A 50,067-nucleotide genomic window follows, 5' to 3' on the forward strand; every position below is an offset into this window, starting at 1 on the left:
TTTGCCACCATGGAATCATAAAATGGCGGGATCTTGTACCCTGCATATACCGCAGAGTCGATTCGGACCCCGAAGCCGCCAGGTAAAATATATTTTTTTACTTCTCCTGGTGAAGGCATAAAATTTTTGTCCGGGTTTTCAGCATTGATCCGACATTCAATGGACCAGCCATTCATCGTTATCTCTTCTTGTTTGAACTGCAATGAATACCCGGAAGCTGCTCGAATCTGTTCTTTAATCAAATCGACTCCAGTAACCATTTCAGTAACAGGGTGTTCTACCTGAATGCGGGTATTCATTTCCATGAAATAGAAGGTATCTTCTTTGTGATCGTAGATAAACTCGACAGTACCAGCGCCGACATAATCAACGGCTTTTGCCGCCAAAATAGCCGCTTTCCCCATTTTTTCCCGGGTTTCGGCTGAAATAGCGGGCGATGGTGTTTCTTCCACTAATTTTTGCATTCTCCGTTGAATGGTACAATCGCGTTCGCCTAGATGGATCACGTTTCCATGTGTATCTGCCATAATTTGAACTTCTACATGGCGGAAGTCTTGGATGAATTTCTCTAAATAAACTCCTGGATTTCCAAAGGCAGTTTCCGCTTCCTGTTGTGTGACTTCGATTCCTTTTTTTAATTCCTCTTGGTCGTGTGCCACGCGTATTCCTTTTCCGCCACCGCCGGCTGTTGCTTTAATGATCACTGGAAAGCCTATTTGTTCGGCCACTTGTAAGCCTTCTTCATAATCATGTATGATTCCATTTGAACCAGGGACGATCGGAACACTGGCTTCTTTCATTGTTTCTCTAGCTACATCTTTGATTCCCATTTTTTGAATCGATTCTGGGGAAGGACCAATAAATGTGATGTGGCAGTCTCGACATAATTCAGCAAAATCTGCGTTTTCAGCTAGGAATCCGTAGCCTGGATGGATGCCATCGACGCCCGTGATCGTGGCAACACTGATAATATTAACGATGTTAAGATAACTTTCTTTGGATGGAGCCTTGCCTATACAATAAGCTTCATCTGCCAGTTTGACATGAAGGGCCTCTCTGTCGGCCTCCGAATAGACAGCCACTGTTTGTATATTCATTTCTTTGCAGGCTCTAATAATTCGAACAGCTATTTCTCCGCGATTGGCAATCAATATTTTCTTTAGCATATTAGTCACTCACCTTTATCACAAATAAAGGTTGACCAAATTCAACGATTTGCCCATCTTCAGCTAAGATTTCTACTATTTCTCCGTTCACATCTGATGCCACTTCATTAAATAACTTCATCGCTTCTAATACACAAACGGGTTGGTTTTTTTTGATCTTTGATCCTAACTGAACAAAAGGTGCTGTATCCGGATTCGAACGTGAATAAAACGTTCCAACCATAGGAGCCTTAATTTTATGAATGCCGTTATCTTTATTTAACGAAAGCTGTTCGGAAGCCGTTGTTATTTCATCCATTGTCATTGTTTGGCCTTTTGAAGACCCTTGTCCTTCCACATTTATTTTCACATTTGCTGCATTGTGCTTTTGGAAATATAATTTGAGATCCCTATCTTCTAATTGAAGGACATCGATAGAAGACTGCTCAATATAGTCAATCAGTTCTTTGAATTCGTTTATTTTCATTATGTCATTTCCTCTCATCAGTAAAGTTCTTTAAAACGAATGCCTATTTTTATCTCATTGATGATTTGTTCTTTCTTTAATAATTCCATCTCTGCTTCTTCAAGTGAAACTTCTTTGAAGTATATTTTGGCAGTCGGCTGTAACTGCGCCATGCTCGGTAAATCAGCAGAAATAATTTGGCCGATTTTTGGATAACCGCCTGTTGTTTGACGGTCTGCCATCAAAATAATGGGCTGTCCGTTTGGCGGTACCTGAATCGTACCCTGTGTAACACCTTCAGACAGCATTTCAAATTCTTTTGCTAAAGAGAGTGGGCGGCCTTCCATTCGGTATCCCATCCGATCGGCTTGAGTCGTTAACGTATACGGTTCGTTAAAAAGGTTTTTTTTACTTTCATCATCAAATCGATCAAACTCAGTGCCTCTTATCACACGAATCGTTTGTGTTTGTTGTAAATTGATCAGTGCATCATAATTAACTGCCCATGTAAAATCTTCACTACTCTTCTCTAACTTGTGAAATAAGGACGTGCTGAATTCATTCATTTCACCGAATTCAAGAACGTCTTCTTTTTGCAAAGCTCTGCCTTTAAATCCGCCAATTTCTGCACGAAGGTACGTGCTTTTGCTTCCCATTACTTCTGGAACTGCTATCCCTCCGGCGAAAGCGATATAGGCCCGGCAGCCTTTTAATGGTGATTGAAACTGTAATACAGAGCCTTTTCTTACTAATATAGGTCGCCATGTAGATGCTTTTTCATTATTAATCGTGGCAAGTAAATCACCGCCAGTTATAGCTATTAACGCATCTTTTTCAAATTGAAGGGACGTACCTAATAATGTAATTTCTAAAACGCCTTCCTTTTCGGGATTTCCTACTAGTAAATTTGCTACTCTAAGCGAATATTTATCCATTGCGCCGCTAACAATGACACCATATTTTTGCGAGCCGTATCTTCCTAAGTCTTGTACACTTGTTAACAGTCCTTGATTAAGCACTTTTACAGTCATTTCTTCTTCTCCTTATACGCTTGATATTCTTCAGGAGAAATCTGGACAAATTTAATTTTGTCGCCAGCCTGCAGCAAGGTCGGCGGCGTAAGGTCCGGCCGAAATAAATCCAGCGGAGTACGCCCAATAATCTGCCAGCCTCCAGGCGTTTCTACTGGATATACACCTGTTTGTTTACCGGCTATTCCGACTGAACCGGGCGCAATGGCTAACCTCGGAGTTTCTCTGCGGGGCGTGGCAATTCTTTCATCCATTCCTCCTACGAAGGGAAATCCTGGAGCAAACCCTAACATGTAAACTAAACAATCGCCTTGAGTATGTAGGCGAATGACTTCTTCGGCTGATATTTGATGATACGACGCTACATAATCCAAATCAGGGCCATATTCTCCGCCATATAGGACAGGAATCTCAACTACTCTTGTCTCCATGCTTTGCGTTTCATCAACATACTGAACCAATTCATTCACTTTCGCGCAAACTACTTGGAAAGGAGTAAGAGGGGAATAATTATTCCTTTGTGTACGGTATACAACTGCCGGATTGTAATGGATAGTCATGTTGTTAAAAGCCGGTACAGACTCAATAAAACCATCAAATGGATGAGTATTTAACAGTCTGGACAATGCTTGAACTTTTTGATGAATAGATGGGCTTATACCTTCGCCAAGCTGTACAATGAGGGCAGAATCCCCTAAAGGTTTCATAATGGTTTCAGTGAAACAATCACTCATGATAACACCTCTGTTAGTTTCGTAATTCGGTACTGGTATTCTTAAAAACGGATAATTAAATTATAATTATCAAAAAATAAAAAAACAAGTATATAAGTTTAGTATTTTCAGCCAATTTGCAATAGTGTCTATTCAGACATTTTTTTTTATGCTAAAATGAATTTGCATTTCAAAACTAGTGTTCCTAATTTCGGAACAACGCGTAATTTATCTTGCAAGCGCTTACCCCGAAATAGGGGGGATGAGTGAAATGATTTGGAGGGGAAATGGATGTTTAAAGTAGATTTGAATTGCGATTTAGGGGAGAGTTTTGGACGATATAGACTCAGTGAGCAACAAGAAATATTGAAATATGTATCATCAGCGAATATTGCGTGTGGTTTTCATGCAGGTGATCCTAGTGTGATGAGGGAAACGGTCAAGCTTGCTATTGAAAATGGCGTAAAAATTGGTGCTCATCCCGGCTTACCTGATTTAAATGGTTTTGGACGCCGTGAGATGAAGATTACACCACAAGAAGCATACGATATGGTTGTCTATCAACTTGGTGCTCTTCAAGGATTCTTATCCACATGCAATGAAACGATGCAACATGTGAAACCACATGGAGCGTTATATAATATGGCAGCAAAAGACCCTGCGCTCGCGGAAGCTATTGCTCAAGCGGTCTACAACGTTTCACCATCACTAGTTTTATTTGGGCTAGCTGGGAGTGAGTTAACGAAAGCAGGAGAAAAGATTGGTTTACGCACAGCACATGAAGTATTCGCTGATCGCACCTATCAATCAGACGGTACGTTAACTTCGCGTTCGCAGCCGGATGCTCTAATAACAGATGAAGAACAATCTGTCTTGCAAGTGATAAAAATGGTAACCGAAGGCAAAGTCACTTCTCAGCAAAATATAGAAGTATCTTTGAAAGCGGATACGGTTTGTATCCACGGAGATGGGGAACACGCTCTTGCTTTTGCGAAATATATTAAAGAAACACTACAGAAAAATCAGATTACGATTACATCCATGAACAGCTAGAAGGGAGAAACTATATGACGGGACCAAAAAAGGAAACAAGTACAGCTAAAAAGAAAGTGAGCAGAAGCGTCCTGCTTGGTGCTGCTTTTTTAATGGCAACCTCATCAATTGGACCGGGGTTTTTGACGCAAACGACAGTATTTACTCAGCAATTGGCCGCAAGCTTTGCATTTGTTATTTTAATTTCATTGATTTTAGATGTCTTTGCCCAAATCAATGTTTGGAGAATTATTGCTGTATCAGGGCTGCGTGGCCAGGAGATCGCGAACAAAGTGCTGCCTGGATTAGGGGTAGTGTTGGCAATCATTATCGTAATAGGTGGTCTTGCATTTAATATTGGGAATATTGCAGGAGCGGGTCTTGGACTAAATGCGATGCTTGGCGTTGAACCTATTACTGGAGCAATTGTTAGTGCCGCATTTGCTATTTTTATTTTTGTATTCAAAGAAGCGGGTAAAGCAATGGACAAAGCAGCTCAAATCGCCGGCTTTGTTATGATTATCTTAATGTTGTATGTGGCATTTTCAACGTCGCCGCCCGTCGGAGAGGCCATCGCTAATACGTTCGTTCCTGAAGAAATTAGTATATTTGCTATCGTTACACTTGTTGGCGGAACAGTGGGAGGCTACATTACCTTCGCCGGCGGGCACCGCTTATTAGATGCGGGGATCAAGGGGATTGACTCGTTACCTCACGTGACGAAGAGTTCTGTAACAGGTATTGCCGTTACCGGCGTCATGCGTATAGCGTTATTCTTAGCTGTACTCGGAGTTGTATCTCAAGGGCTTGCCATTGATCCGGACAACCCTCCAGCTTCAGTGTTTCAACTTGCTGCTGGCGATATTGGTTATCGAATGTTTGGTGTGATTATGTGGGCTGCTGCTATTACGTCTGTCGTTGGGGCTGCGTATACATCTGTTTCATTTATTCGTTCATTTAGCCCAGCAATCGAAAAGTATTATAATTGGATCATTATTTTATTTATTTTAGTTTCAACTATCACGTTTGCCTTAGTCGGACAGCCTGTAAAGGTTTTACTATTAGTGGGAGCCTTGAATGCTCTTATTCTGCCAATTGCGTTAGGCACGTTGTTAGTAGCTGCTTATAAGAAGGAGATTGTTGGCGAGTATAAACATCCACTATGGTTAACGGTTGCAGGTGGATTCGTCGTCATCGTTATGGGATATTTAGGAATCATGACACTCATTGAGCAAATACCATTGCTGTTCAAATAATAGGGAAGGAAGGGTCTGTCCATGACTAACTATGAATATATGGCTCCGAATGAAATAAGGGAGCTCATTCGAAAACAAGAAATTACGGGACCAACTGCTGGAATGTCAAAAGGATTCACGCAAGCGAATTTAGTAATTTTGAAAAAAGAATATGCGTTTGATTTTTTGCTGTTCTGTCAGCGGAACCCGAAACCTTGTCCCTTATTAGATGTAACGGAACCTGGTTCATTCCATCCGAGCAAGATTGCTAAAGACGCAGATATTCGTAAGGACATTCCTAAATACCGCATTTATAAAGACGGTGTTTTTACAGAAGAGGCAACAGATATTACTGAATATTGGGAAGACGACATGGTCGGGTTCTTGCTAGACTGCAGTTTCACGTTTGAAACCCCGCTCATTGAAAGTGGCATATCTATTCGACATATTGAGGAGAATTGCAACGTTCCGATGTATAAGACGAATATTCCATGTGAAAAAGCAGGGGTATTTGAGGGCCCTACCGTTGTAAGCATGCGTCCGATGCCGCATCAAGAGGCGATTCGAGCAATCCAGATTACTAGCCGTTTCCCTTCTGTACACGGATCACCTATTCATATCGGTGACCCAAGTCAAATTGGGATTACTGATATTACAAAACCTGATTTTGGCGATGCGGTAACAATCAAAGAAGGAGAAATTCCTGTGTTTTGGGCTTGTGGTGTGACCCCTCAAGCTGTTGCCCTGCAAAGTAAACCTTCATTGATGATTACTCATGCTCCTGGCCATATGTTTATTAGTGATATACGGGACGAAAAACTTAGCGTGTTATAGGAGAAATGAGGAATCACAAAAACCCGGAAAGACAATGATTGTCTTTCCGGGTTACCCCTATATTGTACCAATGAATAATGGTGACACAAGAATCCTTACTGCCTGGTAAACTGCTTGTAGTTTAATAATATCCCACAAACAGGCACAATCCTGAAATAAGGATAAAAGATATTTTTTCCATCTCCTATCTGACTGTTTATAGTACAATCCATCTATACAAGAAAAAGTAACCTATTGGAGGTAGTAGCTTGGATTCAATTACTCATACCTTATTCGGACTAACATTGTACGGAGCAGTGGATAAAAGAAATTTGGATAAAAATCATAAACGTGCTTATTTAGTGACAACGGTAGGGGCAAGTTTAATTCCCGATATAGATGTTATTTCTCGTTTGTGGGATACTTCAGGGCAATACCAGATGTGGCATAGAGGTATTGCGCATTCTATTTTCCTAACCCCACTATGGGCAGCCTTATTCTTTTTGATTTGCGCTGTTATTTTCAAAATAAAAGATAAAAAGCTATTTTTACTTGGATGGTTGGCTGTGTTTATTCATGATACTAGTGATCTGTTTAATGCTTGGGGGACAGGTTATTTGGAACCTTTTTTAAATAATCGAATTACCTTCGGAACCATCCCTATTATTGATTTTGTATTCTGGGTCATCATGGGGATTGCTTTTATTTTATCGAAAAAAAACAAACAAAAGTCGCCTTACTACTTCAAAATGGCTTGGGCATTTATGAGTCTTCATCTTATTATTCAAAGTGCTCAAGGATTGCTCATTTATAACCAATATGATGAAAAATATGACCAGGTCGCTCTTTCTGCTCATTTTGTCCCTTGGACATATTCAGTCATTGTTAAGCAAGATGATACCGTGACTATTTTTCAGGATAATCTGTTTCAGGAAGAAAAAGAACAATATGTTTTATTTTCTAATAAAGATGCGGATCTTGACTATTTATTCTCTCAACGTCCTGAAGCAAAAACACTCTATGAATGGTCACCTTTTGTTGTTTTAGTGGATGATGGGAAGAGGCTGGGGTTATATGATCCACGTTTTTACCGTGATGGACAATCGTTTCTATTTGAATATATTGAGAGGTAAAACGAAGCAGGATCACCTAATGATGGTTCTACGTCTCAAGTCATTCATAAACAGCACTTTATATAAAAAATCAGTCTATATCATGAATATGTAAAATATTAATCTTCAACAATAGGGCGCTTTAATGGCATAGGGATCACAAAAATCATCAACCTTTTTATAAAAGAATGATTCAATTGAATACAGAGAAAGTGTGTTTTGATCAATCTTCTTTCAAAACACACTTTTTCTATTTGTTCTTTTATCAAAGTTTATTAAGTTAATTTAATCAACCTTTAATTGAAGGATACAACAGAAATAAAGAGTTTGTCGCTCCTTAAAGTTCTTTATTTAAACCCTCGGTTACGATCGTCTTTTTTCTTTCAAAGAGTGTTCCTACTCCCATAACGATAGCGCTGGCCGCGATCCCCCAGATAATGGCATTTAAAGAAGAGACGCCCTCGATTATTAAATCACTAACGATCACGATAGCGCTGATTGCCATCGAGATTAATGTGACCCTTGCAGAAACTTTCTTCCAAAAAAGCGCTGCAATCACTGGAATAAAGATGCTTCCGGAAAGAAGTGCGTATGCTACGTCCAGTGCCACGATGATATCCTGAAGAACCAAGGCAATGAAAATAGCTATACATCCTACTAAAAAGGTAACCATACGTGTTAAATTGATTTTTTGTTTTTCTGTTCGTTTTTTCTTGCTTTTAAAAAGAATAAAGTCATTAACAATGATGGTGGAGGACGCCATGATAGTTCCCGAAGCTGTTGACATAACCGCAGAGGATACTGCTGCTACCAATAATCCGATTAAACCAGTTGGAAGAATGGCTATAACCAATTGTGGAAGAGCTTGTTGAGGGTCAGAAAGGCCAGGAACTACTACACTTGCGACCATACCAATTACTGCACCGGCAATTCCGTAGATAATACAAAGAATACCTGCATAGATCGTTCCTTTTCTTAGAATTTTTTCATTTTTCGCTGTAAATGCCCGTTGCCAAATATCTTGGCCGATCATCATGCCGAAAAAATATAGAAGAAAATAGGCAAAGATTGCTTTTCCGCCAATATTCGTTATACTTAAAAACTCTGGAGTGACCTGATTGGTTAATTCTGTGATTCCACCTGCATGATAAATTCCCAACGGAAGTAAAACTCCTATGAGACCGACAAACATAATCCAAAATTGAATAACGTCTGTTAAGGTAACGGCCCACATGCCGCCGATCATCGTGTAAAACACAACAATAAGCCCACCCACTAGAACGGCTGTAGCACTGTTCCAGCCAAACAAAGCAGTAAACATGACCCCAATGGCTACAACAGCAGTTACGGCTACCATAATGTCATAGACGGCCATAATTATTCCGCTTATATACCGACTGCTGTTACCAAATCGATTCCCAAGCAGTTCACTTACACTAAAGATCGAGAGTTTGCTGAGTTTTTTTGAAAAGAATATTCCCATTCCTAATATCCCTAAGCCGATCATTCCAACTAGCCATAAGCCGGAAATTCCATATTGGTACCCCAGTTTAGTGCTTCCAAAAGTGGAGGCGCCTCCTAGCACAACTGCTGTCATGGCGGGTATATATAGGCCATATCCCAATCTTTTCCCTGCCACTAAATAATCAGCCTCATTGTCGATTTTTTTCGAGCTATATACTCCAACTCCGATGAGCATTGCGAAATAAAAAAGGATAATAATTAAATCAAGAGATGACATTCCCATTTCCCCTTTCTTTTTTTATCGCTAAAATACTCTTTTTATATAGAACAAAACACCAAAGGTGATTGGATCCATTATGATTCCACCATGTCGCTAAATTTTTCATCTTCTATTTTAGAAGAGTGCTTTTTATTCCATGCAACGAGTGAAACAAATTCATAGCACATATTTGCTGCTGCCAAACAAGTTACCTTCGCGGGGTCGCGGTCCGGAAGAACTTCTACTACGTCAAATCCTTTTATGTTCAGACCTTTTAATTCTCTAACAAATTGTTGTGCCTCAAAAGTTGTAAACCCACCAATTTCTGGTGTGCCAGTACCGGGGGCGAATACAGGATCAAGAAAATCTATATCGAATGTAACGAAAACAGGGTTGTCTCCAACTCTTTGTTTGATTGCTTCTCCTATTTCTTTCACGGACATGGTTCTCAACTTTTGAGTAGGGATGACTTGGTAACCAAGCTCCTCGGCATCCTTAATATCATTACTGGCATATAAGCTCCCTCTCATGCCAATTTGAATAGATTTTGAAGGATCTACAATCTTTTCCTCTACTGCACGGCGGAACATTGTGCCATGAGAGTATTTCTTTCCGAAATAGGTATCCCATGTATCTCCATTAGGAATTTGCTTTGCATGTGTTTTCCATGGTTTGTTGGTAGGACCCCAAAAGTTTCGGCAGGCACCGTTGTGATACTACACTTGTTTAAAAAGAATGCACTTTTGCCTTGCGGGAAGTTTGCTTCTCTATAAGCTTTGCGCCAAAATATAAATTTTGGCGCCTTTTTAAAAGATGAAGTTTATAAACCTAGACAGAACAGTATATAGTCTGCGCACGCATTTAAACCAAATGAAAGGGAGGAATCTGTATAAAAGAGAAGATACAATTGTATTAACATATAGTTTCGCTATTATATTTTAAGGAAGGATGAAGTTGCTGTTATAGTGTAAATTGGGAGGGGGATTTATGAATAAGAAAATTACACTAGGATTCTTGGCGTCTGTATTAACCTTGTTTCTATCTGGTTGCATCAATAATAGCAGTAAGGATGAATATAAAAAATTAGTGGCAATGGAAGATAAGTTGAAAGAAGAACAAAAAGTTATGTTGAAACACATAAATGAAAAGTATGATCTGAATATTGTAGATACCTATATGTTTAAAGGGCATATGAGTGATGATATATTTGGGTTCTTTTACGATAAAAATGATCCAAGCTATGCCCTGCAAGTAAAATTAGGTACAGACGGAAAGATTGAAGACAATGCGGAAGATTACTTTTATACATACAAAGGAAGGTCTGAGGTACATAAATTACTAGAGAAACATAAACCGGACAATCTCCTGAATGATTATGTTTATGGTTTATTCCCAGATGGGATATGGGGTGTTGCTTACACATCAACCGGTGCGAGAAATTATATAGGTATCGCTATAATGAAAGATTCCATTAACATTGATGAAGAGCTTAAAAGCGATTACAAACTGATAAAAGAAATCGAAAATGTATATGAACAAAAATACCCTGACGTAGAATTTAGCGGTGTAAAAGTTTCTTATATAGAGAAAGGCGAATTTGATTTTGACAAATTCAAACGGGAAAGTTTTCAAGGGTATTTGAGTGAGACAAATGCAGAAAAAGGGACAATGATAAACGATTTGAGCGATGAAGATATTTATTATTTGGATTTATCCGGCGATGATCCGGTTGGAAGGAAGAGTTATTACGAGGATAATACAAAGCCAAATGTGGTGTTCAGCTATAAAATGTTATACGAAGACTATTGGAAAATTAATTCTTTTGACGGTTATAAGAAAGCAGCTTATGAGTCAAATTTAAAAAACAATAATCATTGAGGAAAATATTTTATTATCTAGAAATGCTAATTTAAAAATGTTTCTTATGAGATGGGAGAATTAAAACGGTCCTTTGCATTTATAAAGCAGGATAACGTTGGAACGTGTGGTATTTAATAGTAAAGAACTGTTATTATACACAATACTTTATCTTGAGGAGCTAGGGGAAGCATGAACCGTTCAATCATGGAAGTGATTGTAGAATTGAAAGAAGGAAATGGAGGACATATTTGTTACTTTTACATAAATGAAACAACGTACATTGACAATGTAGTTTCATTTGTGGTTACTGAAATAAAGAATGGCAACCATGTTGTACTTGTTGAAAATGACAGGCATATTCTTTTGATTAACAAAAAGCTGCAAAAGGAATTAAACAAGGAAGAATTGACCCACCTGCATGTTATTAACAATTATGATTTTTACTACTTTAGCGGAAATTTTCATCCTCATACCGTTGTCGATTATTTCACGAAAAAAATTGAACCATTCTTAGAAAAAGGTGCTTCGGTTAGTACCTGGGGGCTTGTAGAATGGGGAGACGATAAAGAAATTCACGATAATATAGCTGAATATGAACAAGAAGTGGAGAAAATAGTAAAGGAAAAAGGGATTGTTTCTGTATGTGCTTATAACGCTAACAGAACAGCTGAATCATTAAAAGTAATGTTAGAAAAATGCCATGGAGTGATGATAACAGTTGATGAAACAGTAAACTTAAAATGACCGTTCCGAAGACGACCGACAGACTGAAATGGAGCAAAAGACTTCTTCTATCATTAATAGGGCATCCAATCAAATTTGAATCTGAGAACAAATCCCACCTGGAGAAAGGCTTTTGTTTCATTTTTTAACTATCGACCATATCTCTTTAATAAGAGGTATTCCTTCTTTTATAGAGGGAGATCAATTTAATTACTAGTTATACAAACAAACACCATTTAAGTTAGTGTAATATTACAAAGCGGATATATAATGTAACTATTAGTTTTGTGCAAAATAGAAGCAGGGAGCTTAAAAAAGCTAGTTTGATTCATTACATAACAAGGTAATCCTTTAAGGGAAGGATGGTTTACAATGAAGAATTCTCTAAAAGAGAAGGCGGTGTCGTTTTTGCAACTAGTTGCATCGGGGGAAGTGCGTGAAGCATACAGCAGATACATTGGTCCGGATTTCCGCCATCATAACCCTTTTTTCCGTGGAGATGCTGACACTCTTATGCTCGCAATGGAAGAGAATGCCGCCAAGAATCCTCACAAAACTTTTGAAGTAAAACGTGTTATCGAAGAGGGGGATACTGTTGCGGTTCACTCTCATGTAAAGCAAAAGCAAGATGACCTCGGGGGAGTTGTGGTCCATATCTTCCGCTTTCATAATGACCTCATCGTCGAACTTTGGGATGTGGGTCAGCCTATACCCGAGAACTCTCCCAATGAAAATGGCGTGTTTTGATATAAGTTCTTGTTGTTACGCTTAAAGCAGTGGGGGTATCTCTAATAAGGATGGTCTTCAACAATCGGGCGCAATTGTTGGGCAATACGAGCAGAAAATGAGCAAGCTTTTTTTGTAGAACCGGCATTTAAATCAGCTGGATAAGAGTCTATTTCGATCAAGCTTGATATATTAATTCATCAAGGATCAGAAGATCAAACTTCTTCAGCCGTAAATGAAAAAGAAGAAAAACAGGGATTAAAGACTGTTTTTCTTCCTTTCAATGGATGTCTTAAGACTGTTCAGCAATAAACGTGAACCAATCTTCTAACTCATTTACTTCTTTCTGTGTTTGACAGTGTCCGAAAAGATATTGTTTGTTTAAAGAATCGAAATTGCTTGCTAGCAACTTAAAGCCTACCGTCTTTTTTGAAATCTAGCTGGCCGAGAATATTCGCTATCGTTTCGTACCCATCTGATACCATATCAATATCCCTGGTGGTGTAATCATTTTGAGTGTAGATCGAAACTAAAAGACCTCCCGCAATGATGGGTTTTACATTTCTTTCAGCAAGCAGCTTAGTTAAGATAGCTGCAGTTTTGAGCATAGCCTCATACTCTCCGCACTTTTTAGCTTATTAATCTTTATTTAAGCTTGTCTGATATTCAGTTTAGGGTAAGCAGAACATAACCGTACCTCTTTAAGTCCTTTACTTGTTCTTTCCGCTTGACTCCCATATCATTTTAGGAACTATCGCATTGATTCAGGGACAGATGAATTTCCAATCCAATTGGCATTTTTCAAGCACTCCAACAATCAAAAATCAGGGGAGGGGAGATTCAGTACATAAGAGTTGTCTTGGGGGATCGTATAGCTACACAAGACGAGTAAAACTATATTAATAATAGCTGAAAGTAGGTATAATCATGGTTTGCGATGTTACCATGGTGAACAAGTGTGTATATAAAGGAATCTCTCATCGAAAAAGAGAAACGGCTTTTATAAACTTGCTCATCAGCTCAAAGGGGCACTTTATACAACTTGTTCAGTAGAGACTGAAAGTTATAGGGTTATATAATGAAACAGCAAACAGAATTGACTTTGTTTACCAATATAATAAACCAGGAAAAGTCAGCTGGTATGACAGTTGTAGATTTATAAAAAAGATAGATCATTTAAAACAAAGTTCGATTGAGACATGATTTTTATAGTAAATATTTTTGAAAGCTATACAAATTAAACTTAATCGAAATCGAAATCGAAATCGAAATCGAGATGCGCATATAGAAGCGTGTCTTTTTGTTATTAAGCCAGATTGTTGAGGAGACAGGAGGAGTAAGAATATTTATAAAGATGGTTTGTTAAGCACTTACGAGGTAACGGGTTATAAAAGTTGAAGAACTGTGAGCTGTTTAGACAGCTCATTTTTTATTGAAGAATGAAGCCGGGTTTTCTTTTTACCTAAATGAATAGAGTAGAATTTCACTTTCTGAAATATTAGTGAATGTCCACCTTGGTTTGAATCATGGGTTAAATCAAAACCTTCACAACGGGCCAAATTCCAACAATTCCAATGTTATATTTTGCCGAACATAGCAGCTGAGGGATTTGGGCCAGTCCCCACATTGTAAAAGTGTAAAAGCAGTTTAGGGACCTAACATTGTAAACGCTCCAAAAAAAACGAATGAAAAATTAGTAATTAATGTAAAATATTCGTGATTTGGTTGACGGAACCCTGAATTATTGTTATTATAATTCCGAATTAAATGTAGAATAATGTCGTATGCTGTCGTATAAAATTGGGGATATGGCCCAATAGTTTCTACCAAGCCGCCGTAAAGGGCTTGACTACGCGGTAAGTGTAAATGGAAGAAGCGATCAATTTTTGCTTTTGTATTTATACATGCCCTAGTCAATGCTCCGGTAGCTATCGGAGCATTTTTATATTTTAAGATGTGTATAAGCTATCATGGGAGGAAACGCTATAGGAAAATTTTGGTAGATATTAGCACGGAATAAAGTGCGACGTTATTCGAGTGTTCCAACAAGAAAACAGTTAGGTGAATCCCAAGCAATTTATAAAAACTCACCATGAAGGGATCGAGAAAATAATGAAAGAGAAAATTTATTTTAATCATGATGGCGGAGTTGATGATCTTGTTTCGCTATTTTTATTACTAAAAATGGACGCGGTTGAGCTCACTGGTGTTTCAGTCATTCCAGCAGATTGTTATTTAGAACCAGCAATGTTTGCGAGCCGAAAAATTATTGACCGCTTTGGAAACGGCGGCCTTGACGTAGCTGAGTCGAATTCACGCGCAAAAAACCCTTTTCCAAAAGATTGGCGTATGCATGCGTTTTATGTTGATGCCCTCCCGATTTTAAATGAATCTGGAAGAGTTGTAACACCAGTGGCTGATAAACCAGCACATCTTCATTTAATAGATACGGTTTTAGCAACTGAAGAAAAAACAACGTTATTATTTACAGGCCCGCTTACTGATCTTGCTCGTGCATTGGATGAAGCTCCTGAAATTGAAGAGAAAATTAAAAGACTTGTTTGGATGGGTGGTACATTCCGTGAAGCAGGAAACGTACATGAACCTGAACATGATGGAACAGCGGAATGGAACGTGTTTTGGGATCCTGAAGCAGCCGCTCGTGTATGGGATAGCAGCATAGAAATTGATTTAGTGGCGCTTGAAAGTACAAACCAAGTACCGCTAACTTTAGATGTACGTGAGCGTTGGGCTAAAGAACGCAAATATCTGGGTGTTGATTTTCTTGGACAATGTTATGCGATGGTACCACCACTTGTTCACTTTTCAACAAACTCTACCTACTATTTGTGGGATGTATTAACAACCGCGTTTGTTGGCAATCATGATCTTGTGAAAGTACAAACCATTAACAGCATCGTACACACAGACGGTCCAAGCCAAGGCCGTACAGTTGAAAGCGCTGATGGACGACCTGTAAATGTCGTTTATGATGTGAATCGCGATGCTTTCTTTGATTATATGACTGAATTAGCTAAAAAAGCTTAATGACTAGAAAAATACAGCTTAAACACTAACAACTTAAAGGAGGGAAACAATGACGATTAAACAGCGACTTAAAATTATGATCTTTCTCCAGTTTTTCATTTGGGGATGTTGGTTAGTTACACTTGGCTCGTATATGATCAATACATTACAATTTTCTGGCTCACAAGTTGGAGCGGTTTATGGCTCATCTGGACTTGCTTCTCTTATAATGCCGAGTCTTATAGGGGTTATCGCTGACCGATGGATGAAAGCGAATAGATTGTATGGAATTTGTCATTTTCTTGGTGCGATTTGCTTATTTATAGCCGCACAAACTTCGGACCCAACCGTTATGTTTTGGGTGATGTTTTTTAACGCTATGGTTTTCATACCGACGATTTCATTATCTTATACCATTTCCTATATTGGTTTAGAAAAAGAAGGACTCGATACGACGAAAGAATTCCCATCCGTTCGTGTATATGGAACCGTTAGTTTTATTCTTGCCATGTGGATCATTAGTCTTGGTGGATTTGAGTTAAGCAATATCCAGTTATACATTGCTGCAGGGGCTGCCATTTTACTAGCACTCTTTTCATTTGTACTGCCTGATTGTCCAACATCAAATGTTAAGAAGGACAAGTCGTTGGTAAGCCATTTAGGACTCGACGCTTTTGTCCTATTTAAACAAAAGAAAATGGCCATCTTTTTCGTGTTTGCAATGCTGATAGGTGCTGCACTGCAAATTAACTTGGCATTTGCTGACCCATTCCTTCATGATTTTGCGCTAAATCCTGACTATAAAGACAGTCTTGCTGTGAAATATCCAGCGATTTTATTATCAATTGGACAATTTTCAGAAGTAGTCTTTATTCTTGCCATACCATTTTTCTTGCGTAAATTTGGGATTAAAACAGTCATGCTTTTAAGTATGGCGGCTTGGACAGTGCGATTTGGTTTATTAGCTTTTGGAGACCCAAATGGATTAGGGTTCATCTTGTTACTATTATCCATGATAGCGTACGGTGCAGCGTTTGACTTCTTTAATATTTCTGGATCGATGTTTGTAGATAAAGAAGTGGATCACCGAATTCGCGGGAGTGCACAGGGCTTATTCATGACAATGGTGAACGGACTAGGGGCTTATTTAGGAGCTGTAATTAGTGGGAAAATAGTGGATTATTTAACGGTTGACGGCGTAAAAGACTGGCAGAATATCTGGTTAGTTTTTGCAGCCTATACCATCGTTCTTGGAATCTTATTTGCGATAAGTTTTAAATACAAAAATAACCGGGATACAGTGAACCATGTAAATAAAGTTACCTGATCTGTATGATTTAGAGTCAAGTTAGGATATAAGCTATAAAAAAGCAGCCAATTTCTCCTTCTTTGGGGAAATGCTGCTTTTTTGAATTTTAGTAGCTTGGAAAGAGGTGTTGTGTAAATACTGGTTTTGAAAAGAGGGATGGGCTCCAAGAAAGAAGCCTAACGCCGGTTTACTTGCGATATGCTGAACATGAAAAACATTATCTTTGTAATTTTGTCTAAATCAATCAAAAACTTTAGCATCAAAGAAAAGGGAGCTTTAATGGAGGAAGAACCACAAAAATGATCAAACTTCTTTTATAAAACCGAAACTTAAATCTGCTAGATAAGAATCCATTTTGATTAATCTTTTTTCAAAATGGATTTTTCTTATTTACTCCCCAATCCGGGCATACTGATACTATCATTCTGAAAAAGAGAATGGTCAGTATGAAAAACTAAAATTTATTCAAATGGGAAAAGTATCAACCTGAGATTATCCTTCTTACAGTGAGTGGTACCTGCGATATACTCTAAGCTTTCGCGATTTGGTGGACATGATGGAAGAATGGCGTTTATCCATTTCTCATACAACGATCATGCGCTGGATTCATCAGTATGGTCTTGAATTGGACAAACGAATCCGTCGGCACCTTAAGCAAGTAAATGATTTCTGAAGAGTGGACGAAACGCACTTGAAAAATGGGCCGCTTGTTCAGCCTGTTTAGCACTCTCAACTGGTTGATGAAGATCAGTTGTTGTTTTTCCAATTCCGACAGTAATTTGTTCTTTCGGTGAGATCAATTCCCAATTTTTTAAGATTTGCTTCGCTGTATACAGGTTGTTCGAACTAAGTCCTGTCTCAACCACGGCAATAATACTATCTGGTTTTGTGCGCATGAGAAGGGGGATTTTCGCTTGTTTTATAGTAGATTGTTGACTCCTTTAATAAAAAGATATAATGGATTTATATAAAAAGTTGAGAGGAGGATGGTTATGATTTATATTGCTCTTCTTCGAGGGATTAACGTGGGTGGAAAAAATAAAATTGACATGAAGCAGCTTAAACAAACGTTTGAGCAAGTCGGGATGAATGATGTGGTGACATATATCAATACAGGCAATATTATTTTTTCATCCGATAGCCTATCAAAAACTGAACTAGCACGTGCTTTGGAAGGAGCGATATATAATGATTTCCGATTACAAATTAAAGTAATGGTTCGTAGTGTCGATGATGTCAGAGGAATCATTGACGCTATTCCTGATACATGGAAAAATGATAAAAACATGACAAGTGATGTCATGTTTTTGTGGGATGAAATTGATGATGAATCTGTACTTGAGAATCTGGTCATTAAACCAGATATTGACACGGTGAAATATGTGCCCGGCGCGATTCTATGGTCGGTTGACAAGAAGAATGTAACGAAAAGTGGAAAGACAAAGATCATTGGCTCAAAGATATACAAACAAGTTACGGTAAGAAATGTCAACACCGCTCGTAAGATATATGAGCTGATGTCGGACGAGATTGTTGAATAAAACTTAGATCTTTAATCGACTTTATTGTTATACCCTTTAGTATAGCGAAGTAACTTACATCAAAAATTAAACAACTATATTTTTAACCCCGTCCTAAATTTTGAACGGGGTTATACTTGTTTGAGCTTTTAAAATTAAATAACTTTATTGTTATTTTTCATAATAAAGAATCCTTTGTATCTCTTCTTTATAGAACCTCTTGTATCACCATTATGCTTCCAGCCAGTTTTGGGACCATTTTTCTAACTCTTTCATTAGCGGCTCTAATGCTAAACCTTTATCAGTTAGCGAATACTCAATTCGAACTGGAGTTTCTGGAAACACCTCTCGTTTAATTATCCCTTCGTTCTCCAAATCCTTTAATCTTTCTGAAAGCACTCTGCCACTGACACCTACTGAAGATTCAATCGTGCAAAAACGCTGAGGACCAGATAAAAGCTGATATAGAATCAACCCAGTCCATCTTTGGCTTAATAACCCCATGGCTTTTTCAAATTTTGGACAAATCAACTTATCCAATTAAATCAACTCCTTACTGATATTATAAACAAATTTATAAGTAATGAAATTATTTTTTACAATAAACTTACTTGACTTAACTTTATAATAATAATAAACTTACTTACATAATGTAACTAACTAACAGATTGTATGGATGATGATTTATTAGTAAAAATTAATAACGAAGGAGCGTTACGTAAATGTTAAGAAAAAATGAAATTGTAACCACAATTTTAAGAGTATTTTTAGGTGCAACCTTCTTTATTCATGGGTTAGCAAAATTCCAAGGAGGCATTGAAAATACTGTTGGATTTTTTGAAAGCTTAGGCCTTCCAGGGGTTACAGCTTATATGGTAGCGCTAATTGAATTAATTGGCGGTATCGCTGTAGTTCTGGGTATAGGCACAAGAATAATTGCCATTCTATTTTCCATTGTTTTAGCTGTTGCTATCGTTAAAGTAAAGCTTGCTGCCGGATTCCTTGGAAATGGTCAAATGGCAGGATATGAACTTGACTTAGCTTTATTCGTAATTTCAATATACCTTGCTACAACAAACAAATCTTTTTTAGCGTTAGATAACGTATGGTTTCGGTCAGAGAAAGCTTAATTATAAGGAGGAAACTAAAATGAATTTTCATCGCGAACCGATAACATTCGTAGGTCAAGTAAATTTGAAGGTACAAAACTTACAACGTTCGTTAGCTTTTTATAAAGAGGTTATTGGATTTAAGATATTGGAACAAACTGAACATTCCGCAAACCTTACGGCGGATGGGGAAACTGTTTTATTATCAATCGAACAACCAAATAATATTGTTCCAAAGCAAGAAAGGACTACTGGCTTATATCACTATGCACTTCTTCTTCCTAAACGTTCTGATTTAGCTAATATAGTGCAACATTTTTTAGAAATTGGATTACGATTTGGTTCTTCAGATCATCTTGTGAGTGAAGCTCTTTATTTATCTGATCCAGATGGAAACGGAATTGAAATCTATATAGATCGCGACCCTTCTGAATGGGATTGGCAAAATGGTGAAGTGGAAATGGCGGTTGATCCGTTGAACTTTCCAGACCTGCTCTCTAGCGGGAAAAAACAATCATGGAAAGGTCTCCCTGCTGGTACTGTTATGGGTCATATTCATTTACATGTTTCCGAATTAAAAAAGACGGAAGAATTTTATGTAAAAGGACTAGGATTTAAAGTTGTAAACCGATATGGCAATCAGGCACTTTTCATTTCGGACGGCAAATACCATCACCATATTGGTTTAAATACATGGAATGGTGTAGGTGCACCTACACCAACTCCTAATAGTGTTGGGCTGGAATCATTTACGTTAATGCTCGCAAATGAAGAAAAGAGAAATAATATGATTGAGCAGTTAAAGAGTATTGGTGCATCTGTTACTCAAGAAAATGGCTCTTACGTTACTTCTGACCCTTCAGGTATTCGAATTATCTTGAAAGTTTAAGCTGGAGGAATTTACTGTCATGCAAAAAGGTGAAGAATATAAAAATACAGGCATAGAAATTGGTCTCTATACACTTGGAGATATGGGTTCAGACCCTCTTACGAGTAAACCGATTAGTGCAGGTCAAAGAATAAAGGAAATTATGGAGGCTGCTCAACTCGCCGATGAAGCTGGGCTTGATGTATTTGGGGTTGGTGAACATCACCGTTTAGACTATGCCACTTCAGCCGTTCCTGTGGTTTTGGCAGCGATTGCTCAAATCACAAAAAGAATTAAGTTAACAAGTGCAACTACTGTATTAAGCACGGTTGACCCTGTTCGGCTGTTTGAAGACTATGCTACTTTGGATTTGGTTTCAGATGGCCGTGCTGAAATCATTGCAGGTCGTGGGGCATTTGTGGAATCATTTCCTCTTTTTGGTTACGACTTACATGACTACGATGCCCTGTTCTCCGAAAATATCGAGTTATTTTTAAAACTTAACGAAAATGAGAGAGTTTCATGGAACGGCCGCTTTCGCTCTCCGTTAAGAAATGCTGAAATTGCCCCACGGCCTTTACAAGGCCAGATACCTATTTGGGTTGGTGTAGGGGGTTCTCCAGAAAGTGCAGCTCGTGCTGGCAGGTTAGGTGTCGGGATGGCTTTGGTTATACTTGGCGGGGAACCTATACGATTTAAACCGTTGATTGACCTATACCGTAAAACTGGTAGTGAAGCTGGACATGATCTTGAAAAACTTAAGGTAGGCGTAACGGGTCATGGTTATATTTCAAAGACAACCCAACAAGCGAAGGATGAATTTTATCCTTATTACTCAAATTACTGGTCTTATGTAAACCGTCAGCGAGGCATGACAAGTGGCAGAATATCAAAATCTGATTTTGAACAAATGACAGGTCCGAATACTGCGTTGTTTGTAGGAAGTCCTCAACAGATTGCGGAGAAAATCCTTCAACAATACGAACTCTTTGGACATCAGCGTTTTATGGCACAGATCGATATAGGTGGAGTTCCGTTTAAGAAAATAACGGAAGGAATTGAATTATTAGCGACGGAGGTAGCTCCAATCGTTCGGAGAGAAACAAGTAAGGCGAAAAACGAACAGGTGGTGTGAAGAATGGGCTTTTTAGACAAACTATTTGGGAAACAAACTAAGGAGGAAGCAACCATGACAGCTGAAAAATTAAACATTGGAATTATCTTAGGCAGCACTCGTCAAGGACGAGTAAGTCCACAAGTAGGAGAATGGGTTAAAGGAATTGCGGATAAACGTGGAGATGCCAATTATGAAATTGTCGATATTGCTGACTTTAATCTTCCGTTTTTAGGAACAACCGATGGAACAGAACCAGGAATCTCGGCATGGAATGAAAAACTTGCAAGCCTTGATGGATTCGTCTTCATTGTTCAAGAGTACAATCATAGTATTACAGGTGCATTAAAGAACGCTATCGATTTTGCCCGTGAAGCGTGGTATAACAAGGCAGCTGGTATCGTAAGTTACGGTTCAACTGGAGGAGCTCGTGCAGCTGAACATTTACGTGGAATTCTTGCAGAACAAAAAGTGGCGGATGTTCGCACACATCCAACACTATCTCTATTTACAGATTTTGAAAATGGAACGGAGTTTAAACCACAAGAATTACATCTCAATAATGTAAACACGATGCTAGAAGAAGTGGTTGCTTGGAGCGGAGCATTAAAAATACTACGATAAAATCAACTTTACAAAGAAAGATTAACTGAATACCAGCTGGAAATAAAGGGCTCTGAAAAACTCTTAAGGGACCTTTACTAATAGGAAAAAGTCATTCTTTTAAATATAAACAGCTACACAACTAACGGCATTGACAAATCAACAAGGTTTAATAAATGCAGTCACAAATAATCGTTTTTGGTTCTCAGAGAAACAATTATTGATAGGAGACTATAACATGAAAATTGGAATTATTGGTGCAAGTGGAAAAGCGGGAAATCTTATTTTAAAAGAGGCAATTAGTCGAGGACATGAAGTGACAGCTATTATAAGAGATGTGTCCAAACTTAAAGATGAAGATATTGCGGCCATTGAAAAATCTATATTTGACCTCACATCAGATGATATAAAAAAGTTTGACGTAATAGTTAATGCGTTCGGTGCTCCTCTCGGAGAAGAGCAGGCACACGTTGATGCTGGACATGCTTTAATTGAGGCACTGAAAGGAACAAATACAAGAGCAATTATTGTAGGTGGAGCCGGAAGTCTTTATGTAGATGAAAACAAAACTGTTAAGGTAATGGATACACCTGATTTTCCGGATATAGTTCTCCCAACGGCTAAAGGGCAAGGGCGTAACTTGCAAGAATTACAGGAAACACCTAATGTTACCTGGACATTTATTAGTCCTTCTGCTGTATTTGATGCCGAAGGAAAAAGAACCGGATCTTATCGTTCTGGAGGAGATAATCTTTTAGTTAATTCAAAAGGTGAGAGCTATATAAGTTATTCAGATTACGCAATTGCAGTTTTAGATGAAATTGAAAATCCGCAACACATAAACGAAAGGTTTACTGTCGTTGGCGAAAAGGAGTAAGAAGCAACGATATAAAAACCCTTACTGTTTTGTCTAACGGGTTCGGTTTTCGTGTACGATAACTTAATGAACAACTAACTAACAGTCCAATTCTTATTTAAATTGGACTGTTTCTTTTTGTTAATATAAATGGTTTTTTACCAACTCAAAGAAAATCAGTTTTTATTGCATTATATGTAAAATTCAAATAAAAATAATCTTATAATTTTTGCCTAGTGACTGAATATTAGCAAAAACATACAATTATAATAATTCATTTGCTGTTATAGATTTAAAACGTCTTGAACAAAAAGTTTCTAAATAGAATAAATCGGGTAACTGAGTAAGTAAGTGGAAAATAATTTCAGTGGTAACCTTATAAATATAAATTATATTAAATATAATCTTTAATAAAACTTACATAGTAAATGGTAGAAGATGATAGAGGGGGAGGAGGGTTGTATTATCTTCTAGTAGTGATAAAAATGAAAGAAAATAAATAGAGCAATCAATCATTGATTGCTCTACTTTATAGAAGATAAATTCAAGAAGCTTTCAGGAATGCATTCGGTATTATTACAGAAAAGTATAGAATAATTTCTAATTATATACTTTAGAGACGACTGAGTCTTTAAAGATAAATGTTTGTAAAACTGGAATCAAATAAAAACGTAGTATTAACTCAACGGAGAGTAGACTGATCGGTTGAGAAAAGGAGTATGATATATGGACTTAAATAATAAAAAGAAGAATTCTCAACTAAATCATACAGAACCGGAAGAATTAGATTTATTTTATGGCGCTATATTTGAACACAATCCGGATACTGTATTTTTTTTGAATACAGAAGGAAACATCGAAAAAGTGAATGAAGGATTCTTCGACATCTTTGGTTACAGAAAAGAAGAAATCCTATCAAATCCCACAGAACAATTTCTAGAAGAGAGTCAAATCTCCTTATATAAAAAGAGACTTTATAAGGTTTGCAACGGAGACGTCCAACAATTTGACACTCTTTTTGTTCATAAAAATAAAGAACTTCTTCATATAGACTTGACGCTAATTCCAGCAAATTTTAAAGGAGAATTAATAGGCGTTGTCGGAATAGCAAAGGATATTACAGAGGAAAAAAAAACGGCAAATAAATTAGTAGATACAGAGCTCAAATTCAAAAGTTTGGTGGAAGATACTTTTATTGGCGTTTATATCATTCAAGAAGGAAAATTAATATATGGTAATCCACGTTTACATAGTTTGTTGGGAACTGAAGCTTCAACAAGCCCAATAATTTTTCTAGATTATGTCCATCCTGATGATCAAGCTGAATTGGTAAGTGTAGCAAATCAATTAACTGAGGGAGATGTAGGTTTAGATCATTCTTTTAGAATTATAAACAAAGAAGGCTCCATTATTGATGTAGAGGCACACTCAAAGGAGATTTGTTCTCATAATAAATCAACCATTATTGGAACGCTGCAAGATGTAACAGAAAGAAAGAAAGCAGAGGAATTAAACAAATATTTGGCTTACCATGATTCCTTAACAGAACTGCCAAATAGAAGATTCTTTCAGGAAAAATTAGAAGAACATTTAATTATAAGCAACGTGCTCCAGCAAAAGCTGGCTGTGATGTATTTGGATTTGGATCGATTTAAGTATATAAATGATACGCTCGGCCATTTTAGAGGGGATAAGCTGTTACAGCAAATTTCAAAAAGGTTGAAAATCTGCCTGGGTGAAAAAACGATACTTGCTCGTTTAGGAGGGGACGAGTTTTCCGTTATAGTACCCGACATTACAAGTGAGGATCAGGTTACTAAGCTTGCTAAAACGATCATTGAAGCGTTAACCGATCCATTTTTCATTGAAGGCTATAAACTTTTCATTACGACAAGCATTGGAATAAGCATTTATCCAAATGTTGGCCAGGATGCCCTTACTTTAATGAAAAATGCAGACTCAGCCCTTTACAAATCGAAGGAAAGCGGAAAAAACACCTATTATATCTATTCACCTTCTATGAACATTCAAACCTACAAAACTTTCAATTTAGAGATGGGGCTTCGACACGCCCTGGAACTGAATCAATTCGAATTTTATTATCAGCCAAAGGTATGTGCCCATACCTTTCAAATAATAGGTGCTGAAGCCTTAATTAGATGGAATCATCCGGACTGGGGATTGGTATCCCCCGGAGACTTTATTCCTCTGGCAGAAGAAACGGGCCTAATCACAGAAATAGAAAGATGGGTCAAATTCACTGCCTGTGCTCAAAATAAAGCATGGCAACGTGCAGGATTGCCGGCCATCCCTATATCTATTAACCTTTCGGCCATACGATTTATGGAAAATAATCTAGCGGATAATATTATAAAGGCCTTAGAAGAAACCAAGCTTGATCCCAAGTACTTAGATGTTGAGATAACAGAGACATCTGTATTAGAAAATGAGAAAGCGGTGATATCCACATTAGATAAGCTCAAAAATATTGGTGTCCGTGTATCTTTAGATGATTTTGGAACAGGTTATTCCTCTCTTTCCTATCTAAAGCGATTTAAAGGAAGAATTGATACATTAAAAATTGATCGTTCCTTTATAAAAGACTTAAATAGAGAAGATGCTGACAACTCTAACTTTATAACGAAAACCATTATTGAGTTAGCCCAGCATCTTCAGATGAAAGTTGTGGCGGAAGGGGTCGAAACGCAGGAACAGCTCCAAATCCTTCAGAGTTACAATTGTGAAATGATTCAAGGTTATTATTTTTCAAAGCCTGTTCCGGCTGATAAGTTTGCTCAACTATTACAAAAAGGGAAATTTGAAATTTCACAAAAGAGTCAGGGTGAAGATGTCAATAAATTAAGTGATAGAGATAAATTTATTGGGATCAAACTCGATTTTCCTTTGTTTGCCGCTATGACACTGGTTCAAATCAATGGCAAAAAAGTTGATCTGGGGAAGACTAATGTGTTAATTGAGAATATTGGTTTAGAGGGGCTTCAGTTTTTATCGGATATAAGATTAGCTGTTCATCCGGACATTATAATGGAATTTGAAACAAATTTATTTGGCGAAACCATTAAACTATATGGCTCGGTGGTTTGGATGCACGAAATAAAGTCGGGTACGTTCCAATATAGACTAGAATTCTTAGAGGGGGAAAAGGAAAGATCCAATTTAGCAAGAGTGATAAATAAACTTTCTTATACGTGACCACAAGTCACTTTAAATGGTTACTTATGATGTTTATAAGAAGAAAACAGGGAGGAGTTCTTTAAAAATTCTAAGCGAGAAGCTTTGGGCAAAAAGAGACGCACTGCATAGGGAAGAGATGCCTAGACAAGGCTAGAATAAAAAGAATACTGGAAGATTTGACTCTCCCAGCTTTTGTTCAAACAAATATATATAACCTATGGCAGTTGCCAATTTTAATTCGGTATAAATTCAACCTTACTGATAACTATCTTTTTTTCGAGTAGAGGAGCTTTTCTATTATTGAGCCACAACTTTATACTAACTTTTTCATTTTATCTCGTTGTTCTTATACACCAAACATTAGAAGGAAACTGAAGCTCTAACGTTCTTCTGCTATATTGACGGTAGGGAGAGAGGTAAATCTTGAAAGAAGAAAAGGATCAAGTTAAACAAGGAAATAGCGCAAACAAGGAAGAGGAGGTTCAGTTTGTAAAAGAAATTGATCCAGAAGCACTCAATGTTATCAAACGTTTGTATGACAAGACGTTTAGGGACTTGGTAGACCGGTGAATTATTGCGGCTAACATTAACCGAGACATGATCGAAACATATAGTCCTTGTGAAATGATAGGAGTCAAAATCCTACTACACTATTAGATAGTGCTATCCATCATCCTTTTTATTCAATTGAATATATTGAAAGCTTGTTTTGATCAAACTTTATTCGCCATAAAGAAAAGCCTTTACACTATGGATCGAAACACAGCGTAAAAGCCTAATTTTTTAAAAGGATGTTGCTATTTCTTATAAAACCTTACTTAAGAAGGCTTTTGTTCTTTCTTCCTGTGGATTTTCAAATATTTCTTTAGGAAGATTTTCTTCAACTATATAGCCTCCATCCATAAATAAGACGCGATCGCCAACTTCACGAGCAAAACCCATTTCGTGGGTTACCACGACCATTGTCATCCCTTCTTTAGCTAGTTGTTTCATTACTTCTAGCACTTCCCCGACCATTTCTGGATCCAGTGCGGATGTCGGTTCATCAAAGAGCATAACTTTCGGCTGCATTGCAAGAGCCCTCGCTATAGCGACACGCTGTTTCTGCCCGCCGGACAATGAATCTGGATATACATTCGCTTTCTCTTCAAGGCCTACTTTGCGTAAAAGTTCAAGGCCCTTTTCCTTTGCTTCTTGCGCAGATATATTTCTCACTTTCATAGGAGCAAGCATGATATTTTCAATTACGGTTTTATGGGGAAATAAATTAAACTGCTGAAAGACCATGCCAACTTCGGTTCTGACCTTATTAATATCTGTTTTCTTATCAGTTAAATCAAGGCCTTCGATTAAAATATGTCCACCTGTAATTGATTCAAGCATATTTAAACACCTTAAAAATGTAGATTTTCCTGATCCTGATGGTCCAATAACGACCACAACTTCCTGAGACTTAATATCTACATTAATATCCTTTAAAATTTCATTCATGCCAAATGATTTTTTTAAATTCTTCACTTCAATCATTCTGTTGCCAACCTTCTTTCGAGACGATTTAATAAAAGACTCATAGAAGTAGTTAACACAAGATAAATAAGTGCGACTGTAATGTACGGCTCCCAGACGATGAAATAATTACCGGCCATTGCACGTCCCCAATACATAAGTTCAGGTGTTGCCACGATTGCTGCAAGGGAGGAATCTTTAATAAGAACAACGAATTCGTTCCCAAGGGGCGGGATCATTCTCTTAATAGCCTGAGGCAAAATAACATTTTTCATTGCTCCAACATGATTCAGCCCCAAAGAACGGGCTGCCTCCATTTGACCCTTATCAATAGATTGGATTCCAGCCCTGAAAATTTCAGCAATATAGGCTGCTGCATTTAAAGAAAGAGCGATAATAGTGGCCAAAATCCCATTGGTGTGTCCAATAAAAAGGGGCACTACCCCAAAATGGACTAAAAATAATTGTACAAATAAAGGGGTTCCGCGGAAAAAGGTAATATAGCAGTGAAAAAGCAATGAAATTGGCTTTTTCCTTGCCATTTTTCCTAATCCGATTCCTAACCCCAAAACTGTCCCAAGCAAAGTCGCTACGATCGATAATCCGATTGTCAACATAGTTCCTTTCAAAAAGAATGGAATATATTCAGCGATGAGATCAAAGCGAAATCCCATTAATCTACCCCCTAATTAAACTAAAATTGCGTAATGCAATTTTTTAGAATTACGCAATTTTAGTTCTCTAGTTATTAATTCTATTCTTTTAATGTTTCTAAATCTGGCTTTACCCCGAACCATTTCTCATATATTTGGGTGTATGTTCCGTTTTCGATAAGCTTCGTAAGAGCTGCATCAAATTCAGCTTTTAGTGGACTGCCTTTTTGAAACATCAATCCGTAAAATTCACTGTCAAAGCCTTCTTTATCTTCAACGACAACAAGTTTTTGGCCTGGATTCTTTTTGACATACTCTTCGAGTGTAGCATTGTCAGCAACGGCGGCATCAGCCCCACCGTTCACCAATTCCAAAATAACTAGATTATTATTTTCGAATTTTTTAACATTTGAACTGTTTTTGCCAAGAACTTTGTCAATAGCTGCTTGTCCTGATGCTCCGTTTTGAATGGCCACTGTCTTGTCTTTCAGGTCATCTATACTTTTAATATCACTGCCTTCAGGAACTAAAATCTTGTTTGTCGATAAAAAATAAGGAACTGAAAAATCATAGGTTTGTTTTCGATCTTCACTGATTGTAATAGCAGACAATCCAAAGTCAGAAATGCCGTCTCTAACCTCAAGAAATAACGGTTCCCATCCTAGGTTGACGAATTCGTATCCATATCCAGTTTCTTTAGCGAGCTCTTCCAATAAATCAGCGTCAAATCCTACAATTTTGCCATTTTCAATCGATTCAAACGGTGGATAATACGCATCTGTTCCAATCTTTAGTTTTTTCTTTCCTTCACCAGAGGCTCCATTCCCCTCATTATTTGCCTGTTTTTCGTTATTACTATTGCTTGCACTACCCGTCTCGCTTGACCCACAAGCTGCTAAAATAAGTGTAAAAACCATGACTAAAGCAAAAATTGTAATTTTTTTCACTGAATTACCCCCTAGATTTTTTATTTATTTTACAAAAAACATGAGGTGTAACAATTCGAATTACATGCCCCCTTTAAATAATTCTGTATTTTTAAAGTACCTGAATCACCCAAGAACGTTTCCGAATTTTCTGTATTTTCAGATATGTAGTCATTGTACATTTAGACCTATATTTCCGCAACAAAATCTCTTTTGAATCCCTCATTTGGTTAAAAATCTGTTAGAAATATTAAAAAAATATATGTTTACAAAAAGGAGGAAGTAAGAATCTCTAAAAAATTAATCAAACGGATTAGACTTAGATTTCCTTGAGCCTAATCCGTTTGATTTATTCTTTGAAACAAATTCAACATTAACTATTTATACTTTTTCCCTTAGCCCAAGGGCGGACAAAAGTACAAAGCGTGGTTGATAAGGTGAGATTGCTGAAGAAGATTAGTTTATGATTAAGAATATACATGAGCCGATCATACCAAGAGAAGAAAAGGAATTGCTCCCATATCGTTGCAGGAGTACTCATATACAATACAAGGCGGGTTCTAGCTTTGGCTCTCTCATTCAGTCAGGACCCCAGGATGACATATTATCCTCCAAGAGAGCAAATAAGGAAAACTGATTTCAATTAGCTAAAATCAAACTTTGGGATCACTTTTATACTCAGAATCTATTAAATGATCCTACAAATGGAACTGTCAGAAAATACAAAAAACTGTTAAAATGTAGGGAACACCTAGAATTAGCTTCAATTTAATCTCTTGAGGAGGGAAAAAAATGAAGCATTATGTTCGGGTAATTCCATACCAGGTGATTGAACAGTCAGAAGAGGTAAAAGAAGTTCCAAAAGGCGTGGAATTGATACAAGCTCCTAAAATTTGGAGCGAAACAAAGGGCAAAGGCATAACGGTGGCTGTCTTGGATACAGGCTGCGATACGTCACATCCCGATTTACAAGAACGGATTATAGGCGGGCGAAACTTTACGGATGATGACGGAAGCAACCCTGATATATTCAAGGATTACAATGGGCATGGAACTCATGTTGCCGGAACGATTGCTGCCCAGAAAAACGACAAAGGCGTAGTTGGAGTCGCTCCCGAAGCCAGTTTACTCATTGTGAAAGTATTGAATAAAAACGGCTCTGGACAATATGATTGGATTATCAAGGGCATCAATTATGCTATAGAACAAAAAGCGGATATTATCTCCATGTCACTAGGAGGCCCAAGTGATACTCCTGAACTTTATGAAGCAATCAAAAGGGCTGTTGCCAACAATGTCCTCGTGGTTTGCGCAGCAGGGAATGAGGGGGACGGCGATGACTCAACTGATGAATTCGCTTTTCCAGGCTGTTATAATGAAGTGATTAGTGTAGGTGCGGTTAATCTTGAGCGGCGCTCTTCCCATTTTACCAATTCCCATAATGAAATCGATTTAGTTGCCCCAGGCGAAGAAATTCTTTCTACGTATTTAAATGGAAAGTATGCCACATTAAGCGGGACTTCCATGGCTGCACCCCATGTTTCCGGAGCCCTTGCTCTTATAAAACTACTGGCGAACAATGGCTTTGAACGGAAGCTCTCAGAACCTGAGCTTTATGCTCAATTAATTAAAAGAACCGTTCCACTGGGTAACTCTCCAAAGCTTGAAGGAAACGGGCTGATCTATTTAACGGTCCTTGACCATTTGGCAAAAGTATTTGATCAAGAAGTAAAAACCATGTTCTTAAGTAATCAAGGAATTATCAGCTAAAACAATTTCATTTAATGGGGAGAAGCCCGTTGGCAGACAGTTTCCTTTAAGTTAAGTGGATTCTTCTGTTAAAGAAAACAAATAATAAACCGGGATTAAGACCGAGCGTTTTGGTGGAATATAACCCTAGATTGTTTTAGAGAATGAAATAAAACACAATAGAATAGGGATTCTCAAGGGTGGTTAGCTCGTCCTCAGAAGAAAGGAGGGGGAGTGCTCGTGACGGTCTTTGAAGCGTTGATGTTAGCATGTACTGTTGCAGGCTTAATCATAGGAATGCTGTCATTTGACCATAAAAAATAACCCACCCTTGAGCCTGCAAGCATAAAGGGTGAGTTAGGTTCGTTCTTAATGGATTATAGCGATCGCCCTAGCAGGGAACCGTCTATTGTATCGACCGCTTGGTGTTCCAGCACCGGCGGTTTTTTATTATATGATACTTTATGATTATATAATACCCGAAATCGGCCAATGAGAACAATAAAAAATGTCGAATTTCGATAAAGTTCTTTTAATTGTAATGAAACTGCACCAAAAGTAACAAAAATGTAAAATATTTGATTTCCCTCTACTTCTTTAAATGCGTTTTTATGTTGGTGATTATAAAATGTAATAAGAAAGGGGAAGCACATTGGATAACATAAAAAGAATATCTGAAAATAAAAAAATAGGTTTAACAGCTGCATTACTAGAATTAGAGCATAATAAAAAGATGCTTGAAAGTGAAAAAGAGTATTATGACGGGGAAAAGGATCAGCGTATAATCTCAAACTATTATGATCAAATCCATTTTAATGAAGCGAGCAAAGAAAAATTATTTAAACAATTGAATCAGTTAGTTGTCAGCACACATATTAATTGGCTTCCTTATAACTCGAAAACCCGAAATTATCTTTATTCACTGGTTGACCTTCAGGCTGATGGGAACTTGAAGAGCATATATTCAGGAAAAGAAAAGGATCCTGAACAAGTCATGAAAGAAGATGACGAATCAGAACGGAAAAGAGAACAAGCTTATAACGAATTATTAAAAAGCAACTTGGTTAACAATGATAATATACAAGAAATAATGGCCTCCCTCGAAAGTGAAAACATGTACAATTGTGAACACGTTGTTCCCCAATCATGGTTTGGGAAGCGTAACCCAATGAAAGGAGATTTGCACCATCTTTTTACGTGCGAAAAAGAATGCAATTCCTTGAGATCTAATCATCCCTATTATGATTTCGCCGATTATTCACCTAAAATGGAGACGGAAGTAATCAAAACACAATGCGGAAAATACGAAGAGGCTAAGTTTGAACCTGAAAGCGGCAAAGGCGAGGTTGCCAGAGCAACGTTGTATTTTTTATTAAGGTACCCAGGAGAAGTCAGTCAATACAGCAATCAAGACATTGAACTGTTGCTGAAGTGGCACAATGATTATAAAGTATCTATTTATGAAAAACACCGCAATAAGGCGATTTTTGATATTCAAAAAAACCGGAATCCCCTAATAGATTTCCCGCAATATGCTGACAAAATAGATTTTATGTTAGGTTTATCTAAATGATTAAGTAAAATTGGAAATCCACCCGCCGTTTGGTCATATATAGAATGAAAAACTTGTAGGCAGGAGTATGAACAAGTTTAAGAAGGTGCGTAATTTAAAAGAGAGCAAGCCGATTTTTCATTCATTTGCTTTGTCAAAAGATGAAAATCTTTTTAGCCATAATTGAAAAGGAGAAGAGGGGGTTTTTACTCTATTAATCTAAACTGTTCGCCAAATAGCTGCTTGGTGAAATTATCCACATATCTTATCTGTGTATAAGCAGATGAGCCGCTTGTTTCGCTTTTTTCTGTTTTGGATTAAATAGAGAGCGGCGGCTATTGTGGCGATGTGTGGGCAAGCTGCTTCAATAGAAGGGGATATCAATTGCAGGATTTTTCAAAGTGAAGTTAAATAGACAAATAAGCTGGCCTTTGTGTGGAAAAGCACTAAGGCCAGCTCTTTTTTAAAGAAAAGAATCTGTTTCGTTTGCAATGGATTAAAAAACTTTTAAGAAGTAGCTTTTTCTTTTGTATCTAGTAATTGCAACACTTCTTGTAATGAGTTTTGTTTTTCCTCATTTAGAGGAACCATTGGTAGGCGAACACCGCCAACAGGGATTCCGGTTAAATTTAATGCCGCTTTTACAGGGGCAGGGCTTGGTGCCGCAAATAGCGCTTTGATGATTGGGAGGAGGTTGCGATGGGCTAAAGCAGCCTCTTTGAGTTTACCGCTTTTAAAGTTTTCAATCATCATTTGCATCTCGTTCCCAATAACATGAGAGGCAACCGAGATTACTCCTTCGCCGCCAATCGATAATACTGGTAAGGTTAAACCATCATCGCCGCTGTACAAGGAAAAATCTTCAGGTGTTTGGCTGATGATTTCCGTCATGGCATCTAAATTGCCGCTTGCATCTTTAATAGAAACGATATTTGAAATTTTTGATAGGCGAACGACCGTCTCAACAGACATATTGACAACGCTTCGTCCAGGTATATTATATAGCATAACCGGTAGTGACGTAGATTCAGCAATCGCTCTAAAGTGTTGATACAATCCTTCCTGAGACGGCTTGTTATAGTAGGGAACAACGAGCATAATACCATCTACGCCTGTTTTTTCTGCAAGCTTCGTTAACTCAATGGAAGCTCTTGTGTTATTAGAGCCGGTACCCGCAATGACAGGAACTCTGCCGTTCACGATTTCAACGACAAATTTAAATAAATCAACTTTTTCTTCCGTTGTTAACGTAGGGGATTCTCCAGTCGTACCAGCTACCACTAAACCGTCCGTACCGTTGTCAATTAAATAGTTGATTAAATTTTTAGTCGCATGAAAATCAATCTCGCCATTTTCATCAAAGGGGGTCACCATTGCAGTTAAAATTTGTCCGAAATTCATTACTTCTCCACGTCCTTTTTTAGTTTTATATAATAGAGGGAGAAGGGCAGTAGTTAGTTAACGCAAAAAAGCAGCAACAGGGCTTCGTTGCTGCAGTAGAAACAATTATGTAACAAAAATTATTTCTGTGCGTAAGATAGCCCTCCATATAGTTTTTTTCCTATATGACAGTTCTGTATTTATTCAATAACAGACCCAGCTTTAAGAAATATGAGATTCTTTCAGCTTCGGCAGATTCCCCTTTCCACAATCGTCATCGGACCTCATCATCCTCAAATTATGTACTCATGGTCTCTGCGCCTCTATCCTTACTTCAAAAAATTTTGAAATAAGTAAATATGTAATTAAATTATACAATATCAGTTTTTTCATAGATTTGCAATGAAAAGTTAGGTTCGCCTCTAAGCATTTTTTGAAACGCGCTTCAAAGAGTATCTATCTCTAGCTGATAAAATGAAACAGGACCATCCAGTGATGGTGGAAGTGGCTTATACACTTTTGGAAGGAACGTATTTAATTCACAAAAGAGCAGTCGAAAAGATGTATGATTAAAAGCCAACAGGTCTGTTGGCTTTTAATCTATTATTTAAGTGAATTCGGATCTGTCGAGCGGTGTAAAAAATCAAAGTGTGTCACTCGGTTGCGGCCGTTCCGTTTAGATGAGTAGAGCGCTCGATCAGCTTTAGATTGGAGAGAGGTCACCGTATCCTCTAATGACATGGTCACAGCTCCAATACTAACGGTAAACCAAGGGGAGGTTGAATAAGATGCTTCGGCAAGGGAACGGATTTTTTCGCCAACTTGTAAGGCCTGCGGCTGATCAGCATTAGGAAGAATCACCGCGAACTCTTCTCCTCCATATCGAGCCACTACATCATCTTCTTTCGTTGATTCCTTAAGCAATAGTGCCAATACCTGTAAAACTTTATCCCCCGTTAGGTGACCAAATGTATCATTAATATTTTTAAAATGATCAACATCAAGAAGAAGGAGAGAAAGGGGGAGGGAAGACTCCTGGCATAGGGACATATTTAAAGATAAGGATTCCTGAAAGCTGCGCCGGTTCTTAAGGCCTGTCAATCCGTCTGTCTCTGCCAATACCTTTAAGCGGGAGTTCATTTCCACAAGCTCTTGTTGTTTATGCTCTAATTGCCTCTGTAACAGCTCAAGTTCTGTGATCATTTCTTCTTTTATCCGATTTTGCTCTTCCATTTCTCTTTTAATTTCCAAGATTGATTGCTCATATTCACGGCGGCGTTTCATCAGGGTAAACATGCAATGAGTAGCAGTCCCTTTCTCCGTCACCTTGCGTAGGGCATTTAGCAGAAACGGCAGCGGATTCTCTCCTTTTGGTTGAAGAGGGAGATACATTTCTTCTACAGTACCTTGTAACTGAATTAACGGAAAAAAATACAATTGAAAAAAGGAACGGCTGGAAACCGTCATCATACAGTTGATGTGTTTTCCTCGCAACTCATTTATATCGTATCCAAGCAAATTGAGCAGTGTTTGGTTAATTGTTAGAATCGTGCCATCATCAGCGAGAGTCAAATAGCCACAAGGGGCATGATTTAAGTGTTCATCCATTTAATGGTCTATTCCTTCACGACTAAGTTATGTTTCAAGTAGCCTTGAATGAGGCCAATGGTTTCTTCAGGATGACTGAGGTGAGGACAATGACCAGTAGCCTTCATTAAACGCAGCGTACTATGAGGCAAATGGCGATGCATATAGTCGCCGACAGTTAATGGAGCAATAGCATCTTCAGCACACTGCATAATAAGCGATGGCACGACAGACTTGGGCAAGTCAGCCCGGTGGTCGGATAAGAAGGTGGCAGCCGCAAACTGGCGGGCTACAATCGGGTCTGTTGAGCAAAAACTATCAGATAATTCTTTTGAAAGTTCAGGGCGATCAGGATTTTTCATAATAACTTGTGAAAGGTAATTCGCCCAGCCAATGTAGTTCATCTCCATCAATTCCATTAATTCTTTAATGTCTTGCTTTTCAAATCCTCCCATATAATGAGGCGGTTCATTTAAGTAACAAGGAGAGGGGCCAACCATAATAAGCCGTTCAAAGTATTCGGGTTTTTGGATAGACGCCAGCAGTCCGATTATGCTTCCAACGGAATGCCCTATGAAAATAGCTTCTTTTAGCTCCAGGAAAGCACAAATATCGAGCACATCTTGTGAGTACCCGTAAAGGCTGCTATATCTTTCAGCATTATAAGCTGAATAATCGGATTTTCCCGAACCGACATAATCAAACAAAACGATTCGATATTTCTCTTCAAAAGCCGGAGCAACGAGCCGCCACATATTTTGGTCACACCCGAACCCTGGAGCAAAGAGAATGGTTTGCGTTCCTTTTCCTGTAATATTTATATTATTGCGTTTGAGAATACTTTGCTGCATAATGATCCCTCTTTTTTGTAAATTAAAATGAAAATTATGGAATAAATTCATTGCTTTTGCTTGTGATATAGTTCTATTGTACTGATTTGTATTTTATACATCAATCTATTTATTTTGTAAGTTATACGCTAAGGGATTTACATCCATTGAAATGTAAAAACAGAAAGGTCTATAATCCTTTCTGTTTTTTTATCGTTCTTAAGTGTATATAATGCAATGATTTCCCTATACAAAAATCAATCTCTTAAACAGTACCCAGTACCATTTATTTCATTTCGTTTTAATCACGAGACATCATGGTAGCACCCTGGAATTGATGATAATGGGAAGGATAACTTGTAGTAAAGCCCTGAAAATAATGGATGTGTCCCCCGCCTTGCAGCGGTATGGCAGGGCCTGTTCTTCCTCGGATTTCATGTCGATGTCCATCGATGTGATGTGTCCAAGTAATGTATTCGTGTGTATGGGGCACTCCGCTTGGGGCTGGTTCTGTCGTTCCGGCGTATTCATGTGTATGATCTATCTCTATGGAAGTCATTCCAAGGAATTCATGGACATGTCTCTCCCCCTCTGTATACCCTCCGCTATACACGGTTCCTTCCTCCTTTCTTTCCTTTAAATGATGTCATTCTTCCTCTTGCGGAGGCTGACTTTTAGTATAGTATGCCGCATGGAAAACAAATGACTTTTTTCGAATATAAAAGGAACGGAAGAATATATTTTCATAAAGATAATTGGCAGAGAACAAAATAGCGTTGAAGCGAATTCGGGGGGAGAATGGTGTACCTTACCCAAAACGAAAAGGAAAGTTTATTTGTTGTTGTAGCTGCATGGCTGGCAAAGGAAAGGTTAGCTAAAGGAATGAGGCTAAGTTTTCCTGAAGCAATAGCTTTAATCACGTTTGAAGTGATGGAAATGGCAAGGACAGGCAGATATTCGGTATCAGATCTGCAAATGTATGGGAGAGACATTTTATCCGAAGAGGATGTTATGGAGGGGGTGCCCGCGCTCATAAGCAAAGTTAATGTTCAAGCTACATTTCCGGATGGTACTAAGTTAGTCGTCATTTATCCCTCTTTTCATTCATCACAATTTCCAAAATCAGCAGAAGAAATTGGACAACAATATCCTTGACTACTTCTACTTCATTATCGCAACAAGAGGAGGGAAGATGCTTGAGACCCGGTGAATACTTTTTAAGAAGCGAACCGATTCTGATTAATCAAGGAAGAAAGACGAGAACCGTCACTGTAATCAATAGAGGAGACCGTCCGCTTTTTGTCGGCTCACACTACCATTTTTATGAGACGAACCCTGATTTATTTTTTGATAGGGATCTAGCGAAAGGAATGCGTCTAAATATAGGAGCCGGAGAAATCGTCCAATTTCCACCGGGTGAGAAGAAAAGGATAGAGCTAGTGGAGATTGGCGGCCGAAAATACGTATATGGCTTCAGGGGATATGTGAATGGACCCGTAAAAGAAATTGCCTCTTCTAGCTTTAGCGAAAAGTTAATCTCAAGAAGCCAATATGCCAAGAAATATGGGCCTACCACAGGTGATAAAATTCGATTAGCCGACACAGATATCATTATTGAAGTGGAGAAGGATCTCGTTGTCTACGGTGATGAGCTTCGATACGGGTGGTTAAAAAATATACGCGATGGGATGGGAATGGCTCCCTATGCAACAAGAGAGAGTGCTCTTGATTTAGTCATTACGAACGTCCTTATATTAGACTATTGGGGCATTATTAAAGCAGATATTGGAATTAAAGACGGAAAAATTTACGGAATTGGTCACGCGGGCAACCCAGATTATATGGATGGCATTCATCCAAACTTAATTGTAGGACCTTCCACTGAGGTTATTGCTGGTGAAAATATGATTGTTACTGCTGGAGGGGTCGATTCTCATATTCATCAAGTGGACCCGCAGCTAGTAAAAGCAGCACTAGAAGCAGGGATCACTACGATGCTTGGTGGCGGAACGGGTCCAACCGCTGGCTCAATAGGAACAAATATTTCTCCTGGATCCTGGTATATTCATAGAATGATGGAAGCGGCCGAAGATTTTCCGATGAATTTCGGTTTTTGGGGAAGAGGAAATGCCTCGTTTCCCGAGCCTTTAGAAGAACAAATAGCAGCTGGAGCAGCCGGTTTAAAAATACACGAAGACTGGGGAGCAACTCCGGCGGTTATTGATAATTGTCTGACTGTTGCGGATAAGTACGACATTCAAATTTGCATTCATACCGATTCAAGTAACGAATCTGGAACAGTAGAAACCACTTCGTTAAAAGCGATTAAAGGCAGAGTCATCCATTCGTATCATACAGAAGGGGCAGGTGGAGGCCACTCGCCTGATATTATTCAAGTAGCTCGAGAAAGTTACATTTTACCGTCGTCCACTAATCCGACTCGGCCTTTTACGATTAATACAGCTGAGTCCAATTTGCAAATGATGTTTCAGGTTCATCATGTCAGCAGAGATGATCCAGCGGCCATAGCGATGGCAGAGGCGAGAATTCGTCCACAAACAATGGCTGCCGAAGGAATTTTACAAGACATGGGGGCGATTAGTGTCATGTCCTCTGACAGTGAGGCGATGGGACATGTGAGTGAAACGATTATACGGACATGGCAGACAGCGCATGTGATGAAACACTATCGCGGCCGTTTAGAAGAGGAAACAGGAGATAATGATAATTTTCGGGCGAAGCGTTATGTGGCTAAGTACACGATCAACCCAGCTATTATACAAGGCATTTCCGAAGTTGTGGGTTCGATTGAAGTCGGCAAACTGGCTGATCTTGTATTATGGAGGCCAGAATTTTTTGGAATAAAGCCCGAGCTCGTTATGAAAGGAGGCTTCATTGCCACTGCACCAACAGGGATGGCGAATGGGGGAGTGGCGAGTGTTGAGCCCGTAAGATACCGGCCGATGTGGGCAGCATTCGGAAAGGCGCCTAAAAGTATTTCCTATACCTTTACGTCAAAAGCGGCTGTTGAGCGGGGCGTTCCGCAAAAACTAGGACTAGAAAAGCAGATTTATGCGGTGCGGAATACGAGAAACATTAGCAAAAAGAATATGATTTTAAATGATGCCCTCCCAGAAATTACGGTGGATCCAGAAACATTCCACGTATATGTGAATGGAGAGCCGCTTGATAATCCACCAGCTGCCACCTTACCGATGTCACAAAAATATTTTTTATTTTAAGGTGATCTGCATGACAAACGAGTGGAAGATTTTTCAGCTTATTGATTCAGCTTTGCCAACTGGTGCGTTTTCTCACTCATTTGGTTTAGAAACAGCTTTTCAAGAAGGAGAGATTACTAGTCCGGAAACTCTTTATGAGTGGGCTTATCACTATATTACGGGAAGTCTTGCTCCTACAGAGGGAATCGCTACATTCATTACCTATCAAACTGTCCAAAACAGATGGAATGAGGAAGAATTATCTAAGTCTATACAAAGCGATTTACAGCGTTTAGATAAAAAATTAACGATCAGCAAAATGCCTTCAGAGTCACGGGAAGGCGGCATAAAGCTAGGTAAGCGGTATTTGAAAATTGTTAATACCTTATATCCGAGCGCCGGTTTGTCACAATATGCTGATTGGATTAAGGAAAAACGCTGTTACGGAAATTCTTCTATTGTCCATGGGTGGATTTCAGCTTACCTTGAAGTATCGTCTAGTACAGCTGTTTTCACCTATCTCTATTCCAATATCAATAACCTCTTGCAAAGTGCTTTGAGGTTAACGGCCGTTGGACAAACAGATATTCAAGTTATTTTGCAAAAGCTGCACCCTTTATTAATCAAAGAGGCTGAAAAAATTCATAATCGTTCTTATACAGAAGATGACTTATACAGCTACGCTATCATCCAAGAAATTCAAGGGATGCGTCATGAAATGCTGTACTCAAGGCTATTTATGTCATAGCCTGCATTCGCTAAAACGAAACAGGGAGTGGGTAAAATGGGGCATCATCATAATTTCAGCTGGAGCTACCGGAAGTTTAAGGGAGACCGGCCGATGAGAATTGGGATTGGCGGGCCGGTTGGTTCAGGAAAAACAGCTTTAGTCCGAGCGCTATCTGAGGTTTTGAGAGATAAATACAAAATCGGCGTCATTACGAATGATATATACACGAAAGAAGACGAACAAATTTTAAAAAAGAGCGGTGTACTCCCTTCGCATCATATTATTGGCGTCGAAACAGGCGGATGTCCGCACACGGCTATTCGTGAGGATGTCTCAATGAATTTTGAAGCGGTAGAAGAGCTAACCGAGGCCATTCCTGATCTCCATCTTATTTTTATCGAAAGTGGCGGAGATAATTTAGCCGCTGCTTTCAGTCCGGAGCTCGCTGATGTGTTTCTTTACATCATTGACGTGGCACAGGGAGATGACATTCCAAGAAAGGGCGGCCCTGGCATTAAACAATCCGATGTTCTGATCGTCAATAAGGTTGATTTAGCTCCTCACGTGAGGGTTAATTTAAATACAATGAAGGAAGACTGCCGAAAACAGCGCGAAAATAAGCTTACGGTATTTACGAACGTCCTTAGCGGAGAAGGAGTAACAGAGATTGCGGAATGGCTCGCAAAAGAATATCAAGGAAGAAGAGAGGAAGCAAAGAGGTGACAGTCACCGGAGAATGGCGGGGTACGGTCAGCAAAATGAAGGGGAGAAATGTCTTAGCTCATTTAAAGCGTCACTTTCCTCTTACGGAAGTAGAATTTGAAGGAGAGAACGGGGAACTCATCATCTACTTAATGTCTGGTTCACCAGGGTTATTTAATGGCGATCGACAAAGAGTCTGTTGTCGGATAACGGATGAAGCCCATCTGTTTTTAACCAATCCATCAGCTACAGAGCTGCATCCTTCCTTAATAGAAGAAGCGATCCATCAAACTGAAACATTCCAATTAGGGGAAAATAGCATCCTAGAATATCTTCCCGAGCCCCTCATTCCCTTTAAAGGAGCAAATTTTAAAGGGAAAACATCGCTCTATATGGAGGAGGGTTCTCAAGCCATTGTTAGCGAGATCATTACTCCCGGAAGAGTCGGACGAGGAGAAAGGTTCGAATATAAGCGTTTCGCTTCTCAATTTGAAGTATTTTGGCAGGGAGAACTCCAGGTTTGGGATTCATTCCAGCTTGAACCAAGGATGGATAGAGAAGGTCCAGAACTATTCAACCGCTATACGCATATAGGCACCTTATGGATTTTATCAGAAACACTTTCGGCAGGAGACCTTGAATATATCCAACATAAAGTAATCCCCAAGCTGCCGCAGCTGGACTGCTATGGCGGAGCAAGTTTATTGCCGAAAAATGGAATGATCATTCGTCTACTCGGCCATTCCTCTCAAGAGCTGCAGGAAGCTATAAAAATATGTTGGGATTATTTTCGGCAGCAGCTGTTTCACATGCAGCCGCTTGAGGTGATCAAGTAGAAAAAGAGTTCACTAATTCAGAGTAATGAATTAAATGACGATTATCGGATTCTTGCCCTCTGTCCGTATCTTCTAACAAGCAGCGGATAGAGGTTTTTTTGTGTTGGAGCTGTAACTGTAACTGTAACATTTTTATTTCCTATTTCTCTTTGTCATAAAGCAAAATAGGGATCTTTACACTTTCTGCTATTTTTCTCTTCCTCTCTCTTTAAGATTCTCCTACAATAGAAAAAGGCAGGTTCACCCGTAGAACAATCTTTTTATGCATTTCTTAATCATGACGTTGTGTTCATAAAAAATAACATTTGTTGTAACGTTGCTACTTTGGAGGAAAGTTAGATGCAGGCAGAATTAAAATTCGCCATTTCTATGGCTATATTCGGTTCAATTGGCTTGTTTTCAATAAAAACAGGCCTCCCATCGATTGAATTAGTTTTTGTGCGTTGTCTCTGTGCCACTGTTCTGTTAGGAGCTGTATGGGGTTTTCAACAATTGAACACAAAACAGCAGAACAAGAAGGCAATCCCGCGTAGAGAATATTGGCTCGCCTTGTTATGTGGGGTGTTTTTAGTTACGAACTGGATCTTTTTCTTTCGATCTTTTGAAGTGATGCCTATTACAGTAGCTGTCTCTATTTATCATTTGGCACCGGTGATTGTGCTGCTTCTCGGTTCATTTATTTTCAAAGAAAAACTAACAGGCAAAGGGCTGCTGTTTTTCTTTATTTGTTTTTTAGGCACGTTGTTAGTTGGGGGGATTCACCAGCATACCACGGTTTCTGGATTTTTATCTACCGGTGTCCTTTGGGCGTTTGCGGCAGCTTTATTCTATGCGCTTACCTCGATGACAGGAAAGGGAATTCAAATCCTCAGCCCAGTGGCCACGACTGTCATTCAAACATCTCTAGGCGTGTTGCTGCTCTTGCCAGTGGTGGACTGGTCTTATTTTACGCAGCTTACCTTCGAGAATTGGATGTATATCTTGATTACAGGGTTTGTTCACACAGGAATTGTCTTTTATTTATTTTTTAGCAGTTTGCGAGATTTAAAGGCTCAAACCATTGCGATTTTAGTATTTGTAGACCCGATTGTCGCCATTTTGCTGGATGTCACGTTTTTGGACTACCGACCTGATCTTTACCAAATGCTTGGAATTTTACTGGTTTTTGTGGGAATCAGTTATTCACCGCAAAAAGAAGGCAGCTTAGCCAAAACCTAGACTCGCTTGAGTAAGCAAATGACAGGAGACAGGCGATTTTTAATGGTTCGAAATTACAAAATTAACATTGTGCAAAATTCAATAATAAAAACATAAAAAAGTTTTAAAGAGAAAAGTATGGCTGTAACGTATAAATATCTTTAGTAATTGGATAAAAAAGCTCTGTGTCATAGTTAGTTGACACAGAGCTTTTTCATCTAAATAATTTGATAGCATCTTAAAGGATAAAATGTTAGTTTCTTGGATCTACATAATCCGGATAATCCGTTATAATAGCGTCTACATCCATGCTAAATAGAAAATCTGCTGCTTCTTGACTGCGAACCGTCCATGAAGAGATTTTCATGCCGAGTGAGTGTACGTCATTTACTAAGTCCTTCGTTACAATTCCGTAGCTAGGGTTAAAATAGTCAGCATAAGCGGAAAAATCTTTTAACGCTTGCTCTGTCGTATGAGATTTAGAAGAAGTAAGAACGCCGATTGGTACCTTCGGAAGAAGAGCATCCATTTTCTTCATCGATTCGAAATTAAACGATTGAATAATGATCTTTTCATTTTGTGGGCGGTCAAGGTTCCGTTTTTTCAATTGTTGAGCGATGCTTTCTTCAATCCCTGGATAAAGTTCTGGAGATTTCAACTCTATCAAAATACCAATCTTTCCGCGATAACGATCAAGTACTTCCTCAAAGGTCGGTATTTTTTCGCCTTTAAATTGCTCTCCCTTAAAACTGCCAGCATCAAGGGCGCTAAGCTGCTCGTAAGTTAAATCTTTTACTCTTCCAGTGCCGTCAGTCGTTCTGTCCACTGTCGTATCATGGATAATAACTAACTTTCCATCCTTGCTTCTTTGAACGTCAATTTCAATATAGTCTGCTTTCATTTCCACCGCTTTGTCAAAAGCAGCAATCGTATTTTCCGGTGTATATCCAGATGCACCGCGATGAGCTACATTATCCATCTGTCTGAATTCTCCAGTTGTTTTTGCCGCAATAGGTTGCTGAAGTGGACTACATAACAAAGTGAATGCTAGGCTCATTCCTAATAATGTTTTTTTCTTCATGCGCTCATCCTCCTATGTATAATTAGTACAAGGTTAATAATATCGCAGGAATGTTTAGCTTAAATGAAGAGAACGTAAAAAATATTCAAATTTTGCCGTATTTTACCGAAATTAGTATTTTAAAAAGTAAAAAATCAATATACTATTTATATGAAGGAGAACAAAGGCCTTCTCTTATTGAGTGAGAAATAAAAGCTATCGTTTAACGTGTAGAAGATGTAGCACGAGAGAATTTATTAGAAAATATAATAAGAGGCCATAATAACTATGAAATTATTCTATGTTTAAGTTACAATTAGTTAACTAAAGGGAGAAAAGGTGAGGAGTCAGTGAGTTCTTTTTTAAATTTTTCTAACTACATCCGTAAAAGTGTACAATCTTTATCCGTTGAGGTGGTAGACGCTGTTCTTCATAGAATGCAATTAAACATTCCAAAATGGGAAAAAGAGCAAGCAGTCAATATGTATAATGAACTTTTAGATTTCTTTGGGGAATCGCTCTTGTGTGAAAAAGATGAAGCTGTTCCAGAGGCGCTAGTCGAGTGGAGTAAGAAAAATGCGGCTATGCAAGCAACTGCCGGGCGCAACATTTCAGAAATAGTCGTACGTTATCCGCCAACTAGGGATGTTTTTAATGAACTGCTAACAGATATTAGTTTGGAACTCGGGCTGTCTGTAAAGGAGCATGCTTTTATTATTAAAAGAATAAATAACATGCTAGATATTAGCTTAAATGAAACTTTTTTTGCTTTTGAACGTCTTTCTAATGAATTTAGGGAAGAAACGCAAAAAGAATTAGCTAAATTATCAGCGCCTATTGTTCCGGTTAAGGAAGGAATCGTCGTCCTGCCTTTAATTGGTGAAGTGAACGATTATCGAGCAGCCTATATTATGGAAAATGTGATTCCCAAAATAGCTGAAATAGGGGTCGATCATGTTATTGTTGATTTTTCCGGAATATTAACGATTAATACGCAGGTAGCAGAGTATTTGCGACAAATAGAAGACATTCTTCATTTAATGGGAATGCATGTAATCACTACTGGCTTACGTCCTGAACTAGCTCAAACAGTCGTAAATGCGGGGATGGATTTCTCTAGGCTTGAGGCTTATGCAACTGTTAAGCAAGCATTAGAAAGCATTCAATAATTTTTTATCCGCAATCCTATACAAAGAGCGATAACGCTCTTTGTATTTTTTTATTTACTTAGTTGTTTAGGTGAAGAGATCTAATACGCGCTCACTAAAGTTAGGGTTTAACAAGCGGTTAGCTGCTTTTACAAAGTGATCTTCTGAGAAATAAAGTACATGTACCCCATCATATAAAAAACATAAATAATAAAAGCGCCTGCAACAGCATGTAAAGGTTTGAGCCAATTCGTCAGTAAAAAAATGCTGGTCATTAAAACAACTGCTCCAACAGCACCAAAAATAGCATTTTTTTGTGTGATTCTAAAATCTGCGAGGCTCATATTTTTCATTTGTAAACTTATATTAATCAGTGTCATGATCGGAAGTAACGTGATGACACCAGACAAAAAAAGATATTTAGATTTGCTTAACATAGAAGCAGCAACTAGGATGGTTCCCCCTATAGCAAATTGGACAATGTAACTCATTGCTTTCTCTCCCTTGCATGTAAAAGTTTTAGCTGCCATCATTTTATTTCCTAGTCATATATAAGTAAACTAAATATAATTGATATCAAATATAACAAAACTTTATATCTTAGGGGCTGAGCTGATGAGCTTAAAAAAATACATAACGTATATTAAGGTAGTCGAGACAGGAAGCTTGACGAAAGCAGCGGAAATCTTAAATTACACGCAACCGAGCATTAGCCAAATGATTAGCAGTTTAGAAGAAGAATACGGTTTTTCGTTGTTAGTCAGACAAAAAAACGGCGTAAAGCCGACGGAAAACGGATTAAAAGTGCTAAAAGCGATGCGGGAGATTGAAAAAGGCTATGGAAAGTTATCGGAAACGGTTGATGAAATTAACGGATTAGAAACAGGGAACATTCGAATAGGAGCTTACATAAGCATTGCGACGAACTGGATGCCTAAGATCCTAAGCGAATTCAAACAGTTATATCCTTTCATAGAGATTCAATTATACGAGGGAAATGCCTCGGAATTGGAACGTTGGCTAGACGAGGATAAAATAGATTTCGCCATTGGTTCTTCTTATCATAACAAAGGGTATTTTCGTTTTTTATCAGAGGATCCCATTGTAGCTGTCATGAACTCGCAGCATGAACTAGCCCAATCAGATGTTATCGACATTCGCACACTAGAATCCGTTGAATATATTTTGCCCTATTCAGATTCCCTATTTGAGGTGCATGATCTCATAAAAAAAGCGGGCATTCAACCACGGGTTGCTTATCGAATAAGAGGAGACGAAACGATCATCGCCATGGTAAGAAATAATTTAGGGATCAGCTTACTGCCACAGTTGTTGTTAAGTCATTCTCCCTTAGATAACATAACGGTTAAGCCGTTAAGCAGCTATACTTCTAGAAAAGTCGGAATTCTAACAAATACAACAAAGCATGCGCAAACACCATCTATTCATAAAATGATTCATTTTATTGAGGAATGGGTTGAAAAGCATCACCATCAAGAGAGATTTAATTAGTATGGACAATGATGGTCTTCTAAAGAAAACTGGGCAGGAAGTGTTTTTATGCAGTTAACGATTAACGCTAAGGGTGATAATGTAAAAGTTATTTTCTATAAAAAATAATTCGACATTAATGGACTGGCTTAGCTTAAGGTGAATTCCCTTAACTACCCTATTAAAAATTAATTGTGATTGAGAACGCTATGATGCTCAAAACTAAGTAAAAAAAGAACTGAGGGAGCAGTTAATGAACATTCGTATTTTAAAAGAGTCCGATGCCAAGTTGTATCAGGAAATACGACTGAGTGCATTAAAAGTTAATCCAGAAGCATTTGGTTCAACATATGAGAGAGAAGTTGATTTTTCATTAGAAACTGTAAAAGAGCGAATAAAACCAACTAAGAATCAATTTATTTTAGGCTCTTTTAATGATAGTGGCTCTTTGGCTGGAATCGTTACATTTAAACGTGAAGATAACCTCAAAGCGAATCACAAAGGGAATGTTTTCGGATTGTATGTAATTCCAGAAAGACGAGGGCAAGGTTTAGGGAGATCACTAATGGTAGAACTTATAAGACAGGCGCAAAATTATAATGGTTTGGAACAAATACGTTTAACCGTGGTATCTAATAATGATTCTGCAAAGAAATTATATAAGTCTTTGGGGTTCAAGGTCTATGGTATAGAACGAAATGCCTTGAAATTTAATGGAAAGTATTTTGATGAAGTGTTGATGGTATTAGAAATATAACTCTTGGGTTGACTATCCCTTCTGAAAAAGAAGTATTGCCCTTGTTTTATGAATTTTAGAGTTAAATAAACTTTATGATTCTTATATAAAAGTTATAGAGAAAAAGTATATAAGAGAGCGAAGTGTACAATAAGACGTTTCGCATAGCATTACATATTTAATAGTAGGGAGAGCAGTTAATAAAATATTCATGTTGTGATAATATGGAGATCTTTATTCTATTACTGATAGTTTGGCCAAAAAATATTGTTGTTATTACTGTCAAAACGGGAGTTTAGAAGCTTTTAACTTTAATTTTTTATGAATGAAATTATAAAATGTTATTGACTTTATTTTTTAGAACATGTTATATTGGTTATCCGCCGCTAAGAGCGACGGTTGCAGTAAAAAAGGATTTTAAAAAAATAGTTGACTTTCAACCTCGAATAATGTTATACTGAAATAGTTGTTGAGAGTGATTGAGAAATTGATCTTTGAAAACTGAACAAAATACATGCCAGTAAGTTAATTCTTATTTTAAATTATGAGCGAGTCAAACAATCTTTTTGGAGAGTTTGATCCTGGCTCAGGACGAACGCTGGCGGCGTGCCTAATACATGCAAGTCGAGCGGACTTGACGGAGCTTGCTCTGTTCAAGTTAGCGGCGGACGGGTGAGTAACACGTGGGTAACCTGCCTGTAAGACTGGGATAACTCCGGGAAACCGGGGCTAATACCGGATATTCTTTTTTCTCCGCATGGAGAAGGATGGAAAGGCGGCTTCGGCTGCTACTTACAGATGGACCCGCGGCGCATTAGCTAGTTGGTGGGGTAATGGCCCACCAAGGCGACGATGCGTAGCCGACCTGAGAGGGTGATCGGCCACACTGGGACTGAGACACGGCCCAGACTCCTACGGGAGGCAGCAGTAGGGAATCTTCCGCAATGGACGAAAGTCTGACGGAGCAACGCCGCGTGAGTGAAGAAGGTTTTCGGATCGTAAAGCTCTGTTGTTAGGGAAGAACAAGTACGGGAGTAACTGTCCGTACCTTGACGGTACCTAACCAGAAAGCCACGGCTAACTACGTGCCAGCAGCCGCGGTAATACGTAGGTGGCAAGCGTTGTCCGGAATTATTGGGCGTAAAGCGCGCGCAGGCGGCTTCTTAAGTCTGATGTGAAAGCCCACGGCTCAACCGTGGAGGGTCATTGGAAACTGGGAGGCTTGAGTGCAGAAGAGGAGAGCGGAATTCCACGTGTAGCGGTGAAATGCGTAGAGATGTGGAGGAACACCAGTGGCGAAGGCGGCTCTCTGGTCTGTAACTGACGCTGAGGCGCGAAAGCGTGGGGAGCGAACAGGATTAGATACCCTGGTAGTCCACGCCGTAAACGATGAGTGCTAAGTGTTGGAGGGTTTCCGCCCTTCAGTGCTGCAGCTAACGCATTAAGCACTCCGCCTGGGGAGTACGGTCGCAAGACTGAAACTCAAAGGAATTGACGGGGGCCCGCACAAGCGGTGGAGCATGTGGTTTAATTCGAAGCAACGCGAAGAACCTTACCAGGTCTTGACATCCCGCTGACCGGTCTGGAGACAGATCTTTCCCTTCGGGGACAGCGGTGACAGGTGGTGCATGGTTGTCGTCAGCTCGTGTCGTGAGATGTTGGGTTAAGTCCCGCAACGAGCGCAACCCTTGATCTTAGTTGCCAGCATTCAGTTGGGCACTCTAAGGTGACTGCCGGTGACAAACCGGAGGAAGGTGGGGATGACGTCAAATCATCATGCCCCTTATGACCTGGGCTACACACGTGCTACAATGGATGGTACAAAGGGCTGCAAGACCGCAAGGTTTAGCCAATCCCATAAAACCATTCTCAGTTCGGATTGCAGGCTGCAACTCGCCTGCATGAAGCCGGAATCGCTAGTAATCGCGGATCAGCATGCCGCGGTGAATACGTTCCCGGGCCTTGTACACACCGCCCGTCACACCACGAGAGTTTGCAACACCCGAAGTCGGTGGGGTAACCCTTACGGGAGCCAGCCGCCTAAGGTGGGGCAGATGATTGGGGTGAAGTCGTAACAAGGTAGCCGTATCGGAAGGTGCGGCTGGATCACCTCCTTTCTAAGGAAATTGTGAAATGTGACAGGTTCGTCCCCACAGAGTAGCAACAGAGAACATCGTTCTCACAAACGAATTAACGGCACTGTTTTTTGTTCAGTTTTGAAGGATGAATTCCTTCTATATAGGTAAGACCATTGTTCTTTGAAAACTGGATAATATCGTATAAAAGTAACCAAGCAATAACCGAGTAATCGCCATTTTAGGTATTTTTCAAAGAAAGAAGAGAAGCAAGCAGTTCTAAGAAGCAACTGAGTGACTGACTGAGCGTATTTGCATACGCGAGGGAAGGAATGAAGGAAGCTGACGACGAAATGCGCCGCTTATATTTTTTCTTAGGTTAAGTTAGAAAGGGCGCACGGTGGATGCCTTGGCACTAGGAGCCGAAGAAGGACGGGACTAACTCCGATATGCTCCGGGGAGCTGTAAGTAAGCATGGATCCGGAGATTTCCGAATGGGGAAACCCAC

At 38.8% G+C, this 50,067-nt stretch carries 46 protein-coding genes, 2 rRNA genes, 1 pseudogene and 2 riboswitches (1 of these 51 running past the window's edge); of the genes and pseudogenes, 31 read left to right on the forward strand and 18 right to left on the reverse strand.

What is annotated here, in order from left to right:
- The 4 genes in view from accC to pxpB are tightly spaced (at most 17 nt apart) and all read right to left on the reverse strand, a layout consistent with a single transcriptional unit that may run on beyond the window.
- Nucleotides 1-1,166, reverse strand: the 5' portion of a protein-coding gene (gene accC / locus A8F95_RS19170) for an acetyl-CoA carboxylase biotin carboxylase subunit (protein ID WP_065412008.1). The gene continues 193 nt to the left of window position 1, outside the view; the window shows 1,166 of its 1,359 coding nt (coding positions 1-1,166); it begins with the start codon at nucleotides 1,164-1,166; the stop codon falls past the left edge of the window.
- A gap of 1 nt (nucleotide 1,167) precedes the next feature.
- On the reverse strand, nucleotides 1,168-1,632 hold the full coding sequence (gene accB / locus A8F95_RS19175) for an acetyl-CoA carboxylase biotin carboxyl carrier protein (RefSeq protein WP_176713765.1): 465 nt from the start codon (nucleotides 1,630-1,632) through the stop codon (nucleotides 1,168-1,170).
- A 17-nt stretch (nucleotides 1,633-1,649) separates the two neighbouring features.
- Nucleotides 1,650-2,642 carry a 5-oxoprolinase subunit C family protein gene (locus A8F95_RS19180; protein ID WP_065412009.1) on the reverse strand — a complete coding sequence of 331 codons (993 nt, stop codon included), beginning with the start codon at nucleotides 2,640-2,642 and terminating at the stop codon, nucleotides 1,650-1,652.
- Nucleotides 2,639-3,376, reverse strand: coding sequence for a 5-oxoprolinase subunit PxpB (pxpB, locus tag A8F95_RS19185; protein WP_065412010.1), 738 nt, complete (start codon nucleotides 3,374-3,376; stop codon nucleotides 2,639-2,641). Before pxpB ends, A8F95_RS19180 begins: the two co-directional genes overlap by 4 nt.
- Before the next feature lie 270 nt (nucleotides 3,377-3,646).
- Between pxpB and A8F95_RS19190 the strand changes: the two genes are divergently transcribed.
- The 4 genes from A8F95_RS19190 (at nucleotide 3,647) to A8F95_RS19205 (ending at nucleotide 7,568) form a co-directional block, all read left to right on the forward strand.
- The gene (locus A8F95_RS19190) at nucleotides 3,647-4,408 is read left to right on the forward strand and encodes a LamB/YcsF family protein (protein WP_065412011.1); all 762 of its coding nucleotides are present in this window, start codon (nucleotides 3,647-3,649) and stop codon (nucleotides 4,406-4,408) included.
- A 14-nt stretch (nucleotides 4,409-4,422) separates the two neighbouring features.
- A complete protein-coding gene (locus A8F95_RS19195) occupies nucleotides 4,423-5,643 on the forward strand; it encodes an NRAMP family divalent metal transporter (protein WP_065412012.1) in 1,221 nt (406 codons plus the stop codon).
- A gap of 21 nt (nucleotides 5,644-5,664) precedes the next feature.
- The gene (locus tag A8F95_RS19200; protein WP_065412013.1) at nucleotides 5,665-6,456 is read left to right on the forward strand and encodes a putative hydro-lyase; all 792 of its coding nucleotides are present in this window, start codon (nucleotides 5,665-5,667) and stop codon (nucleotides 6,454-6,456) included.
- A 248-nt stretch (nucleotides 6,457-6,704) separates the two neighbouring features.
- The gene (locus A8F95_RS19205; protein WP_065412014.1) at nucleotides 6,705-7,568 is read left to right on the forward strand and encodes a metal-dependent hydrolase; all 864 of its coding nucleotides are present in this window, start codon (nucleotides 6,705-6,707) and stop codon (nucleotides 7,566-7,568) included.
- A gap of 316 nt (nucleotides 7,569-7,884) precedes the next feature.
- Here the strand turns inward: A8F95_RS19205 and A8F95_RS19210 are convergent, their stop codons facing one another.
- Both A8F95_RS19210 and A8F95_RS19215 read right to left on the reverse strand, forming a co-directional pair.
- Nucleotides 7,885-9,288: a sodium:solute symporter family transporter gene (locus tag A8F95_RS19210; RefSeq protein WP_065412015.1), complete on the reverse strand. Its 1,404-nt coding sequence runs from the start codon at nucleotides 9,286-9,288 to the stop codon at nucleotides 7,885-7,887.
- Nucleotides 9,289-9,365: 77 nt separating this feature from the next.
- Nucleotides 9,366-9,917, reverse strand: a complete 552-nt coding sequence (locus A8F95_RS19215) for an arginase family protein (protein ID WP_281181797.1) — start codon at nucleotides 9,915-9,917, stop codon at nucleotides 9,366-9,368.
- Nucleotides 9,918-10,257: 340 nt separating this feature from the next.
- Here A8F95_RS19215 and A8F95_RS19220 point away from each other — a divergent pair, with 340 nt between their 5' ends.
- The 3 genes from A8F95_RS19220 to A8F95_RS19230 all read left to right on the forward strand — a co-directional run bounded on the left by A8F95_RS19220 (nucleotide 10,258) and on the right by A8F95_RS19230 (nucleotide 12,600).
- On the forward strand, nucleotides 10,258-11,148 hold the full coding sequence (locus tag A8F95_RS19220; RefSeq protein ID WP_065412016.1) for a hypothetical protein: 891 nt from the start codon (nucleotides 10,258-10,260) through the stop codon (nucleotides 11,146-11,148).
- A gap of 171 nt (nucleotides 11,149-11,319) precedes the next feature.
- On the forward strand, nucleotides 11,320-11,874 hold the full coding sequence (locus tag A8F95_RS19225; RefSeq protein WP_065412017.1) for an MEDS domain-containing protein: 555 nt from the start codon (nucleotides 11,320-11,322) through the stop codon (nucleotides 11,872-11,874).
- Between the two features lie 351 nt (nucleotides 11,875-12,225).
- Complete coding sequence (locus A8F95_RS19230; protein ID WP_065412018.1) at nucleotides 12,226-12,600, forward strand: nuclear transport factor 2 family protein; 375 nt, start codon at nucleotides 12,226-12,228, stop codon at nucleotides 12,598-12,600.
- Nucleotides 12,601-12,989: 389 nt separating this feature from the next.
- Here A8F95_RS19230 and A8F95_RS19235 read toward each other — a convergent pair whose 3' ends face one another.
- Complete coding sequence (locus tag A8F95_RS19235; RefSeq protein WP_065412019.1) at nucleotides 12,990-13,187, reverse strand: hypothetical protein; 198 nt, start codon at nucleotides 13,185-13,187, stop codon at nucleotides 12,990-12,992.
- A gap of 1,162 nt (nucleotides 13,188-14,349) precedes the next feature.
- Nucleotides 14,350-14,451: riboswitch (purine riboswitch) on the forward strand.
- A gap of 240 nt (nucleotides 14,452-14,691) precedes the next feature.
- Between A8F95_RS19235 and A8F95_RS19240 the strand changes: the two genes are divergently transcribed.
- The 3 genes and pseudogenes from A8F95_RS19240 to A8F95_RS21820 all read left to right on the forward strand — a co-directional run.
- On the forward strand, nucleotides 14,692-15,627 hold the full coding sequence (locus A8F95_RS19240; protein ID WP_065412020.1) for a nucleoside hydrolase: 936 nt from the start codon (nucleotides 14,692-14,694) through the stop codon (nucleotides 15,625-15,627).
- A gap of 49 nt (nucleotides 15,628-15,676) precedes the next feature.
- Nucleotides 15,677-16,933 (forward strand): nucleoside permease, encoded by a 1,257-nt coding sequence (locus tag A8F95_RS19245; RefSeq protein ID WP_065412021.1) that lies wholly within the window; start codon nucleotides 15,677-15,679, stop codon nucleotides 16,931-16,933.
- A gap of 473 nt (nucleotides 16,934-17,406) precedes the next feature.
- Nucleotides 17,407-17,585, forward strand: a pseudogene (locus A8F95_RS21820) (IS6 family transposase); the annotation flags it as partial.
- Here the strand turns inward: A8F95_RS21820 and A8F95_RS19250 are convergent.
- Entirely contained in the window at nucleotides 17,566-17,838 is a 273-nt protein-coding gene (locus A8F95_RS19250) for a hypothetical protein (RefSeq protein ID WP_342669970.1), read from the reverse strand. The pseudogene A8F95_RS21820 and the gene A8F95_RS19250 overlap by 20 nt on opposite strands.
- Nucleotides 17,839-17,907: 69 nt before the next feature.
- Here A8F95_RS19250 and A8F95_RS19255 point away from each other — a divergent pair, with 69 nt between their 5' ends.
- Nucleotides 17,908-18,456: a DUF1697 domain-containing protein gene (locus tag A8F95_RS19255; RefSeq protein ID WP_065412023.1), complete on the forward strand. Its 549-nt coding sequence runs from the start codon at nucleotides 17,908-17,910 to the stop codon at nucleotides 18,454-18,456.
- Between the two features lie 210 nt (nucleotides 18,457-18,666).
- On the opposite strand, the gene A8F95_RS19260 is transcribed toward A8F95_RS19255, so the two are convergent.
- Nucleotides 18,667-18,975, reverse strand: a complete 309-nt coding sequence (locus A8F95_RS19260) for a winged helix-turn-helix transcriptional regulator (protein WP_065412024.1) — start codon at nucleotides 18,973-18,975, stop codon at nucleotides 18,667-18,669.
- Between the two features lie 182 nt (nucleotides 18,976-19,157).
- Between A8F95_RS19260 and A8F95_RS19265 the strand changes: the two genes are divergently transcribed.
- From A8F95_RS19265 to A8F95_RS22730, 7 genes are all read left to right on the forward strand, one after another.
- Nucleotides 19,158-19,565, forward strand: coding sequence for a DoxX family protein (locus tag A8F95_RS19265; RefSeq protein WP_065412025.1), 408 nt, complete (start codon nucleotides 19,158-19,160; stop codon nucleotides 19,563-19,565).
- 19 nt (nucleotides 19,566-19,584) lie between these two features.
- Complete coding sequence (locus A8F95_RS19270) at nucleotides 19,585-20,433, forward strand: VOC family protein (protein WP_065412026.1); 849 nt, start codon at nucleotides 19,585-19,587, stop codon at nucleotides 20,431-20,433.
- Nucleotides 20,434-20,452: 19 nt separating this feature from the next.
- Complete coding sequence (locus A8F95_RS19275; protein ID WP_065412027.1) at nucleotides 20,453-21,547, forward strand: LLM class flavin-dependent oxidoreductase; 1,095 nt, start codon at nucleotides 20,453-20,455, stop codon at nucleotides 21,545-21,547.
- A gap of 3 nt (nucleotides 21,548-21,550) precedes the next feature.
- A complete protein-coding gene (locus tag A8F95_RS19280) occupies nucleotides 21,551-22,150 on the forward strand; it encodes an NADPH-dependent FMN reductase (RefSeq protein WP_065412028.1) in 600 nt (199 codons plus the stop codon).
- A gap of 217 nt (nucleotides 22,151-22,367) precedes the next feature.
- Nucleotides 22,368-23,006, forward strand: coding sequence for an NAD(P)-dependent oxidoreductase (locus A8F95_RS19285; protein ID WP_065412029.1), 639 nt, complete (start codon nucleotides 22,368-22,370; stop codon nucleotides 23,004-23,006).
- A gap of 705 nt (nucleotides 23,007-23,711) precedes the next feature.
- A complete protein-coding gene (locus A8F95_RS19290) occupies nucleotides 23,712-26,198 on the forward strand; it encodes a sensor domain-containing protein (RefSeq protein WP_065412030.1) in 2,487 nt (828 codons plus the stop codon).
- A 405-nt stretch (nucleotides 26,199-26,603) separates the two neighbouring features.
- Entirely contained in the window at nucleotides 26,604-26,750 is a 147-nt protein-coding gene (locus A8F95_RS22730; RefSeq protein ID WP_176713766.1) for a hypothetical protein, read from the forward strand.
- 234 nt (nucleotides 26,751-26,984) lie between these two features.
- On the opposite strand, the gene A8F95_RS19295 is transcribed toward A8F95_RS22730, so the two are convergent.
- The 3 genes from A8F95_RS19295 to A8F95_RS19305 all read right to left on the reverse strand — a co-directional run bounded on the left by A8F95_RS19295 (nucleotide 26,985) and on the right by A8F95_RS19305 (nucleotide 29,286).
- Nucleotides 26,985-27,707, reverse strand: a complete 723-nt coding sequence (locus A8F95_RS19295) for an amino acid ABC transporter ATP-binding protein (RefSeq protein WP_065412031.1) — start codon at nucleotides 27,705-27,707, stop codon at nucleotides 26,985-26,987.
- Entirely contained in the window at nucleotides 27,704-28,360 is a 657-nt protein-coding gene (locus tag A8F95_RS19300) for an amino acid ABC transporter permease (RefSeq protein WP_065412032.1), read from the reverse strand. The genes A8F95_RS19295 and A8F95_RS19300 overlap by 4 nt, the downstream gene beginning before the upstream one ends.
- Before the next feature lie 80 nt (nucleotides 28,361-28,440).
- Nucleotides 28,441-29,286, reverse strand: coding sequence for a basic amino acid ABC transporter substrate-binding protein (locus tag A8F95_RS19305; protein WP_065412033.1), 846 nt, complete (start codon nucleotides 29,284-29,286; stop codon nucleotides 28,441-28,443).
- Between the two features lie 771 nt (nucleotides 29,287-30,057).
- Between A8F95_RS19305 and A8F95_RS19310 the strand changes: the two genes are divergently transcribed.
- Together A8F95_RS19310 and A8F95_RS19315 are read left to right on the forward strand one after the other, a co-directional pair.
- On the forward strand, nucleotides 30,058-31,035 hold the full coding sequence (locus A8F95_RS19310; RefSeq protein WP_065412034.1) for a S8 family peptidase: 978 nt from the start codon (nucleotides 30,058-30,060) through the stop codon (nucleotides 31,033-31,035).
- A gap of 631 nt (nucleotides 31,036-31,666) precedes the next feature.
- The gene (locus A8F95_RS19315; RefSeq protein ID WP_065412035.1) at nucleotides 31,667-32,587 is read left to right on the forward strand and encodes an endonuclease I family protein; all 921 of its coding nucleotides are present in this window, start codon (nucleotides 31,667-31,669) and stop codon (nucleotides 32,585-32,587) included.
- A 486-nt stretch (nucleotides 32,588-33,073) separates the two neighbouring features.
- Here A8F95_RS19315 and dapA read toward each other — a convergent pair whose 3' ends face one another.
- The 4 genes from dapA to A8F95_RS19335 form a co-directional block, all read right to left on the reverse strand.
- A complete protein-coding gene (gene dapA, locus A8F95_RS19320) occupies nucleotides 33,074-33,967 on the reverse strand; it encodes a 4-hydroxy-tetrahydrodipicolinate synthase (protein ID WP_065412036.1) in 894 nt (297 codons plus the stop codon).
- Between the two features lie 129 nt (nucleotides 33,968-34,096).
- Nucleotides 34,097-34,280: riboswitch (Lysine riboswitch) on the reverse strand.
- 269 nt (nucleotides 34,281-34,549) lie between these two features.
- The gene (locus tag A8F95_RS19325; RefSeq protein WP_065412037.1) at nucleotides 34,550-35,554 is read right to left on the reverse strand and encodes a sensor domain-containing diguanylate cyclase; all 1,005 of its coding nucleotides are present in this window, start codon (nucleotides 35,552-35,554) and stop codon (nucleotides 34,550-34,552) included.
- A gap of 8 nt (nucleotides 35,555-35,562) precedes the next feature.
- A complete protein-coding gene (locus tag A8F95_RS19330; protein ID WP_065412038.1) occupies nucleotides 35,563-36,384 on the reverse strand; it encodes an alpha/beta fold hydrolase in 822 nt (273 codons plus the stop codon).
- A gap of 280 nt (nucleotides 36,385-36,664) precedes the next feature.
- Nucleotides 36,665-36,976 (reverse strand): YmaF family protein, encoded by a 312-nt coding sequence (locus A8F95_RS19335; protein ID WP_065412039.1) that lies wholly within the window; start codon nucleotides 36,974-36,976, stop codon nucleotides 36,665-36,667.
- Nucleotides 36,977-37,161: 185 nt separating this feature from the next.
- Between A8F95_RS19335 and ureA the strand changes: the two genes are divergently transcribed.
- The 6 genes from ureA (at nucleotide 37,162) to A8F95_RS19365 (ending at nucleotide 43,070) form a co-directional block, all read left to right on the forward strand.
- Complete coding sequence (gene ureA / locus A8F95_RS19340; protein WP_342669969.1) at nucleotides 37,162-37,518, forward strand: urease subunit gamma; 357 nt, start codon at nucleotides 37,162-37,164, stop codon at nucleotides 37,516-37,518.
- Between the two features lie 41 nt (nucleotides 37,519-37,559).
- A complete protein-coding gene (gene ureC, locus A8F95_RS19345; RefSeq protein ID WP_065412040.1) occupies nucleotides 37,560-39,605 on the forward strand; it encodes an urease subunit alpha in 2,046 nt (681 codons plus the stop codon).
- 10 nt (nucleotides 39,606-39,615) lie between these two features.
- Entirely contained in the window at nucleotides 39,616-40,332 is a 717-nt protein-coding gene (locus tag A8F95_RS19350) for an urease accessory protein UreF (protein ID WP_065412041.1), read from the forward strand.
- Nucleotides 40,333-40,368: 36 nt separating this feature from the next.
- Complete coding sequence (gene ureG / locus A8F95_RS19355; protein WP_095407492.1) at nucleotides 40,369-41,037, forward strand: urease accessory protein UreG; 669 nt, start codon at nucleotides 40,369-40,371, stop codon at nucleotides 41,035-41,037.
- A complete protein-coding gene (locus tag A8F95_RS19360; RefSeq protein ID WP_065412043.1) occupies nucleotides 41,034-41,852 on the forward strand; it encodes an urease accessory protein UreD in 819 nt (272 codons plus the stop codon). Before ureG ends, A8F95_RS19360 begins: the two co-directional genes overlap by 4 nt.
- 339 nt (nucleotides 41,853-42,191) lie before the next feature.
- A complete protein-coding gene (locus tag A8F95_RS19365) occupies nucleotides 42,192-43,070 on the forward strand; it encodes a DMT family transporter (RefSeq protein ID WP_065412044.1) in 879 nt (292 codons plus the stop codon).
- Nucleotides 43,071-43,302: 232 nt separating this feature from the next.
- Here the strand turns inward: A8F95_RS19365 and A8F95_RS19370 are convergent, their stop codons facing one another.
- Nucleotides 43,303-44,130: a glycerophosphodiester phosphodiesterase gene (locus A8F95_RS19370; protein WP_065412045.1), complete on the reverse strand. Its 828-nt coding sequence runs from the start codon at nucleotides 44,128-44,130 to the stop codon at nucleotides 43,303-43,305.
- A 329-nt stretch (nucleotides 44,131-44,459) separates the two neighbouring features.
- Here A8F95_RS19370 and A8F95_RS19375 point away from each other — a divergent pair, with 329 nt between their 5' ends.
- A complete protein-coding gene (locus A8F95_RS19375; RefSeq protein WP_065412046.1) occupies nucleotides 44,460-45,278 on the forward strand; it encodes an STAS domain-containing protein in 819 nt (272 codons plus the stop codon).
- A 128-nt stretch (nucleotides 45,279-45,406) separates the two neighbouring features.
- Here the strand turns inward: A8F95_RS19375 and A8F95_RS19380 are convergent, their stop codons facing one another.
- A complete protein-coding gene (locus A8F95_RS19380; RefSeq protein ID WP_065412059.1) occupies nucleotides 45,407-45,748 on the reverse strand; it encodes a GlpM family protein in 342 nt (113 codons plus the stop codon).
- Nucleotides 45,749-45,872: 124 nt separating this feature from the next.
- Here A8F95_RS19380 and A8F95_RS19385 point away from each other — a divergent pair, with 124 nt between their 5' ends.
- The 4 genes from A8F95_RS19385 to A8F95_RS19400 all read left to right on the forward strand — a co-directional run.
- A complete protein-coding gene (locus tag A8F95_RS19385; RefSeq protein ID WP_065412047.1) occupies nucleotides 45,873-46,769 on the forward strand; it encodes a LysR family transcriptional regulator in 897 nt (298 codons plus the stop codon).
- Nucleotides 46,770-47,001: 232 nt separating this feature from the next.
- Nucleotides 47,002-47,505 (forward strand): GNAT family N-acetyltransferase, encoded by a 504-nt coding sequence (locus tag A8F95_RS19390; protein ID WP_065412048.1) that lies wholly within the window; start codon nucleotides 47,002-47,004, stop codon nucleotides 47,503-47,505.
- Between the two features lie 542 nt (nucleotides 47,506-48,047).
- Nucleotides 48,048-49,601: ribosomal RNA gene (locus tag A8F95_RS19395) — 16S ribosomal RNA — on the forward strand.
- Nucleotides 49,602-49,936: 335 nt separating this feature from the next.
- Nucleotides 49,937-50,067, forward strand: a 23S ribosomal RNA gene (locus tag A8F95_RS19400); the annotation flags it as partial.

The sequence above is a fragment of the Pseudobacillus wudalianchiensis genome, assembly GCF_001685015.1.
GTDB lineage: Bacteria > Bacillota > Bacilli > Bacillales > Domibacillaceae > Pseudobacillus > Pseudobacillus wudalianchiensis.

Excerpts from the sequence above, each read along its gene's own strand:
- A8F95_RS19310 (WP_065412034.1), top strand. The coding sequence starts at position 30,058 with ATGAAGCATTATGTTCGGGTAATTCCATACCAGGTGATTGAACAGTCA.
- A8F95_RS19385 (WP_065412047.1), top strand. The coding sequence starts at position 45,873 with ATGAGCTTAAAAAAATACATAACGTATATTAAGGTAGTCGAGACAGGA.
- A8F95_RS19275 (WP_065412027.1), top strand. The coding sequence starts at position 20,453 with ATGCAAAAAGGTGAAGAATATAAAAATACAGGCATAGAAATTGGTCTC.
- ureG (WP_095407492.1), top strand. The coding sequence starts at position 40,369 with ATGGGGCATCATCATAATTTCAGCTGGAGCTACCGGAAGTTTAAGGGA.
- A8F95_RS19230 (WP_065412018.1), top strand. The coding sequence starts at position 12,226 with ATGAAGAATTCTCTAAAAGAGAAGGCGGTGTCGTTTTTGCAACTAGTT.
- A8F95_RS19255 (WP_065412023.1), top strand. The coding sequence starts at position 17,908 with ATGATTTATATTGCTCTTCTTCGAGGGATTAACGTGGGTGGAAAAAAT.
- A8F95_RS19190 (WP_065412011.1), top strand. The coding sequence starts at position 3,647 with ATGTTTAAAGTAGATTTGAATTGCGATTTAGGGGAGAGTTTTGGACGA.
- A8F95_RS19365 (WP_065412044.1), top strand. The coding sequence starts at position 42,192 with ATGCAGGCAGAATTAAAATTCGCCATTTCTATGGCTATATTCGGTTCA.
- A8F95_RS19240 (WP_065412020.1), top strand. The coding sequence starts at position 14,692 with ATGAAAGAGAAAATTTATTTTAATCATGATGGCGGAGTTGATGATCTT.
- pxpB (WP_065412010.1), bottom strand. The coding sequence starts at position 3,376 with ATGAGTGATTGTTTCACTGAAACCATTATGAAACCTTTAGGGGATTCT.
- ureA (WP_342669969.1), top strand. The coding sequence starts at position 37,162 with ATGGTGTACCTTACCCAAAACGAAAAGGAAAGTTTATTTGTTGTTGTA.
- A8F95_RS19265 (WP_065412025.1), top strand. The coding sequence starts at position 19,158 with ATGTTAAGAAAAAATGAAATTGTAACCACAATTTTAAGAGTATTTTTA.
- A8F95_RS19245 (WP_065412021.1), top strand. The coding sequence starts at position 15,677 with ATGACGATTAAACAGCGACTTAAAATTATGATCTTTCTCCAGTTTTTC.
- A8F95_RS19200 (WP_065412013.1), top strand. The coding sequence starts at position 5,665 with ATGACTAACTATGAATATATGGCTCCGAATGAAATAAGGGAGCTCATT.
- A8F95_RS19270 (WP_065412026.1), top strand. The coding sequence starts at position 19,585 with ATGAATTTTCATCGCGAACCGATAACATTCGTAGGTCAAGTAAATTTG.
- A8F95_RS19195 (WP_065412012.1), top strand. The coding sequence starts at position 4,423 with ATGACGGGACCAAAAAAGGAAACAAGTACAGCTAAAAAGAAAGTGAGC.
- A8F95_RS19325 (WP_065412037.1), bottom strand. The coding sequence starts at position 35,554 with ATGGATGAACACTTAAATCATGCCCCTTGTGGCTATTTGACTCTCGCT.
- A8F95_RS19180 (WP_065412009.1), bottom strand. The coding sequence starts at position 2,642 with ATGACTGTAAAAGTGCTTAATCAAGGACTGTTAACAAGTGTACAAGAC.
- A8F95_RS19210 (WP_065412015.1), bottom strand. The coding sequence starts at position 9,288 with ATGTCATCTCTTGATTTAATTATTATCCTTTTTTATTTCGCAATGCTC.
- A8F95_RS19295 (WP_065412031.1), bottom strand. The coding sequence starts at position 27,707 with ATGATTGAAGTGAAGAATTTAAAAAAATCATTTGGCATGAATGAAATT.
- A8F95_RS19350 (WP_065412041.1), top strand. The coding sequence starts at position 39,616 with ATGACAAACGAGTGGAAGATTTTTCAGCTTATTGATTCAGCTTTGCCA.
- A8F95_RS19220 (WP_065412016.1), top strand. The coding sequence starts at position 10,258 with ATGAATAAGAAAATTACACTAGGATTCTTGGCGTCTGTATTAACCTTG.
- accB (WP_176713765.1), bottom strand. The coding sequence starts at position 1,632 with ATGAAAATAAACGAATTCAAAGAACTGATTGACTATATTGAGCAGTCT.
- A8F95_RS19225 (WP_065412017.1), top strand. The coding sequence starts at position 11,320 with ATGAACCGTTCAATCATGGAAGTGATTGTAGAATTGAAAGAAGGAAAT.
- A8F95_RS19300 (WP_065412032.1), bottom strand. The coding sequence starts at position 28,360 with ATGGGATTTCGCTTTGATCTCATCGCTGAATATATTCCATTCTTTTTG.
- A8F95_RS19380 (WP_065412059.1), bottom strand. The coding sequence starts at position 45,748 with ATGAGTTACATTGTCCAATTTGCTATAGGGGGAACCATCCTAGTTGCT.
- A8F95_RS19290 (WP_065412030.1), top strand. The coding sequence starts at position 23,712 with ATGGACTTAAATAATAAAAAGAAGAATTCTCAACTAAATCATACAGAA.
- A8F95_RS19370 (WP_065412045.1), bottom strand. The coding sequence starts at position 44,130 with ATGAAGAAAAAAACATTATTAGGAATGAGCCTAGCATTCACTTTGTTA.
- A8F95_RS19235 (WP_065412019.1), bottom strand. The coding sequence starts at position 13,187 with ATGCTCAAAACTGCAGCTATCTTAACTAAGCTGCTTGCTGAAAGAAAT.
- dapA (WP_065412036.1), bottom strand. The coding sequence starts at position 33,967 with ATGAATTTCGGACAAATTTTAACTGCAATGGTGACCCCCTTTGATGAA.
- A8F95_RS19285 (WP_065412029.1), top strand. The coding sequence starts at position 22,368 with ATGAAAATTGGAATTATTGGTGCAAGTGGAAAAGCGGGAAATCTTATT.
- A8F95_RS19390 (WP_065412048.1), top strand. The coding sequence starts at position 47,002 with ATGAACATTCGTATTTTAAAAGAGTCCGATGCCAAGTTGTATCAGGAA.
- A8F95_RS19280 (WP_065412028.1), top strand. The coding sequence starts at position 21,551 with ATGGGCTTTTTAGACAAACTATTTGGGAAACAAACTAAGGAGGAAGCA.
- A8F95_RS19330 (WP_065412038.1), bottom strand. The coding sequence starts at position 36,384 with ATGCAGCAAAGTATTCTCAAACGCAATAATATAAATATTACAGGAAAA.